47 protein-coding genes are annotated in these 57,099 nt (G+C 71.2%); 13 read left to right on the top strand and 34 right to left on the bottom strand.

Going from position 1 to position 57,099, the window contains the following annotated elements:
- The first annotated feature begins 69 nt into the window (after positions 1-69).
- Positions 70-516 carry a pilus assembly protein TadG-related protein gene (locus AB0I45_RS12320; protein ID WP_295686556.1) on the top strand — a complete coding sequence of 149 codons (447 nt, stop codon included), beginning with the start codon at positions 70-72 and terminating at the stop codon, positions 514-516.
- Between the two features lie 2,648 nt (positions 517-3,164).
- Complete coding sequence (locus AB0I45_RS12315; protein WP_360318532.1) at positions 3,165-5,564, top strand: FtsK/SpoIIIE domain-containing protein; 2,400 nt, start codon at positions 3,165-3,167, stop codon at positions 5,562-5,564.
- A gap of 39 nt (positions 5,565-5,603) precedes the next feature.
- On the opposite strand, the gene AB0I45_RS12310 is transcribed toward AB0I45_RS12315, so the two are convergent.
- Entirely contained in the window at positions 5,604-6,689 is a 1,086-nt protein-coding gene (locus AB0I45_RS12310; RefSeq protein WP_295686563.1) for a GNAT family N-acetyltransferase, read from the bottom strand.
- A 72-nt stretch (positions 6,690-6,761) separates the two neighbouring features.
- On the opposite strand from AB0I45_RS12310, the gene AB0I45_RS12305 reads away from it, so the two are divergent.
- Entirely contained in the window at positions 6,762-7,706 is a 945-nt protein-coding gene (locus tag AB0I45_RS12305; protein ID WP_295686565.1) for a purine-nucleoside phosphorylase, read from the top strand.
- 1 nt (position 7,707) lies between these two features.
- Complete coding sequence (locus AB0I45_RS12300) at positions 7,708-9,705, top strand: phospho-sugar mutase (RefSeq protein ID WP_295686702.1); 1,998 nt, start codon at positions 7,708-7,710, stop codon at positions 9,703-9,705.
- Between the two features lie 1,010 nt (positions 9,706-10,715).
- Here AB0I45_RS12300 and AB0I45_RS12295 read toward each other — a convergent pair.
- Positions 10,716-11,258, bottom strand: coding sequence for a hypothetical protein (locus tag AB0I45_RS12295; protein ID WP_345031980.1), 543 nt, complete (start codon positions 11,256-11,258; stop codon positions 10,716-10,718).
- Between the two features lie 633 nt (positions 11,259-11,891).
- On the opposite strand from AB0I45_RS12295, the gene AB0I45_RS12290 reads away from it, so the two are divergent.
- Entirely contained in the window at positions 11,892-12,578 is a 687-nt protein-coding gene (locus AB0I45_RS12290; protein WP_137319061.1) for an HNH endonuclease signature motif containing protein, read from the top strand.
- Between the two features lie 87 nt (positions 12,579-12,665).
- On the opposite strand, the gene deoC is transcribed toward AB0I45_RS12290, so the two are convergent.
- The 7 genes from deoC to AB0I45_RS12255 form a co-directional block, all read right to left on the bottom strand.
- A complete protein-coding gene (gene deoC / locus AB0I45_RS12285; RefSeq protein ID WP_295686574.1) occupies positions 12,666-13,316 on the bottom strand; it encodes a deoxyribose-phosphate aldolase in 651 nt (216 codons plus the stop codon).
- Positions 13,317-13,738: 422 nt separating this feature from the next.
- Positions 13,739-15,049 (bottom strand): thymidine phosphorylase, encoded by a 1,311-nt coding sequence (locus AB0I45_RS12280; protein ID WP_137319059.1) that lies wholly within the window; start codon positions 15,047-15,049, stop codon positions 13,739-13,741.
- Between the two features lie 378 nt (positions 15,050-15,427).
- Positions 15,428-15,847: a cytidine deaminase gene (locus AB0I45_RS12275; protein ID WP_137319058.1), complete on the bottom strand. Its 420-nt coding sequence runs from the start codon at positions 15,845-15,847 to the stop codon at positions 15,428-15,430.
- Between the two features lie 96 nt (positions 15,848-15,943).
- Complete coding sequence (locus AB0I45_RS12270; protein ID WP_345031974.1) at positions 15,944-17,269, bottom strand: ABC transporter permease; 1,326 nt, start codon at positions 17,267-17,269, stop codon at positions 15,944-15,946.
- Positions 17,266-18,561 carry an ABC transporter permease gene (locus AB0I45_RS12265; protein ID WP_345031971.1) on the bottom strand — a complete coding sequence of 432 codons (1,296 nt, stop codon included), beginning with the start codon at positions 18,559-18,561 and terminating at the stop codon, positions 17,266-17,268. The genes AB0I45_RS12270 and AB0I45_RS12265 overlap by 4 nt, the downstream gene beginning before the upstream one ends.
- Positions 18,558-20,132 (bottom strand): ABC transporter ATP-binding protein, encoded by a 1,575-nt coding sequence (locus tag AB0I45_RS12260; protein WP_345031969.1) that lies wholly within the window; start codon positions 20,130-20,132, stop codon positions 18,558-18,560. Before AB0I45_RS12260 ends, AB0I45_RS12265 begins: the two co-directional genes overlap by 4 nt.
- A 352-nt stretch (positions 20,133-20,484) precedes the next feature.
- Complete coding sequence (locus AB0I45_RS12255; RefSeq protein ID WP_247423029.1) at positions 20,485-21,582, bottom strand: BMP family ABC transporter substrate-binding protein; 1,098 nt, start codon at positions 21,580-21,582, stop codon at positions 20,485-20,487.
- Between the two features lie 288 nt (positions 21,583-21,870).
- Here AB0I45_RS12255 and AB0I45_RS12250 point away from each other — a divergent pair, with 288 nt between their 5' ends.
- Both AB0I45_RS12250 and AB0I45_RS12245 read left to right on the top strand, forming a co-directional pair.
- Positions 21,871-22,419, top strand: a complete 549-nt coding sequence (locus AB0I45_RS12250; protein WP_175406898.1) for a MarR family winged helix-turn-helix transcriptional regulator — start codon at positions 21,871-21,873, stop codon at positions 22,417-22,419.
- A 126-nt stretch (positions 22,420-22,545) separates the two neighbouring features.
- The gene (locus AB0I45_RS12245) at positions 22,546-23,427 is read left to right on the top strand and encodes an SDR family NAD(P)-dependent oxidoreductase (protein WP_345032011.1); all 882 of its coding nucleotides are present in this window, start codon (positions 22,546-22,548) and stop codon (positions 23,425-23,427) included.
- On the opposite strand, the gene AB0I45_RS12240 is transcribed toward AB0I45_RS12245, so the two are convergent.
- Positions 23,417-24,031, bottom strand: coding sequence for a DUF418 domain-containing protein (locus AB0I45_RS12240; RefSeq protein ID WP_345031965.1), 615 nt, complete (start codon positions 24,029-24,031; stop codon positions 23,417-23,419). The two genes, AB0I45_RS12245 and AB0I45_RS12240, sit on opposite strands and share 11 nt — an antisense overlap.
- Before the next feature lie 185 nt (positions 24,032-24,216).
- Between AB0I45_RS12240 and AB0I45_RS12235 the strand changes: the two genes are divergently transcribed.
- Positions 24,217-24,339, top strand: a complete 123-nt coding sequence (locus tag AB0I45_RS12235; RefSeq protein ID WP_345031962.1) for a hypothetical protein — start codon at positions 24,217-24,219, stop codon at positions 24,337-24,339.
- A 233-nt stretch (positions 24,340-24,572) separates the two neighbouring features.
- On the opposite strand, the gene AB0I45_RS12230 is transcribed toward AB0I45_RS12235, so the two are convergent.
- The 5 genes from AB0I45_RS12230 to rsmA all read right to left on the bottom strand — a co-directional run bounded on the left by AB0I45_RS12230 (position 24,573) and on the right by rsmA (position 30,358).
- Positions 24,573-24,818, bottom strand: coding sequence for a hypothetical protein (locus AB0I45_RS12230; protein WP_247423033.1), 246 nt, complete (start codon positions 24,816-24,818; stop codon positions 24,573-24,575).
- 153 nt (positions 24,819-24,971) lie between these two features.
- On the bottom strand, positions 24,972-27,005 hold the full coding sequence (locus tag AB0I45_RS12225; protein WP_247423036.1) for an ABC-F family ATP-binding cassette domain-containing protein: 2,034 nt from the start codon (positions 27,003-27,005) through the stop codon (positions 24,972-24,974).
- A 291-nt stretch (positions 27,006-27,296) separates the two neighbouring features.
- Complete coding sequence (locus AB0I45_RS12220; RefSeq protein ID WP_247423037.1) at positions 27,297-28,226, bottom strand: alpha/beta hydrolase; 930 nt, start codon at positions 28,224-28,226, stop codon at positions 27,297-27,299.
- Positions 28,227-28,310: 84 nt separating this feature from the next.
- Positions 28,311-29,411 carry a 4-(cytidine 5'-diphospho)-2-C-methyl-D-erythritol kinase gene (locus AB0I45_RS12215; protein ID WP_247423039.1) on the bottom strand — a complete coding sequence of 367 codons (1,101 nt, stop codon included), beginning with the start codon at positions 29,409-29,411 and terminating at the stop codon, positions 28,311-28,313.
- Positions 29,408-30,358: a 16S rRNA (adenine(1518)-N(6)/adenine(1519)-N(6))-dimethyltransferase RsmA gene (rsmA, locus tag AB0I45_RS12210; RefSeq protein ID WP_247423624.1), complete on the bottom strand. Its 951-nt coding sequence runs from the start codon at positions 30,356-30,358 to the stop codon at positions 29,408-29,410. The genes AB0I45_RS12215 and rsmA overlap by 4 nt, the downstream gene beginning before the upstream one ends.
- Before the next feature lie 150 nt (positions 30,359-30,508).
- On the opposite strand from rsmA, the gene AB0I45_RS12205 reads away from it, so the two are divergent.
- Together AB0I45_RS12205 and AB0I45_RS12200 are read left to right on the top strand one after the other, a co-directional pair.
- Positions 30,509-31,840 carry a class I SAM-dependent methyltransferase gene (locus AB0I45_RS12205; RefSeq protein ID WP_247423041.1) on the top strand — a complete coding sequence of 444 codons (1,332 nt, stop codon included), beginning with the start codon at positions 30,509-30,511 and terminating at the stop codon, positions 31,838-31,840.
- A gap of 387 nt (positions 31,841-32,227) precedes the next feature.
- The gene (locus tag AB0I45_RS12200) at positions 32,228-33,184 is read left to right on the top strand and encodes a sulfurtransferase (RefSeq protein ID WP_247423045.1); all 957 of its coding nucleotides are present in this window, start codon (positions 32,228-32,230) and stop codon (positions 33,182-33,184) included.
- Positions 33,185-33,193: 9 nt separating this feature from the next.
- Here the strand turns inward: AB0I45_RS12200 and AB0I45_RS12195 are convergent, their stop codons facing one another.
- Positions 33,194-34,786, bottom strand: a complete 1,593-nt coding sequence (locus AB0I45_RS12195; protein WP_247423047.1) for a glycoside hydrolase family 3 N-terminal domain-containing protein — start codon at positions 34,784-34,786, stop codon at positions 33,194-33,196.
- Positions 34,787-34,957: 171 nt separating this feature from the next.
- On the opposite strand from AB0I45_RS12195, the gene AB0I45_RS12190 reads away from it, so the two are divergent.
- Positions 34,958-36,094: a glutamate--cysteine ligase gene (locus tag AB0I45_RS12190; protein WP_137319046.1), complete on the top strand. Its 1,137-nt coding sequence runs from the start codon at positions 34,958-34,960 to the stop codon at positions 36,092-36,094.
- A gap of 113 nt (positions 36,095-36,207) precedes the next feature.
- Here the strand turns inward: AB0I45_RS12190 and AB0I45_RS12185 are convergent, their stop codons facing one another.
- From AB0I45_RS12185 to AB0I45_RS12110, 16 genes are all read right to left on the bottom strand, one after another.
- A complete protein-coding gene (locus AB0I45_RS12185; protein WP_247423050.1) occupies positions 36,208-36,753 on the bottom strand; it encodes a hypothetical protein in 546 nt (181 codons plus the stop codon).
- Positions 36,750-37,913, bottom strand: a complete 1,164-nt coding sequence (locus tag AB0I45_RS12180; protein ID WP_247423052.1) for an XRE family transcriptional regulator — start codon at positions 37,911-37,913, stop codon at positions 36,750-36,752. The genes AB0I45_RS12185 and AB0I45_RS12180 overlap by 4 nt, the downstream gene beginning before the upstream one ends.
- Before the next feature lie 224 nt (positions 37,914-38,137).
- Entirely contained in the window at positions 38,138-38,710 is a 573-nt protein-coding gene (locus tag AB0I45_RS12175; protein ID WP_247423054.1) for an NUDIX hydrolase, read from the bottom strand.
- Positions 38,694-39,917, bottom strand: a complete 1,224-nt coding sequence (gene tsaD, locus AB0I45_RS12170) for a tRNA (adenosine(37)-N6)-threonylcarbamoyltransferase complex transferase subunit TsaD (protein WP_247423056.1) — start codon at positions 39,915-39,917, stop codon at positions 38,694-38,696. Before tsaD ends, AB0I45_RS12175 begins: the two co-directional genes overlap by 17 nt.
- A complete protein-coding gene (locus AB0I45_RS12165) occupies positions 39,907-40,695 on the bottom strand; it encodes a hypothetical protein (protein WP_247423058.1) in 789 nt (262 codons plus the stop codon). Before AB0I45_RS12165 ends, tsaD begins: the two co-directional genes overlap by 11 nt.
- Positions 40,692-41,681, bottom strand: coding sequence for an aldo/keto reductase (locus tag AB0I45_RS12160; RefSeq protein ID WP_360318512.1), 990 nt, complete (start codon positions 41,679-41,681; stop codon positions 40,692-40,694). The genes AB0I45_RS12165 and AB0I45_RS12160 overlap by 4 nt, the downstream gene beginning before the upstream one ends.
- 158 nt (positions 41,682-41,839) lie before the next feature.
- The gene (locus AB0I45_RS12155; protein WP_360318509.1) at positions 41,840-42,376 is read right to left on the bottom strand and encodes a GNAT family N-acetyltransferase; all 537 of its coding nucleotides are present in this window, start codon (positions 42,374-42,376) and stop codon (positions 41,840-41,842) included.
- Positions 42,376-43,080 carry a tRNA (adenosine(37)-N6)-threonylcarbamoyltransferase complex dimerization subunit type 1 TsaB gene (gene tsaB / locus AB0I45_RS12150; protein WP_360318506.1) on the bottom strand — a complete coding sequence of 235 codons (705 nt, stop codon included), beginning with the start codon at positions 43,078-43,080 and terminating at the stop codon, positions 42,376-42,378. Before tsaB ends, AB0I45_RS12155 begins: the two co-directional genes overlap by 1 nt.
- Entirely contained in the window at positions 43,077-43,691 is a 615-nt protein-coding gene (gene tsaE, locus AB0I45_RS12145) for a tRNA (adenosine(37)-N6)-threonylcarbamoyltransferase complex ATPase subunit type 1 TsaE (protein WP_360318503.1), read from the bottom strand. The genes tsaB and tsaE overlap by 4 nt, the downstream gene beginning before the upstream one ends.
- Complete coding sequence (alr, locus tag AB0I45_RS12140) at positions 43,688-45,010, bottom strand: alanine racemase (RefSeq protein WP_360318500.1); 1,323 nt, start codon at positions 45,008-45,010, stop codon at positions 43,688-43,690. Before alr ends, tsaE begins: the two co-directional genes overlap by 4 nt.
- Positions 45,007-46,575 carry an NAD(P)H-hydrate dehydratase gene (locus AB0I45_RS12135; RefSeq protein WP_360318497.1) on the bottom strand — a complete coding sequence of 523 codons (1,569 nt, stop codon included), beginning with the start codon at positions 46,573-46,575 and terminating at the stop codon, positions 45,007-45,009. The genes alr and AB0I45_RS12135 overlap by 4 nt, the downstream gene beginning before the upstream one ends.
- Positions 46,572-47,915, bottom strand: a complete 1,344-nt coding sequence (locus tag AB0I45_RS12130) for a M20 family metallopeptidase (RefSeq protein WP_360318494.1) — start codon at positions 47,913-47,915, stop codon at positions 46,572-46,574. Before AB0I45_RS12130 ends, AB0I45_RS12135 begins: the two co-directional genes overlap by 4 nt.
- Before the next feature lie 57 nt (positions 47,916-47,972).
- Positions 47,973-48,500 carry a holo-ACP synthase gene (locus AB0I45_RS12125; RefSeq protein WP_360318491.1) on the bottom strand — a complete coding sequence of 176 codons (528 nt, stop codon included), beginning with the start codon at positions 48,498-48,500 and terminating at the stop codon, positions 47,973-47,975.
- Positions 48,501-48,555: 55 nt separating this feature from the next.
- Positions 48,556-50,427: a glutamine--fructose-6-phosphate transaminase (isomerizing) gene (glmS, locus tag AB0I45_RS12120; protein ID WP_360318488.1), complete on the bottom strand. Its 1,872-nt coding sequence runs from the start codon at positions 50,425-50,427 to the stop codon at positions 48,556-48,558.
- 187 nt (positions 50,428-50,614) lie between these two features.
- On the bottom strand, positions 50,615-52,084 hold the full coding sequence (locus AB0I45_RS12115) for an FAD-dependent oxidoreductase (RefSeq protein WP_360318485.1): 1,470 nt from the start codon (positions 52,082-52,084) through the stop codon (positions 50,615-50,617).
- A complete protein-coding gene (locus tag AB0I45_RS12110; protein WP_360318482.1) occupies positions 52,081-52,848 on the bottom strand; it encodes a TetR family transcriptional regulator C-terminal domain-containing protein in 768 nt (255 codons plus the stop codon). Before AB0I45_RS12110 ends, AB0I45_RS12115 begins: the two co-directional genes overlap by 4 nt.
- Positions 52,849-53,163: 315 nt before the next feature.
- Here AB0I45_RS12110 and AB0I45_RS12105 point away from each other — a divergent pair, with 315 nt between their 5' ends.
- Positions 53,164-54,567, top strand: coding sequence for an amino acid permease (locus tag AB0I45_RS12105; RefSeq protein ID WP_360318479.1), 1,404 nt, complete (start codon positions 53,164-53,166; stop codon positions 54,565-54,567).
- Between the two features lie 140 nt (positions 54,568-54,707).
- Here the strand turns inward: AB0I45_RS12105 and AB0I45_RS12100 are convergent, their stop codons facing one another.
- Positions 54,708-55,373 carry an inositol monophosphatase family protein gene (locus AB0I45_RS12100; protein WP_360318548.1) on the bottom strand — a complete coding sequence of 222 codons (666 nt, stop codon included), beginning with the start codon at positions 55,371-55,373 and terminating at the stop codon, positions 54,708-54,710.
- Positions 55,374-55,439: 66 nt separating this feature from the next.
- On the opposite strand from AB0I45_RS12100, the gene AB0I45_RS12095 reads away from it, so the two are divergent.
- Positions 55,440-56,261, top strand: coding sequence for a hypothetical protein (locus AB0I45_RS12095; RefSeq protein ID WP_360318476.1), 822 nt, complete (start codon positions 55,440-55,442; stop codon positions 56,259-56,261).
- Here AB0I45_RS12095 and AB0I45_RS12090 read toward each other — a convergent pair.
- Positions 56,163-57,099: IS481 family transposase (locus AB0I45_RS12090; RefSeq protein ID WP_360318473.1), on the bottom strand; the 937-nt coding region annotated here is incomplete at its 5' end. The genes AB0I45_RS12095 and AB0I45_RS12090 overlap by 99 nt on opposite strands.

The following is a 57,099-nucleotide window of genomic DNA, read 5'->3' as shown; positions in this document are numbered from 1 at the left end:
AACTTTTCCGGGTTGCGTTCCCGTGGGCTGCGCACATCCGGGCAGGCTGTTCGCAGGCACGCCGGTGCAGTGCGGAAGCAGCGGCTCGGGACCGCGCTGTGCTCCGATGAGGGTTCGATCATGCCGCTGGCCGTGGGATTCACGACGATCGCGCTCGTCCTCGTCATCCTCGGCGCCGTGATCACCGACATCTACCTCGCGCATCGCAAGCTCTACGCGCTCGCGGACTCGGCGGCGCTCGCGGCCGCCGACTCGTTCGAGCCGGACTACGGTTCGGACCCGGCGATCATCTTCACCGATGTAGCCGTGCAGCGAGAAGCCGAGAGCTACCTCGACCGCGCGCAGGTGTCGTCCCGCTTCCGCGGTCTCGACGTCCAGGGCGAATCGCCGGACGACCGCAGTGTGGAGATCGTGCTCTCCGCGCGCTATCGCCCCACGCTCGTCTCCCCGTTCGTGCCCCGCGGTATCGAGCTGACCGCCACCGCTCGCGCCCGAGGCGCCCTCCGGGAGGGATGACGACCGACCTCGTCGGCTCGAGCCCACCTCGGCGTACGAAAGTGTGGACGGCCCGAGCCGCATCGGGGTCATTCCGCTGTGGACAGCGTGCCGCTGTCCACAGGCTCATCTTCGGCCTGGCCGTTGCAGGACCCCGACCATAGCCTCGGCGCATGCCCTCCTTGCTCGTCCACCTGCTCACCGGTTTCGATGCCCGGATCCTTCGAGTGGCTGCCCCCGGAGAGCATTCGGCACGGGCCGTGCTCTCGGCCCTGCTCGCCGCGGTCGACGAAGCGACGGAGCCGGGCGCACACGCACCCGGCACATCGGGAGCCGGCACCCACCCGCCCGCAGAGGAACACTTCGTGCCCGCGCATCCGAACCCCGAGGCAACGCCCTTCGCCCGCCCATCCACCACCATCGACGTCTCCGACTGCCGTCCGCGCGGGTGCCCGGGCGACCCGCCGACCCTCGACGACACCTGGCAGACTTGGTGTGCACGCGCCACCGCAGCCCTCATCGATCCCGAACCCGGAAGCCGAGGCGACCGGCTGGCGGGCACCGGCGGGAACAGCGGCACTCTCGTGGAATACTCGGCAGGTCCCGATTCAGGGTTCGCCCACGCGCTCCCGCCCGGCACCTGGAGCCTCGGGCGGACGTGCGACGCCGACCGCCCTCTTGCCGACCCCTTCCTCAGCCGCACCCCGCTGCTCATGGGAAACGGCCCCGGCGGGATCACGCTGGGCACGTGCGGCGGGGTCGAACGAACCGTCGCCGTCGACCCCGCAGGCCCGCAGTCGTTCCGACTCGGCAGCACCCGGGTGTCGATCCATCCCCCCGGCCCACCGTCTCCGCCGGGACCGGTGACCCTGCACGGACCCGAGCCGCCGGAGGTCCGACTTCCTGAGACGCCCTCGTGGACCTTCTACATCCTGCCGCTCGTCCTGGGAATCGTCCTCGTCCTCGTCACCGGAATGTGGTGGTTCCTGCTGTTCACCCTGTCCGGCCCGCTCACCGCCGGCGTGCGCTGGCGCATGGAGACCCGCCGGTGGAAGCGGGAATCGGCAGAATCCGTCGTGGAGTTCCGCCGAGCGCTCACCGAGCATGCGGCCGAGGTGACTGCGAGGATCGACATTGCGACCAGCACCGCTGCAGCGACGCCCCTGGAATCCGGGCTCGTCGTCCTCGGTTACGGTCGGGCTCTGAGCCCTGACACCCTGGCCGGTCTCCCCGGCGTCGACAGGGCCGACCGCAGAACTGATCGCCGGTCCACGCCGCCGGGGATCGCGCGTCTCCTCGACCGGTTCTCGGTGCCGGTCGCCGTGATCGACGGGCCCACGGGAGCCGTCACCGAGGCTGTCGGTTCACAGGTCGATCGACGGTCCCGCGACCGCCAAGCGGACACGACATTCGACCGTGATGCGGCCGGCAAGGGCGCGGAGAACACAGTGCCGGGCCGAAACCGTGCGGGTCGCCGCCGCGCGGACCATGGAGCGACAGGCAGAGATGCGGCGGGCGATGATTCGGCGGCCGTTGGCTCAGTCGGCAGTCCCCCGGTGGGCCGGGGATCGGTGCACCCCGTCCTCGAGGACTGTGCGCTGCTGTTCGACCCGAGCGCAGTCGACCTCGACGTCAGCGGAGTGCCGGAGGTCGTCGGCGATGTCGTACGCGCCGTCGTCGCGAGTGCCCGCGCCCTCAGACTGCCGGTGGCGTTCGCCGACAGCTCGGTCGCCGAGGTGTTCCCCGAGCTCACCGGGTACGGCGTCGACGTGGCCGCAGCCGATGGCTCGGCAGATCGGGTCGCCGGTTCCGGCATCACCATCGAGTTGGCGCCACGGATTCCTGCAGCGGTGCCGTCGGGATCCTCGACGGACCCCCTTGCGCCTGATGACCGAGCGAGGCGACCTCGCGTAACGGGCACCCGAGCCGGCTCCCCCACAGCGATGCTCGACGAAGCCCGCATGACATCGCTAGACAGCACAGAATCGCCTGTGCTTCCTGCGGTTCCCGCTCCGGTTCCGGCCCCGGCTCCGGTTCCGCACCGCCGAGATGATGACGACGGCCAGATCACCGTGTCCATCCGCTGCCCCGCTTCCACGGCGAGCCTCGGTGAGTCCGGGCGGTTCACCTCTCGTGCGACACCGCCTGGTGAGGTGGTGCCGCGATGGCGGATCGACTGCACGACTCCCCTGTCGACCGCCGAACTCTCCCTGGTCGATGCGCCGCGTCCGCGCCGCCACCCGGTCCCGCTCGGCGGAGCCATCGAGCTGCGACGCCTGCGCCCCGAGCGATTCCTCCAGCTCGTTCCCCCGCCCGCGGCTCCGGCCGGAGCTGTTCCCGCGTCCCGCACCCTCGACGAACTCCTTGCCGAGCTCTCTGCAGACCATGGCCACGAGCAATCGGATCCGGAGGCCGGCGCCTCAGGAGCCGGCGGGAGGCCGGCCATCGCCGACACATTCCTCATTCGCGGTCCGCGTGGGTCGACGGATTCCCGCGCCGGCCTCAGATCGTCACCCAGCGACTGGAGAAGCGCTTGGGGCTCGGTCCACGACTCCACGGCACGCAGAGATACGGCACGCAGCGGTACCGTGCCCAGGGGTTCCGTACCCGGAGGTTCCGTGCCCAGTGGGCCATCATCCACCGGATCGGCACCCACCGGGGCGACGCGGGTGCCGCTGGGATCCACGTCGACCGGAGCCCTGCTCGTCGACCTCGTCGAGGACGGCCCGCATGCACTCGTGGCCGGGACGACCGGCAGCGGCAAGTCGGTGCTGCTCCAGACCTGGGTCGCCGCGCTGTCCGCCGTGCTCTCCCCGGACGAACTGCGTTTCGTCCTCATCGACTTCAAGGGCGGAGCGGCGTTCGCACCGTTCGCCGAGCTCGCCCACGTCGATGCCGTCGTCGACAATCTCGAACCGACCCAGGCGATGCGTGCGCTCCGAAGTCTGCGGGCGGAGATCCTGCGACGAGAGGCCCTGCTCGCCGAGCAGCGGTGCCCCGACATCGATGCCCTCAACGCTGCGATCCAGCACTCCGACGACCGCACCGCGCTGCCCCGCATCGTCGTCGTCATCGATGAGTTCCAGGCTCTCATCCAGGACAATCCCGCCGGAGTGGAGATGATCGAATCGCTCACCGCGCTCGGCCGTTCCCTGGGCATCCACCTCATCCTCGCCACTCAACGGCCCTCCGGCATCGTCACCTCACGCATGAAGGCCAACATCTCCCTGCGCCTCGCCCTGCGCGTGCGCGACTCCGCCGACTCGATCGAGGTGATCGGAACCGACGCCGCCGCGCACCTGCGGCTCGACGACCCCGGTGCTGCACTCCTCAGCCGCACGGGGCCGCCCGAGCTGTTCAGGGCCGCGCAGGTCACCGTGTCCCCGGCTCAGCACCCGCCGGCCCCGCCGAGGGTGGATTGGACTGCTCTGCTCGGCCGGCGGGCGACGACCCGCAGCCCGGCGCCGCGCGACACGATGTCCGGTTCCGCCGCGCTGCCCGCCCCCGGACCGACGGCGGGAGCCGCGCTCACCGTCCCTGCGCTCGTCTCGGTCTCGCAGCACTTCATCGCCGGATCCACCGGCCGCACTCGGCGGCGGATCGTCCTGCCGCCGATGCCCGTATCGCATGCCGCGCTGTCATCCACCGACCTCGGACTCCTCGACTTCCCGGACGAGAACCGGACGGCGCGCTGGATATGGGATCCCGTTCGGGACGGATCCGTGATCATCACCGGCGGGCGCGGTCGCGGCACGAGCACGGCGGTGCAGTCGTTCGCTGCGGCAGCGGTGAGCACCGGCAGCCGCGTCGTGCTCCTCACCCGGGGCCGTTGCGACCGGACCGTCGAGGAGATCCTCGACACCAGGAACCACGAAGACGGCGCGGAGCCCGGTGAGCTCATCGTGGCCGATCACGCCGAGCTGTGGGCCGTCGAGTACCTCCTGGGGCTCCTCGAGACCGATGACGACCCGCGGCCCAGGATGATCTGCATCGACGATTTCGATGCGCTGCTCCGGACGCTCGAGGGCACCCGCAGGCTCTCGCGCCTGGAAGCGCTGCTGACGTCGGGTGCCGGGCGGTCCCCGACGGCGTTCGTCATCGCGGCCGGCCGGCGGATCCTCCATTCACCCATCGCCGCGCGGGCCCGAACGCGTGTGATCTTCCCGCCGGCCGATCCGCAGGAGACCGCGCACCTCGGACTCCAGACTCGGAGGTTCTCCGGAGCCTGGCCTCCCGGGCGCGCAGTCGTCCTCGGTCCCGTTTCGTCCTCAACCGGCCCGCAGGGGGCCGATGTCCAGCTCTCGCACACATGCTCTGACCGCGTTCCGCCTGTACCGGGCACCTCGATCGGGGCGGAGGGACACCACCGCGACGACACGGAGTGCCGCGGGGCCGGGTGCGATGCCGATCGAGCAGTGCCGATCCGCAGTGGCTCGCCTCGTGTTCGGGTGTCGGTGATCGATGCAGGTGGCTTCGGTCGCAACAGCGACGTGGACCACTGGGTGCACCGCTCGGCACGACGCCGTACGAGCGGTGCCGATCCGCATCGATCTGAGAGTTCGGCGACCGGGGCTGCTGGGATCATCGGCGCAGAGCCGGGCCGCGCCGCGAGCAGCGGTGTCGGGATCGGCGTCGGACCGTGCGGAGAGACCGTGACGTGGATCCCGGACATCGACGGTCCGGTCCTCAGTGTGCGCACCACCGCGGCCCTGACGCCGTTGCTCGTCACCGGTGTGGAGCAGGCGTGGCACGCAGCCGAGGTGAGGCAGACGCTCCTCGCCGTGCTCGAGGCGCACCTCACGGATCCATCGGACCTCACCACAGCCCTGAGGGCTCCGGCATGCGTCATCGGCTGGCCGCTCCAGCACACGCCGGGCTACTCGTCACCGCTCGCACGGGTCCCGGGGCTCGGCCCGATGCTCGTCATCGGTGCCCGCACCGCCGGGGAGCTCGCCGAGGTCGGATTGCGCGACCTCCCAGCGGGCCCCGGCGGTCAGACGCGCGGCTGGTACGTCACGGCAGAGCGCGCGATCCCCGTCGATGTCACCCGTCTGCTCGACCGCACCTGAACCGGGGTGTTCCGTACCCGGACCGGCCGGTCCTCGAGCTCACTCCGACCCGAGGGTCACGTACGTCTGCAGCACCCGCGCCTGGCCCGCCTCGAGCAGGCCGTCGACGAGGGCGCTGAGGACGGGCATCTCGCTCGTCACCTCGAGTGCGACCGGGGTGTCGACGCTGAGCCGGGCGAGCAGCACCGCCGCATCCCCGAGTGCCGACTGGAAAGCAGGGGCATCGGAGGCATCCGCGGCGCCATCGCCCACTGCGTCGGCCTGCGCGTCGTACATCGACCCGAGCGTGAGCTCGGTGGGCGGCAGCTCGGCAGTCGGCGACTCGGAGACCGGAGTCCTCGCTTCCACGGCAGTGTCGTTCTCCGGCTGGGCGTAGGACACCGCGAAGGTCGTCACCTCGCGATCCCTCCCCGAATCTGCCTTCCCCGATTCTGCCTTCCCGGAACCCGCAGCGCGCAGCAGCGCGGCACCGTGGGCGCCGGCGGCCTCGGAGAGGAACCGGGTGTTGACCTGGCCGATCGTCATCTCGGCCGCGGGATCCGCACGGTTGACGCCCGCATACCATTCGGCGAACGCCCGGGTCAGCGCCACCGAACCGGTCGCCGTGACCTCGAAGTCCTCGAGCCGGTCCGCCCCCAGGCTGCCGAGCGCACCCGGCGCCACCTCGACCACGCGCGTGGTGAACAGCGGCGCGAACCCGATTGCCCGCGCCGCCGCCTCACCTGCGGAGCCGGGTTCCACCCGGGCGCGCAGCGGCAGGTCCGCGAGCGCGGTGCCGGCGGCCCGCTCCCGCACGGCGGCGAGCAGATCCCGGCCGACACCTCGGCGGCGCTCGGATTCCGCGACCTCGACATGCACCCAGGCGCGCTCCGGGTGGGCTGGTGATTCGGTGATCGCGGCGGCCCCGACGAGGATGTCGCCCGCCCCCTCCGCGGAGCTCGTCCCCGAAGCGGAGTCTTCTCCCGTGCGGGAGGCGTCGAGCTCAGCGACGACGCAGCGCGAGACCGGGGATTCGGAGTCGGCGCGGAAGAGATTGCGCACCACGTGACCGGCCGGGGTCGAGGCGTCGTGGAACACCTCGTTGAGGGCGAGGTCGTCGCCGGGCGCGAACGGACGGATCGTCATCGAGTCACCTTCATCGTGGCGGGTGTGGAGCGGATCAGCAGTGGGCCGCCGACCTTTCGGTAGTGTCGTCCCATGACCGAATCTCAGCTTAGCGATTCCGCGCCCACCGAGCGCACAGACATCGGGTCCACCGGCATCGGGCCCGACGATGCCGGATCAGATGCCACCGGGTCCGACGCCACCGAGCCGAGCGCCCTCGCGGCCCGCGCCGCCGCCGTCATCAATGAGGCCGCCGGGGTCGACGCCCACGACATCGCGCTCGTGCTCGGCTCCGGGTGGGGCCAGGCCGCCGACCTCATCGGCGAGACGATCTCCGAGCTCCCCGCCGCCGAGGTCCCCGGCTTCCTCTCCCCCGTCGTCGCCGGCCACGGCGGCACGCTGCGCAGCGTGCGGGTGGGCGACACCGGGAAGACCGCGCTCGTGCTCGGCGCCCGCACCCACTTCTACGAGGACCGCGGCGTCCGCGCCGTCGCCCATGGAGTGCGCACCGCCGCCGCAGCCAGCTGCTCCACTCTCGTCCTCACCAACGGGTGCGGCGGGCTCAACCCCGACTGGGCACCCGGCACCCCGGTCCTCATCTCCGACCACCTCAACCTCACCGCGGCGAGCCCACTCGAGGGCGCGACCTTCGTCGACCTCACCGACCTCTACTCCTCCCGCCTGCGCGGAGTCGCCCGTGAGATCGACCCGAGCCTCGACGAGGGCGTGTACGCCCAGTTCCGCGGCCCCCACTACGAGACCCCGGCCGAGGTGCGCATGGCGCGCATCATGGGCGCCGACCTGGTGGGCATGTCGACCGCGCTCGAGGCGATCGCCGCCCGTGAGGCCGGACTCGAGATCCTCGGCATCTCGCTCGTGACGAACCTCGCGGCCGGTGTGTCCGATGAACCGCTGTCCCACGCCGAGGTCATCGAGGCCGGGCACGCCGCCGGTCCGCGCATCTCCGATCTGCTCGCTCGGATCGTCGAGCGGATCGCCCGTGAGCAGGCCGCACACATGACCGACGGTGATGCCTGAGATGGCGCGGGTGGCCGACCGCTTCAGCAGCGGCTTCGACGCACAGGTGGTGCGCGACTGGATCGCCGACGACCCGGACCCCGTCACGCGCGCCGAGCTGCAGGACCTCCTCGAGGCGGCCGTCGGGACCGCGGGGACGACGACGGCCGAGGCCGGAGACGGGCCTGCTCCTTCGGAACCCGTCTCCTCGGATTCTGCTGACCCGGCCGCCGAGGTTCCGGGCCCAGGTGCTCCGGGCCCAGGTGCTCCCGACGCCGCCACCCAGGCCCGCGCCGAGCTCGAGGACCGGTTCCTCGCTCCGCTGAGCTTCGGCACCGCCGGCCTGCGCGGCGCGATCGCCGCCGGACCCAACCGAATGAACCGCGCCGTGGTGATCCGGGCTGCCGCCGGCGTGTCCCACTTCCTCCGCGACACACTGGGCGAGGGCTTCACCGTCGTCATCGGTTGCGACGCCCGCCACGGCTCCGCAGATTTCGCGCGCGACACCGCCGCCGTGGTGACTGCGGCCGGCGGGCGCGCGATCCTGCTCCCCGCCCAGCTGCCCACTCCCGTGCTCGCACTCGCCGTCAACCGCCTCGGCGCCGATGCCGGCGTCATGGTCACTGCGAGCCACAACCCGCCGGCCGACAACGGCTACAAGGTGTACCTCGGCGAAGCGCCGCTGGCCGCGGTGCTCAGCGGCACAGAGGACCCGGAGGTCATCCGGGCGGGCGCCGGAGCGCAGATCGTGCCGCCCTTCGACGCCCTCATCGCCGAGGCGATCGCAGCGGTCCCGTCGGTCGCCGGCACGCCGCGCGCGGAGTCCGGGTGGGAGATGGCCGGGGAAGAGATCGTCGAGGAGTACCTGGCGCACATCGACGCGCTCGGTGAGCGCCGGCAGACGCCGGTGCGGATCGTCATGACATCGCTCCACGGTGTCGGCGGGCAGACCGCGCTGAGGGCCCTCGAACGCTGCGGCTTCAGCGATGTCCACGTCGTCGGATCCCAGGCGGACCCCGATCCCGAGTTCCCGACAGTCGCGTTCCCCAACCCCGAGGAGCACGGTGCGCTCGACGCGGCGCTCGACCTCGCAGCGCAGGTCGACGCCGACCTCATCATCGCCCACGACCCGGATGCCGACCGGTTCAGCGCCGCGATCCCGGTCGCAGCGCACGCACAGCACACAGGCTCGTCGCCGGGCCCAGCGCACGGAGACCCGACGGCTCCGGTGCCGCTGCCGGCAGATTCCTCACCTGCGGCCCCGAACGCTCCGGGGACCGCTGTGCGGACGTACCGGCAGCTCACCGGGGACGAGGTGGGACTCCTGCTCGGCGAACGGATCGCCTCGCGGGTCGACGTGGGTGGAGCCGCGGCGGTGCTGGCGAACTCGATCGTGAGTTCACAGGCGCTCAGCGCCGTCGCCGCTGCCCACGGACTCACGCATGCCAACACCCTGACCGGTTTCAAGTGGATCTCGCGGGTGCCCGGACTGGTGTTCGGCTACGAGGAGGCACTCGGGTACTGCGTCGCCCCACAGGCCGTGCGCGACAAGGACGGCATCTCGGCCTCGATCGTGTTCGCCGGACTGGTCTCCGAACTCGCCGGCGCGGGTTCCACGGTGGAGGCGGAGCTCGCTCGGATCCGACAGCGCGATGGCGTCTTCCTCACCGCCCCGGTCACCTTCCGCATGCAGGACACGGCGCTCATCGCCGAGGCAATGGAGCGGGTCCGCACGTTCCCGCCCGAGGTGCTCGCAGGCTCACCCGTGACGCGCGTGGTCGACATGGCCGAAGGACTCGACGCGCTGCCGCCGACCGACGGGGTCGCGATCTTCACCGCCTCCGGAGGCCGCGTGATCATCCGCCCCTCCGGGACCGAGCCCAAGCTCAAGTGCTATCTCGAGGTCACCGGCAACGGTGGGACCCGGGACAGCGCCGAAGGCGATGCAGGCCCCGTGGCGCACGCCCGTTCCGGGCTCGATGAGCTCGTCACCGCCGTGCAGGAGTACCTCGGGCTCTGACGCGCCGGGGACTCCTGCATACCTGCGGCCCGGTCATCTCTGCGCCGCTGTTGCACGTGGGGCTCTGTCGCACCTGGGACTCTCCCACATCCGGGGTGCCGTCGAGCCGCTCCGGCAGGGAGACGAGTCCGCAGGAAGCCGCGTGCCCGGATTCGTTCGGAGATCCCCCGCCGTGCCTGTGCGCGTCCGGCCACTCGCTCGCCGCTGTGCTCATCACCGCATTCACCGCACCCTGGAAGTATTCGAGCATCATTGCGTATACCTCTTCCATTCCTCTCTGTGATCTATTATGATTAGAACACAGCGAAAGGAACGGAGCAATGGCGATCGGATCAGCCCACGGGTTCGACTACCGTCTCTTCGCCGCGTGCGCGGCCGCCGGCACCATGGATCCACCCTCCGAGTATTCGGTTTCTACCGACCCTGCTCGCTTCGCCGCCCCCGGGGACCTCCGCGAGCTCGAAGCCCTGCTCGCCGGAGACGCGATGTTCGAGGGTCCTGCCCCGGCCGGGAATCCTGTCCAGTTCGCGAATCCAGCCCCGTTCACGAGTGCCCGCGATGTTGATGGGACTCGAACCGACTCCGGCTCTCCGTACGCTCCCCAGCACGACGACGGCTCCTGCCCATGGAACCCAGCAGACCGTCGAGGCGGTGCACCCTTGTTCGCGGAATCGGCCGTCCGCTTCGACCGGCTCCACGAGCGCGTGGCGCAGGTATCGCGCATTCGGGATGTCGCCGCCCTCGAAGAACTCGTCGCCGTCGCTCAGGCCTCGCTCGGATACCTCGCGATTACGCACAACCCGGACGAGATCCGTGCCCTGTTCGGACTGCCCGACGATCGGCGCAGCCGCCACGCCACTGCAGCGACCGGATCTGGTCCGGGATCGCCGCAGCAACCTGGATCGGAAGTGCACCCGGAATCAGCGTGGACTCCCGGCTCGGCGCAGCATTCGGAATCAGCATGGTCTCCGGAGCCGTCGCAGGGTGCGGAATCACCGCAACAGGCGTCATCACCGTTCCGGGCAGAAGTGCGTGCGGCGCTCAAGGACGGGTTCGATATCGCGCTCGCACAGCGCCTGAGCATGACGACCGCGCAAGCGACCAGCGCCGCCGCGGACAGCCTCCTCGCCTATTTCGGACTGCCGCTCATGCGGCATGCCGTTCACCTCGGCGAATCGACGTGGGCCAAGCTGCGCACGACGATGAAGAAGGCCCGCGATCTGCCGCTGGCGCTCGTCCGTCGTCTCGATGAGTACGCAGTCGGCCGGCCCCACGACCTCACACCGCATCGGCTGGGGATCCTCCTCGACCGGCAGGCCGCGCTGCTCGCCGGGCGCGACCACCTCGAGAAGGAACGTGCGCGCCACCGCACGGTGCGGATCGACCGGTGGCGCGACGGGACCGCCAGACTCACGCTCACCGGGCCCGTCACCGCTCTCGATGCCCTGTACCAGCGCACACGCGCAATGGCGAAGGCGATCTCGCTCAACCATGCCGATGCGTTCGGCCTCGACCGCAGTCGCCAGGCGATCGTCGACGCTCGCGCGCTCCACGAACTCATGTTCGACATCATCACGCGGGCCACCCCGACCGTCGATGTCACCGTCGTCGAACTCGATGGCCCGGCGCCGAACATCACCCCGCCCGCAACCACTTCTTCCTCTGCAGACACGACGTCTCAGGAGTCGTCGTGTACACGTGAGTCGTTCGGAGCTAGGTCGGGTTCAGGTCCCTCAGGTTCGGGTCCCTCGGGTTCAGGCGCCACGGATTCCAGCACCACGTCGGCAGAGACGACGTTCGCCGGCACCGCAGGTTCCGGCTCCTCTGGTTCCGGCTCCCCGGGTTCCAGCTCCTCTGGTTCCGGCTCCTCTGGTTCCAGCTCCCCGGGTTCCAGCTCCCCGGGTTCCAGCTCCTCTGGTTCCGGCTCCTCTGGTTCCAGCTCCCCGGGTTCCAGCTCCTCTGGTTCCGGCTCCTCTGGTTCCGGCACCGCGTCTGCGGACCGCTCCCGAACCGGTCCGGCGCTTTCCGGAGATGCACCCGCTGATTGCGCGCCCGACATCCCTCAGCCCAGCCATGCGCCATCGCATGGTTCCCCGTCGTCGAGCGATCCGAACGACTCCGATCACTCGCCGCCGACGGCAGAGGGATCGCCCACGCACCGCCATACGGCCTCGAGAACTCGACGGATGAAGCGATTGCGCGGGCTCAGTGAGATCCCCGACCTCGGTGAGACCGAGAACGCCTACATCCACTCCGTCACCCTCACGTGCCCCACACATGAGGAATGGCTGCGCCGGCAGGCTGCGGTCACCGTCACCGTGCCCGTGATGTCCCTGCTCGACGAATGGAGCTCGGTCGACGAGTCGAACCTGCCCGCGGAGCTCGACGGTACGTGCCCGATCCCGGCGGAGACCGCCCGGGACATCGTTGCTCGCGCTCCCCACCTCGAGCGGCTGCTCACCGACCCCATCGACGGCACCGTGCTGCCGATCGCCGCTACGAAGTACCGCATCCCGGATGCTCTCCGCCGCACCACCAGGTCACGCTGGCGGACGTGCGCGGCACCCGGTTGCGATGTGTCCGCCCAGCACTGCGAGATCGACCATGTGGTTCCGTTCGATCACGACGCTCCCGGATCCGGCGGACTCACGGTGGTCGAGAACCTCCAGCCGCTGTGCAAGCACCATCACGACATGAAGACCCGCGGCCGGCTCCTCGCCGATGCCCATGTGGACCGAACGGTGTGGCGAGCGTCCGGCGCGGACACGACGGTCACCCGTCCTCTGCCCGACCCGGTCGGATCCGAGCACGCAGCCCACTTCGAGGCGCACGATCCATGGACCTGGATCGACGACTATGAGTGGCCCGGATGAGCCCCTCCCGCCTGCGACCTCACGACCACTGCGCAGCTCGGGTGAGTTCAGGTGAACTCGAGCGGGTGCACTCCGACTTCCGGCGGGTCACTTCAGCCCGTCGAGCACCGCCCTCGAACCGGACAGACCCAGCCGGGAGGCTCCCGCCGCGATCATCGCCTCGGCGGCTTCCGCATCGCGGATGCCTCCGGAGGCCTTGACCCCCAGGCGGTCCCCAACGGTCTTCCGCATGAGTTCGACGGCGTGCGCGCTCGCGCCCCCGGCGGGATGGAACCCGGTCGAGGTCTTGACGAAGTCGGCTCCCGCAGCCTCGGACCGACGGCACGCCTCGACGATCTCCTCGTCAGTGAGCGCCGCCGACTCGATGATGACCTTGACGAGCGCTCCACCGGAGGCCTCGACGACGGCCCGGATGTCCGCCTCGACCCCGTCGAAGCCCCCGGCCTTCGCCAGGCCCAGGTTGATCACCATGTCGACCTCGTCGGCACCGTCGGCCACGGCCCGCTTCGCTTCTGCCGCTTTGACCTCGGACGCGTGCGCACCGGATGGGAAACCGCACACCGTCGCGACCACGAGGTCACCGGTGTCTGCGAGCGGCAGCCGGCTCGGCGACACGCACACTGCCAGAACGCCGAGGTCACGGGCCTCGGCGACGAGCGCGGCGACGTCCTCAGCCGTGCTCTCCGGCTTGAGCAGCGTGTGGTCGATGAGGGCGGCGGCATCAGCGCGAGAGGTCATGGTGTTCTCCATTCGGTTCGGTTCTCAGTGGTGAAGTTCATGGGGTGAAGCTCGGGCCGTCCAGCTCGAGCAGGTGTTCGGAAGGAGCCGTTCAGCAGGCGGGACTCGTCAGGAACCGTCCAGCTCGAGCAGGTGTTCGGCAGGAGCCGTTCGGCAGGCGGGACTCGGCAGAAGAGTTTCGACAGGCTGTACTCGGTAGCCGGCATTCGGCAGGAGACGTTCGGCAATACGCGTTCGACAGCCGGCGTTCACCGGAGCGACGCTCGACGAGCGGCGTCCGCCAGGTGCATCCGCCTGTCGCCCACAACGGAGCTTGCAGCTCATCAACCCTGCCCGTCCGTCCTGTTCATGCGTCCTGCTCATGCGCCCTGCTGCCCGTCCGCTCAGCTCATGCGCTCGACTCATCCGCCCTGCCCGTTCGCTCAGCCGATGCGCTCGAGGACGATCGATGCGGCTGCGGCGTCGGCACCCTCCGCAGCCGGTTCGACGACGATCGCCCCGGCGAGCGATTCCTCGGCGCGGGCGAAGCGGGCCGGTTCGTCGGTATGGAGGGTGAGGATCGGCTGCCCCTTGCGCACGGCCTCGCCCGGCTTGACGTGGATCTCGATGCCGGCTCCGGCCTGCACCGGGTCCTCCTTCTTCGCGCGTCCGGCTCCCAGGCGCCACGACGCCATCCCGACGGCCAGCGCATCGAGCTCCATGAGGACCCCGTCGGACTCGGCAACCACCTCCGAGGTCTCCTGCGCCCGCGGCAGATCGGCATCCGGATCGCCGCCCTGGCGCTCGATCATCGTCTTCCACACATCCATCGCGCGGCCGTCCGTGAGCGCGGCGCGCACATCGACATCGTTCGTCCCCGCCAGGCGGAGCATCTCCTCGGCGAGCGCCACGGTGAGGTCGACGACATCGGCGGGCCCGCCGCCGGCGAGCACCTCGACGGCTTCTCGCACCTCGAGTGCGTTGCCCACCGTCATACCGAGCGGCGTGGACATGTCGGTGAGCAACGCGCTCGTCCGCACCCCGGCGTTGCGGCCGAGCGTCACCATGGTCTCGGCCAGGCGCTTCGCCGAGGCGTGATCCTTCATGAATGCCCCGGAACCGACTTTGACGTCGAGGACGAGGGAACCGGTGCCCTCGGCGATCTTCTTCGACATGATCGACGAGGCGATGAGCGGGATCGCCTCCACCGTCGAGGTGATGTCGCGCAGGGCGTAGAGCTTCTTGTCGGCCGGAGCCAGACCCGCGCCGGCCGCGCAGATCACTGCTCCCGGATCGCGCAGCATCGCGAGCATCTCGTCATTGCTCAGGTCGGCGCGCCAGCCGGGGATCGCCTCGAGCTTGTCGAGCGTGCCGCCGGTGTGGCCGAGACCGCGGCCGGAGAGCTGCGGCACCGCCACCCCGAACACGGCGACGAGGGGTGCGAGCGGCAGGGTGATCTTGTCGCCGACCCCGCCGGTGGAATGCTTGTCGGCGGTGGGGCGGTCGAGCCCGGAGAAGTCCATGGTCTCCCCCGAGGCGATCATCGCGTGGGTCCAGGCGCTGATCTCCTCGTCGGTCATGCCGTTGAGGTAGACCGCCATCGCGAGCGCGGACATCTGCTCATCGGCGACGACGCCGCGGGTGTAGGCGTCGATCACCCAGTCGATCTGAGCGGGGCTCAGCACCTGGTCGTCGCGCTTGGCCCGAATAACATCGACGGCGTCGAAGGCCTCGAGCGGGGTGGAGTTCGGCATGCTTCCTTCCGTGGTGCGTGGTCATGGCGGGTGTCGGTCCGGCGGATCCGCAGCCGCGGCGGCCGGTGAGCGGCGTGTCCGGTAGATCGTGATGGTCGGCGGGCTGTGATGGTCCGGTCTCCGGGTCGGCCCCGGGTCGGAGACCGGCTGGCCTCGGGTGGGTCCGCGTCACAGACCCTCGTGCCCCGAACGGGGCCGCGGCACCGAGGCCGAGGTGGCACTGGCACCAGTCTGCCCCATCGCCTGGCCGCGAGTCGTGCAGGATGTCTGCGAGTGCGGTCATCACCGGTTCGGATCGCACCTCACCCGCCGGTTTCTATGCGTCGCGCTATACCTCCGCGAGCACAGCACCGCACATCCTGCACGTCACTCTGCACGTCACTTCCGGCGCTGCTCGTAGTCCGTGAGGTGGTCGGGACCGAAAGCCTCGGGCAGCACTGCGGACATCGGCAGGTGCCCGCTCGGCATCGCGAGCACGAGGTCCGGGCCGCCGAACTCGTAGAGGAGCTGGCGGCAGCGACCGCACGGCACGAGCTTCTCCCCCGCGCCGTCGACGCACGCGAACGCGACGAGCCGTCCGCCCCCCGAGCGCGCGAGGTCGGACACGAGCCCGCACTCGGCGCACAGCCCTACGCCGTAGGACGCGTTCTCGACATTGCAGCCGGTCACCACGCGCCCATCGTCGACGAGTGCCGCCGCACCCACCGGGTAGCCGGAGTACGGCACGTACGCCCGGGTGACGGCGTCGCGCGCCGCGTCCTGCAGACGGGCCCACACCTCGGCGGGGAACTCACGCATCAGATGCCTCCTTCGATGTCATTGGCTGAAGCCACCAGCTGAAGTCATTGGCTGTAGTCACCAGCTGAAGTCACTGGCTGTAGTCACCAGCTCAAGTCACTGGCTGATGTACGGCTTGCCCTCGGCGGCGGGTGCGCGGACGCGGCCGACGAAGCCGGCGACGGCGAGCACCGTGACGACGTAGGGCAGCATGAGCAGCAGCTGCGAGGGCACCGGGGTGCCGATCGCTGACAGCACGTTCGCGAGGTTCTTCGAGAAGCCGAACAGGAGCGCTGCGAACAGCGCGCCCATCGGGTTCCACTTGCCCAGGATCATCGCGGCGAGCGCGATGTACCCCTGCCCGGCTGACATTTCCTTGCCGAACGCCAGCCCGGAGCCGATGGTGAAGAACGCACCGCCCAGACCGGCGATCGCGCCGGCGAGCAGAGTGTTGAGCACGCGGTTGCGGTTGACGTTGATGCCCACGGTGTCCGCGGCCTTGGGGTGCTCGCCGATCGCCCGCATCCGCAGCCCCCACTTCGAGCGGAAGATGAAGATCTGCAGCGCGACGACGACGACGTACATGAGGTAGACGAGGATGTTCTGGTTGAACAGCACCGGCCCGATCACCGGGATGTCCGACAGCAGCGGGATCGGCAGGTTGGGCAGCTGCTGGCGCGCGTTCCACGTCGCCGGATCCTGCGTGAGCACGGTGGAGAACAGGAAGCTCGTCACACCGACGACGAGCACGTTGAGCACGACGCCGATGATGATCTGGTCCACCCAGTAGCGCACCGCGAAGAACGTCAGCACCACGGCCACCAGAGCGCCCGCGATCGGTGCGGCGAACAGCCCCGCGTACGGGTTCTGCAGCGCCGAGGCGACGACCGCTGCGAGGAACGCGCCGGCGAGCAGCTGGCCCTCGATCGCGATGTTGATGATGCCCGAGCGTTCGCCTACGAGACCGCACATCGCGCCGAAGATCAGCGGCACCGACAGCGCGAGCGCCCCGGCGAGGAGCGCCGTCACCGGCATCCGCCCCGCCCCGGCGGCGGACCAGGTGAGGAACGCGAACACGAACACGATGCCGAACAGGAGCGGGAACCACACGCCGAGGCGCCGGCGGTTGAACGTCGCCCAGATCGACACCGCCGCCAAGACGACGAGCACGAGGCCGAGCGCCACGCAGGTCGCCTTCGACGGCACCGGGAGCGGCGGGATGGTGAAGAAGTCGTTGCGCGAGGCGAAGGTGAACGTCGTCTGCTTGCCGCCGCCGGCGAGCAGGCCGAACACCAGGAGCGAGGCGAGGGCGAGCACCGAGTAGACGACGGGGTACTTCCACGCCCGCTGCTTCACGGGTGCTGCTGCCGGTGCCGCCGCGCCGCCCGGGCCGGAGCTCGGGTCGCGGGGCTGCGGGGTCCTGTCGGGTGCGACGGTGCTCATGCTGCCACCTTCTTCGCCGGGGTCGGGAGTCGGAAGATCGTACGGACGAGGGGCGGGGCCGCGATGAGCAGCACGATGATCGACTGCACGACGAGCACGATGTCGATCGGGGTGCCGGTCTGCGACTGCATGAGGTAGCCGCCGGCCTTGAACGCGCCGAACAGCAGGCCGGCGAGGAACGTGCCGAGCGGCCGGGACCGGCCGAGCAGCGCCACCGTGATCGCGTCGAAGCCGATGGTGCCGGCCACACCCCCGGTGAGCTTGCCCTCGGTGCCGAGCACCTGGGCGGCCCCGCCGAGGCCGGCGAGCGCGCCGGCGATGATCATCACGAGGATCGTCACCCGGCTCACGGAGATGCCCGCGGTCCGGGCGGCGTCCGGGTTCTCGCCGACGGCCCGGAACTCGAACCCGAGCGTCGAGCGCTCGAGCAGCCACCACACGAACAGCGTGGCGAGGATCGCGACGACGAATCCCAGGTGGAGGCGGAACGGATCGGGCAGCAGCGGCGGCAGCGCTGCGGTGTCGAATATCGTACGCGAGGCCGGGTTCGCCGAGCTCGTCGCCTTGAACCAGCTCTGCGTGAGCAGGTACGACAGCAGGTAGCCCGCGATCGAGTTGAGCATGATCGTGACGATGACCTCGTTCGCGCCGGTGCGCGCCTTGAGGACACCGGCGATGCCGGCCCAGATCGCCCCGCCGACCGCGGCCATGACGAGCGCGAACAGGAAGTGGATGACCGGTGGCAGGCCGAGCGCGTAGCCGAAGTAGCCGGCGAACATCGCGCCGAGCACCACCTGGCCCTGGCCACCGATGTTGAACAGGCCCGAGCGGAAGCCGAGTGCGATGCCGAGGCCGGCGAGGATGAGCGGGGTCGCGGCGACGAGCGACTCGGTGAACGGGCGCACCGCCCGCACCAGGCTGCGCGCCTCCCAGTCGAAGATCGAGCCGCGCAGCAGCGCCATGTACGCCTCGGACACCGTCTGCCAGGCCACGATGAAGAAGTCTCCGGGCCGGGCGAAGAAGTAGCCGAGCGTGGCCTGCACGTCGGGATCCGCTGCGGCGATGAGCACGCCGCCGAGCGCAAGCGCCACGACCACCGACAGCACGGAGACGAGCCAGGACCCGGACATGATGTCGCGCAGCACCGAGTTCGCCGCAGGGGTTCCCCCCGCAGCCGGGGTCCCGCCCGCGGCGAGGGTGCCGCCCGCAGCCGAGGTGTCGGCCGGCTGCTCCTGCCCCGTCACCGAGGTCTCCGTTCCGGGAGCCTCGCTCGGGTTCGTGCCGTTCGTCATGGAAGATCTCCCTCGGCTGCCTGGGATACGGTCGTCACGGCCGAGCCGTCGGCCACGCGGGCGAGCGCCTCGTCCTCGGGCACACCGGCCATCATGAGGCCGAGCGCGTCGCGCGGGGTGTCGGCCGGCACGATGCCGACGATCCTCCCGCGGTACATCACGGCGATCCGGTCGGCGAGGTTGAGCACCTCGTCGAGCTCGGTCGACACGATGATGCACGGGGTGCCGGCGTCGCGCTCGGCGATGATGCGCTTGTGGACGAACTCGATCGATCCGACGTCGAGTCCGCGGGTGGGCTGGCTGGCGACGAGCAGGCTGAGCTCACGGCCGAGCTCCCGGCTGAGCACGACCTTCTGCTGGTTGCCGCCGGACAGGGTGGAGATCGGGTCGTCGATGCTCGTGAGCCGGATGTCGAACTCCTCGACCTTCTCGAGCGCCTTCTCACGGATCACCGCGGGCTTGAGCGCCAGGCCGCTGGCATAGGGAGGGCGGTCGTACTGGTCGAGGATCATGTTCTCCCGGATCGAGAACCCGGCGATCACGCCGTCGCTCGACCGGTCTTCGGGCACGAATCCGATCCCGGAGGCCAGGCGCGCCTTGACGGAATCGCCGCCGAGCGTGCGGCCGTCGAGCGAGATCGTGCCGGAGTGCGGTTCACGCAGGCCGATGATCGCCTCGGCGAGCTCCGTCTGGCCGTTGCCCTGGACGCCGGCGACAGCGAGGATCTCCCCCTGCCGGACCCCGAAGCTCAGATCGTCGACGACGACGAACCCGGCTTTGTCGAGCACGGTGAGGCCCTCGACGCTGAAGGTCTCGTCCTGGGTCCGGGCGGGCTCCTTGTCGGTGGTGAGGTGGACGTCGCGGCCGACCATGAGCCCGGCGAGCTCGGACTCGCTCGACTCCGGGGACGCCTCGCCCACCACGGTTCCGCGGCGGATCACGGTGATCTTGTCGGCCACCGCGCGGACCTCGCGGAGCTTGTGGGTGATGAAGACGATCGAGGTGCCCTGTTCGCGCAGCTGCTTCATGATCTCGATGAGCTCGTCGGTCTCCTGCGGGGTGAGCACGGCGGTGGGCTCGTCGAGGATGAGGATCTCCGCGTCGCGGGAGAGCGCCTTGATGATCTCCACCCGCTGCTGGGCGCCGACGGGCAGGTCCTCGATGATCGCGTCGGGGTCGATGTCGAACCCGAAGCGCTCGGAGATCGTGCGCACCGTCTCCCGGGCCGAGGCGAGATCGAGCAGACCCATGCCCTTCGTGGGCTCATAGCCGAGCGCCAGGGATTCGGCGACGGTGAACACCGGGACGAGCATGAAGTGCTGGTGGACCATGCCGATGCCGGCGGCCACGGCGTCGCCGGGGCCGGAGAAGGTCACGGGCCGGTCGTCGATGAGGATCTGTCCGCCGTCGGGCCGGTAGAGGCCGTAGATGACGTTCATCAGCGTCGACTTGCCCGCGCCGTTCTCGCCCAGGAGGGCGTGGATCTCACCGGGTTCGACGACGAGGTCGATGTCGCGGTTGGCCACCAGCGGCCCGAACCGCTTGGTGATCCCGGAAAGCTCGAGCTTCACGTCAGCGTCTCCTCATGCAGGCCCCCGAGGACCGTCTCTCTCGTCCGGCTGCGCTCGTGCGCTGCGTCTCTCTCATGTGCGGCAGTTCTCGGAACCAGCAGTCCGCACGTCCCGCCTGTCCATCCACCTGTCCATCCGCCAGTCCATGCTCGCCGCATCGGACTCACGGCCACGAACTCACGGCCACGAACTCATGGCAGCGAACTCACTGCGGTGCCCTCAACTTCAAAGGCGTGTACCCGGAACTGCAGCACCCGATTTCTGCCACGAACACGGCGGGCACCGTGGCATTCATCACCACGGTACCCGCCCTGGTCGTCAGGTCGAACCCGCCGCTGCGAGCTCCGCCGGCTCAGGCCTGCGGGGCGTTCGGCGACTCGACGGTGATCTCGCCGTCGATGATCTGCTGCTTGAGCTCCTCGACCTTCTGCTTGACCTCCTCGGGCACCTCGCCCTCGAAGTCGTGGTACGGAGCCAGGCCGACTCCCTCGTTCGACAGGTCTCCGACGTACGGCGCGGCCTCGAACTCGTCGTTCATGGCCTGTTCGACGGTGTCGTGGACGGCCTGCGAGATCTGCTTCATCACCGAGGTGAGGATGATGTCGCCGTACTCCGTGGACTCGTATCCGTCGGAGTCGACCCAGATGATCTTCGTGCCCTCGGACTCCTTGGCCGCGGCGGCGGCGCCGAGTCCCACGGGACCGGCCACCGGCATGATGATGTCGGCGTCCTGGGAGATGAACTGCTCGGTCAGGGTCTGGCCCTGGCCCTGGTTCTCGAAGTCGCCGGAGAACGAGCCCTCCTGGCCCTCCTTGTCCCAGCCGAGCAGGGTGACCTGCTCGTCCTCGCCGGCCTCCTCGTTGTACTTGTCGACGCCGTCGGCGAAGCCGTCCATGAACACGGTGACGGACGGGATCTGGATGCCGCCGAAGGTCGCGACGGTCTTGGACTCGGAGGTCGCCGCTGCGAGGTAGCCGGCCAGGTAGGCCGCCTCGGCGGTGTTGAAGACGAGCGGCTTGGCGTTCTCGAGCTCGACCGGGTTGCCGTCGGCGTCGGCGAAGGTCGAGTCGATGAGGCCGAAGTGCAGGTCCGGGTTGGCCTCCGCGGCCTCCTGGATCGCATCCTCGAGGAGGAAGCCGACACCGAAGGTCAGGCTGCAGTTCTGCTGGACCATGTTGTCGACGTTCGGTCCGAAGTCGGAGTCGGACTGCGATTCGGCGAGCGCCTCCTCGATCCCGAACTCCTCCACGGCGCTGTCGAGGCCCTCGCGGCCCGACTGGTTGAAGGACTTGTCGTCCCAGCCGCCGGCGTCGGAGACGAGGCATGCTTTGAAATCGGTGTCGCCGCCCTCCCCTCCGGCGGACTCCTCGGGTGCCTGTCCGCAGGCGGACAGCACGAGTGCGGTTGCGGCGGCCATCGCGGCGGCCGGTGCCAGGTAGGTGCGCTTCACGAGAATCTCCCAACGATGAGGCGGAGCCGGAGGGAGCTGGATGCTCCCATGATGCTGCACAGTGCCGCGCGGTGCGCCACGGTGCCGGTTGCTCCGTTACGGTGCTCGAACAGTGCCGCAGGTGCCCCGGACGCCCTCGCAGCAATCCCGATGGGGCGTGCCGGCGGAGCCAGCGGTGATGCCGCCGCTCAGACTACCCGCGTTCATCTGCCGCACCCGAGGGATTCACAGCGGATTCGAATTCCGATATGAAACCGCAATCTGCGGTCCGTGGCTACCATGATCCACATGCTCCCCGATCCCCTTCTCGAACTCTTCGAAGCCGATACCGCAGAGCTTCCCCCGGCACAGCGCGCCCGCCACGCCCGGATCGCCTCGCTCGTCCACGCCGACCAGGTGCAGGCGATGACGGTGCGCACGGCGTCCGCCCGGTTCGCCCACGCCCATCAGCTCAACCTCATCGACTTCCAGGTGCTCCAGACGGTGGTCGCCTCGCGCGGTGCCGACCGCACCGCGACACCCGGCTCGATCTCCGAGCAGCTGTCGCTGTCGGCCTCGACGCTCACCTCGATCCTCGAGCGGCTCGTGGCCCGCGGTCTGCTCGTGCGCGAGCGCGACTCGGCGGATCGCCGTCGCATCTCCGTGTACTACACCGAGGACTCCGCGCGACTCGTCATGGACTACTACCGGCACCTCACCGCGGCCTACGACCAGGCCTACGGCGATCTCGACGATGCGGAGACCCGCTCCAGGGTTGAGTTCCTCTCCGTCCTCACCGAATGCCACGAGCGGGTCGCCGAACAGATCGACACCGAGACACCGGCCCGCAGCGCATGAGCCGCCGAGTGGCCGTGGTGCTCGGTGATTGAGCCGCAGTCGCGCGCCCGGCGCAGGATCGGCCGTTTCGGCCGCTCACTCGCCCGCGGCACCCGCACCGACGCCGCCTCACCTCCCGGGGCCGAGGTGGTCGCCGGCGCCTGCGTGCTCATCACCGGTGCCGCCCGCGGGATGGGTGAGATCTACGCCCGGAAGGCCGTCGCCCAGGGTGCGCGCGCTGTGGCGCTGTGGGACATCGACGGGCCCCGGGCCGAGGCGCTCGCCCGGGAGCTCTCGACCGCGCCCGGCACCGAGGTCCGTGCGTTCGTCGTCGACATCTCCGACCTCGATGCGATCCGCGCCGGCGTCGCCGCCGTCGAGAGCACCCTCGGCGCGCCGGACATCCTCGTCAACAATGCCGGGATCGTGCGCGGCGCGCCGTTCTGGGAGCACGATCCCGAGCGCGACATCGAGGGCACCATGCGGGTCAACTCGCTCGCCCCGATGTGGCTGACCCGGGAGGTGCTGCCGGCGATGATGGCCGATCGGGGACGCGCGAAGCGGATCCTGACCATCGCCTCGGCCGCGGGCACCCTGCCGAATCCGAACATGAGTGTGTACGCCGCCTCGAAGTGGGCGGCGATCGGGTGGAGCGAGTCGATGCGCCTCGAGCTCGCGCGGGCCGGCCACCGGCACATCGCGGTGACGACCTTCTGCCCGAGCTACGTGTCCACCGGAATGTTCGCGGGCGCCCGCGGGCCGCTCCTGACCCCGATCATGACCCCGGAAGAGGCGGCGGCCGCCGCCTGGAACGGGATGCTCGCAGGCACCCCGGTGGTGAACCGGCCGTGGACGGTCAAGCTCGCGATGGCCTACCGCGGGGTGCTGCCGACCCGCGCCTGGGACTTCGTCGCCGACCGCGTCTTCCATGTCTACTCATCGATGGACCGCTTCACCGGCCGCCAGGAGGCGGGTCCGGCGAAGAGTGGCCCGGCACACGGTCCGGAATCACCGAGGATCAGCCGATAGCTCGCGGCTCGTGCTGCTCGCCCGCCCGGGAGCGCTCTGCGCGCCGCTGCTGCCGCCGGTCGAGCAGAGATCCGATGCCGCGGAACCCGAGGTCCCACAGCCATTCGACCGGCCCGCGCGCGAAGTGCTTCAGCCACAGCATGCTCAGCCCGATGAGGAAGGCCGAGAGCAGCACGTAGACCACCATCGTCCACAGCGTCATGGAGCCCTCGTCGAGCCGCGCGGCCAGTCCGAAGCTCCAGTCGTAGAAGATGATCGAGGCGAGCAGGTTCTGCAGGATGTAGCAGGTGAGCGCCATCCGCCCCACCGCGGCGAGCGGCGTGCCGATCCACCCGGCCCGCGTGCGGTTGGCGTAGAAGGCGGCGACCGCGGCGAGCAGCCCGAAGGCGACCGCGGTCGAGGTGATGTAGCGGGTGATGCCCGAGGCGTGGTCGGCGGCGAAGATCCGCAGCGCCCAGTCGATCGGCAGACCAATGCCGAAGGCGAGCAGCATCGTCCGCTTCCGCAGCCGGTGCCCTCGCTCCTCGAAGATCCCCGCACGGAAGAGGTGGGCACCGACGAGGAACAGTCCGATCCCATGAGGAACATCCGGGAATCTCGCCACGGCCGCCGATGAAGCCCACCACCCGCTCGTGGACCATCGCCCAGTAGCTGTCCGTGCTCCCAAGCGCCGATGCGTCGGCACCGCCGCCGGCCTGCTCGAGACCGGCGCGTCCCGCCGGCCCGGCGGCCTCCCGGAGGGACTCGGGGTCGTCGGGATCGACCCCCATGAGGAACGGCAGGCCGGACATGAGCAGCTGGACGGCGAGGATCGCCATCACGTGCGCGGCGAGTCCGGCGTACACCCAGATCTTCTGCGCCCGAGGGCCGGTGATCATGATCGCCGACACCGCGAGCGCGGTGAGCCCGTAGCCCATGAGGACGTCGAACTCGAAGATGAAGATGTAGTTGAGCAGGCCGTCGAGCACGAGGATGGCGGCGCGCCACGGGTATCGACCGGGCCAGCCGGTGCCGCGGCGGATCGCCGACTGCCGCTGGATCTCGAGTCCGATGCCGAACATGATCGTCAGCAGCCCGATGGACTTCCCGTCGGTGACGAAGTTGATCGTGGTGTCGAAGAACCCGGGCGGGCCGACGGGATCCGCTCAGGCCGGGCCGGCCGCAGAGGGGACCGGATCGTCGAGGCGCGCCCCCGAGCCGGAGAAGATCCAGATGTTGGTGAGCAGCGTGCCGAGGATCGCGATGCCGCGGAGCACGTCGAGCGCCGGGAGCCGCCGCCGCGCTGTGGCGGGGTGGGGAGCTGTGGATTCGGAAGCTGTGGGTTCGGGAGAGGTGTCCGTGGGCGCGGCAGTCGCGGCGGCACGCGCGGAATCACCAGGGCGTCGTGTCATGCCCATATGTTACTCAGCAGTATCTTCGGGAATCCTGTGCACGGGAACCCCGCTGCCGAGCTCCGACGACCGCAGTGCAGGCATCCGCGGACACTCCACCTGAGGAACCCGCGCCCCGGGAACCCGTGCCGGCGGCATCGGGGTCCGAGGCGCTCAGGCCTCGAGCTCCTCGGACAGCTCGAGCCATTCGAGCTCGAGCTCGTCCTTCTCCTCGGCCGCAGCACCGCGCTTCGCCGTGAGTTCGGCGAGCCCGGTGAAGTCGCTCTGGTCGTGCGCGGCGAGCTCGGCGTCGAGCGCCTCGATGCTCGCATCGAGCTTGTCGATGCGCCGGCCGAGCGCCTGCACCTCCTTGCCGAGCCGCCGCCGCTCGGCCGCGCTGAGCCCGGACCCACCGCCTCCGGACCCGTTGCCTCCGGACCCGTTGCCCGAGGTCGCTCCCGCGGAACCGCCCGAGGCGCCCGCCACCGCACTCATCACCGAACCCGCGCCCCCGTTCGGGGAACCGCCGTTCGTGGCACCGCTGCCCGTGCCGCCGTCCGGGCGACCGGACAGCGCCGGATCGGCGTCGAGCCGGAGGTACTCGTCGATGCCGCCGGGCAGGTGGCGCACCGTGCGGTTGCGCACCGCGAACTGGTGGTCGGTGACGCGCTCCATGAAGTACCGGTCGTGGGAGATCACCAGGAGGGTGCCCGGCCAGGTGTCGAGGAGGTCCTCGACCGCGGCGAGCATGTCGGTGTCCATGTCGTTGGTCGGCTCGTCGAGGATGAGGACGTTGGGCTCGTCGAGGAGGATGAGGAGGAGCTGGAGGCGGCGCTGCTGGCCGCCGGACAGATCCTTGACCCGTGACTGCAGCACGGTGCCGAGGCCGAGCTTCTCGAGCAGCTGGCTGGGCGTGAGCTCGCCCCCGGCGGCCTGGTAGGTCGAGCGCTTCCGCGCGAGGATCTCCCGCACCCGGTCATCGGCGAGAGCGTCGAGGTCGCGGAGCTGCTGGTCGAGGACCGCGACCTTCACGGTCTTGCCGCGCTTGACCCGCCCCTCGGTCGGCTCGATCTCCCCGGTGAGCACCTTGACGAGGGTCGACTTGCCCGCGCCGTTGGCCCCGAGCAGGCCGTAGCGGTCACCGGGTCCGATGATCCAGTCGAGGCCGGAGAGCACGGGTTCCCCGGCGGACGGATGTTCCCCGGCGGGCCCGGGTTCGCCGGTGGACGCACGTTCCCCGGCGGGCGCATCGTTCCCGGCGGATGCTTCGTCCCCGGTAGATGGCTCGCCCCCACCGGAGACCGGACCGCCGCCCGCGTCCGGGTATGCGACGCCGAGGTCGTGCATCTCGAACACGTCCTTGCCGAGCCGCGAGGTCGCCATCGACACGAGCTCGACGGTGTCGCGCACCGGGGGCTCGGCGGCGATGAGCGCATTGGCCGCATCGATCCGGAACTTCGGCTTCGAGGTGCGCGCCGGCGCCCCGCGTCGCAGCCAGGCGAGCTCCTTGCGCATGAGGTTCTGCCGCTTGGCCTCGACCGCGGCGGCCTGCCGGTCCCGCTCGACGCGCTGGAGGACGTAGGCGGCGTACCCGCCCTCGAAGGCGTCGACCGTCGCGTCGTGGACCTCCCAGGTCATCGTCGAGACCTCGTCGAGGAACCACCGGTCGTGGGTGACGACGAGGAGCGCGCCCTGGCCGGCCGGCCAGCGGCGGCGGATGTGCTCGGCGAGCCAGCGGACACCGGTGATGTCGAGGTGGTTCGTCGGCTCGTCGAGCATGATGATGTCCCACTCCCCGGCGAGCAGGCGGGCGAGCGCCACGCGGCGACGCTGTCCGCCGGACAGCTCGCCCACCGTGGCACCGAGGTCGATGTCGCGCAGCAGCCCGGTCATGACGTCGCGGACCGCCGGCTGCGAGGCCCATTCGTGCTCCTCCGCGTCGCCGACGACGGAGGTCCGCACATCGAGCGTCGGGTCGAGGACGTCGGCCTGCTCGAGGTAGCCCACCCGGGTGCCGCCGCGCGCCGTCACGCGTCCGGAGTCCGGGTCGAGCACGCCGGCGAGGATCCGCATGAGCGTCGACTTGCCGTCGCCGTTGCGGCCGACGATCCCGATCCGGTCGCCGGCGCTGATCCCCAGCGTCACCTCATCGAGGATCGTGCGATTGGGGTACGACAGGCTCACGGACTCGCAGCCGAGCAGGTGCATGGGACTCCTTCTGTGGGGGCGCCTCAAGCTTAGAGGAGGCCCGCGGGCCGGCACTCATTCCCCCGGCCCGGTCCCCAGGGCGGGCGCTCACTCCCGCATGGGCCCTCACTCCAGTGCCGGCCTTCACTCCAGCGCGGCGAGAGCAACGGACCAGGCGTCCTCGAGATGGGCGGTCCCCTGCTCCGCGACGCCGAACCTCTCCCAGGCCTCCCGGTCGACCCGGTAGCGCGCAGGCCCGGTGAACTCGACTCGGCCGTCCTCACCCAGCAGCCCCAGCCCCGAAATCCCGACTCAGAAGTCCCGGCTGAGCCAGTCGATGAGGTCCGGCCAGATCGCCTCGCCGGTGCCGCGTCGCAGCAGCCCGTGGTGGCCCAGGCGCGGCACGCCGAGCTCGGCGGGGGCATAGGTGCGCCGTTCGACGCTCGCTCGGTGCAGCGGTGCGAGGAGCGCGTCCATCTGGTCGGGACTGGCCCACAGGTCGTCGTCGGCACCGATCGCGAGCACCTCGGCCTCGACCGCCCCGGCACGTTCCCGGGCATGCATCGTGGGGTCGTCGTAGAAGTATCCGGGCAGCCGGGTCCAGCGGCCCCATTCGAGCATCGCCCCGGCGGGGATGTCCTCCCCGAGGCCGAGGCGCCTGCCGGGCATGTAGCCGAGCGTCCGGCACAGCACCGGGCCGACGACGGTGAGCAGCGCACCCACGCGGAGCCGCTCGCGCCGCTTCGCGATCCGCTGTGTCGCCGCCACGTGCGCGGACACGACGGCGAAGCGGGACACCGATTCGAGCCCGTGGCCGAGCACCATCGCGTGGCCGCCGATGCTGTGGCCGACGGCTGCGTGCGGCAGGTCCGGGAAGCGCTCCCGGCACCAGGCAGCGGCGGCGGGGACGTCCTCGCTCATCCAGTCGCGCATCCGCATTCCGGGGTGGTCGCGCGGATCCCCGGACTCCCCCGTACCCCGGTAGTCGTAGGCCATGGCGATGATGCCGGAGGCGGCGATGCAGGAGGCGAACGCGCGGTAGTACCGGCGCGGGGTCGCGGTCGCGGGATGGATCATGATGACCCCGCGCGGCGCGCCCACCGGGTGCCAGACGGTGCCGGAGATCCGATCGGGCCCGACGGGGAAGCCGATGTCCTCCGTCGTCTCGGGCCCGCGGATCTCGATATCGCCGCCCTCGGCGGTGCGGTCGCCGGCGGTGCGGTCGTCAGGCGTGCGGTCCATGGCCCCGAACCTATCCCAACCTACCGATGAGTACACATCGTCGCGCGTATCCTCGTGCGCCCGGATATCGCGCGCCCCAGGCTGTCACGCCGCGGCGGGCGGCGGGACGAGGTGGGCGCCGCCGGCCGGGCCGGTGGTGCGCACGACCTGGCGGACGCCGCGGCTCGCCTCGAGGAGAACGGCGATCTCGAGCGCGTGCGTGTGATCACGGGCGAGGAATCCGACCGTCGGGCCGGAGCCGGACACGAGGGCGCGCAGCGCTCCTGCCCGCACTCCGGTCTCCATGATGTCGGCGATGCCGGGCAGGAGGTCGATCGCGGCCTCGGTCATGTCGTTGTGGAGGACTCCGGCGAGCGCCTCGGGATCCGCGGTGCCGAGTGCGCGGAGCACCTCGGCGGGGTCGACGGCGCTGTGGGCGCCCACGCCGGTGACGTCGCCGGTCCTGTCGCCGTCGCCTGCCCCCGCGTGCTCGCCGCACGTCACCGGCCCCGCATCGCCGCGGGCGGCGCGGATCTCATCGAGGCGACGGTACACCTCGGGCGTGGACAGCCGACCGGTGGAGGTGGCGAGCACCCAGTGGAACTCGCCGCGCCCGAGCACCGGGGTCAGCTCGTCGCCGCGGCCGGTGCCGAGCGCGGTGCCGCCGCGCAGCGCGAAGGGCACGTCCGCGCCGAGCTCGCGGGCGACGCTGTGGATGAGCTCCTTGTCGGTGCATCCGACGAGGTGGGCGTAGGCGACGAGGGCGGCCGCTGCATCAGCAGAGCCGCCGCCCATCCCTCCGGCCACCGGCACGTTCTTCTCGATCGCGACCTCGACGGGCACCTCGACCCCGGTCGCCTCGGCGAGGGCGAGGACAGCCGCCAGCCCGAGGTTCGAGGCGTCGAGCGGCACGGTGGTGTCGGCGTACCGCCCGGTCAGGGTCACCGAGTGCTCCGCGGCGGGGATGAGGGTGACGGTCTCCGCGAGGTCGAGGGACTGGAACACCGTGACGAGGGAGTGGTAGCCGTCGTCCTCAAGCGGACCGACGGAGAGGAAGGCGTTGATCTTGCCGTAGGCGCGCGCCCTCACGGGGGCCGGACCGTCGACCGAGCCATCGAACGGGCCATCGAACGGGCCGCCGGCCGACCCGAACGGCGGGCCGGGTCCCGTATCCGGATTCGGGTTCGGGCTCACATCGGGGCTCACACAGTCTCCTTCGCCGCGGCGAGTGCCACGTAGTCGTCGATGTCGAGGACCTCGCCGCGCGCCCGCGGGTCGATCCCGGCCGCGCGCAGGATCTCCTCGGCCCGGGCGGGGCTGCCGGCCCACCCGGAGAGCGCGGCGCGCAGGGTCTTGCGGCGCTGCGCGAAGGCGGCGTCGATCGCGGCGAACACCGACTCGCGGGACGGTGCCCCGCGGTGGGCTCCGTCGGACCCGCGCTGATCCCCGGCTCCGTCTCCACCGGCAGGATCTGCACCTGCAGGATCTGCACCTGCAGGATTCCCGCTAACAGGATCTGCACCTGCTGGATCTCCACCGGTGCGGCGGCCATCGGCGTGGCGCTCGATCCGGACGAGGCCGGAGTCGACGTTGGGGGCCGGCCAGAACACGTTCGTGCCGATCGAGCCGGCGCGGCTCACCGTCCCGTACCAGCGCGCCTTGACGCTCGGCACGCCGTAGGTGCGGGAGCCGGGCTCGGCCGCGAGCCGGTCGGCGACCTCGGCCTGGACCATGACGAGCACGGTGCGGATCGTCGGGAAGGTCTCGAGGAAGTGGAGCAGCACGGGGACGGCGACGTTGTAGGGCAGGTTCGCGACGAGCGCGGCGGGCGGACCGAGCTCCGGGGACTCCGGCAGCTCGGTGACGCGCAGCGCATCGGCGACGACGAGGTCGAAGGGGGCGTCGTCCCCGCAGCGCTCGGCGACGGTCCGCGGCAGCCGCGAGGCGAGGAGCTCGTCGATCTCGACGGCGATGACATGGTGGCCGGCATCGAGCAGGCCGAGCGTGAGCGAACCCAGGCCGGGGCCCACCTCGGCGACGGTGCACGGTTCGCTCAGGCCGGCGGCGGACACGATCATGCGCACGGTGTTGGGGTCGATGACGAAGTTCTGGCCGCGCTGCTTCGTGGGTCGCAGCTGCAGCTCCGCGGCCATGGCCCGGATGTCGCGTGCGCTGAGCAAGGTGGTCACGTCTCCCACCCTAGACGAACGGTCCCGAGGCGCAGCCGAGCGCAGGAGACCGGCGACCGAGGGCACTCGGGCAGAGGCCCTCGGCCGACAGGCGCGGTCCTCTAGGCTGAGGGGATGGATGCACGCACGCTGGCCCGCCTGCTCGAGCCCGAGGTGTTCGCCCGCCTCGCCGAGATCGACTACCGGCCCTCCGACGAGCTCGCGCTCGCCGCGCGCCTGCGCAAGGAGGGCCTGGAACCCGAGGCCGCCACCGCGCTCCTCGCACAGGCGGCCCTGCGGGTCGAGGCGGAGGGGAAGTTCGGGCCGTTCGCCTCGGACATGCTCTTCACCCGCGATGGTCTCGCCCAGGCGACCCGGCTGCCGGTCGCCGCCCACCATGCCCGCCGGATGCTCGCCGTCGAGCCGACCCGGCTCGCCGACCTCGGCTGCGGACTCGGCGCGGACACCATGGCGTTCGCCGGGATGGACAGCACCATCGAAGCCGTCGAGGCGGTCGAGGCCGACGAGGTCACCGCTGCGATCGCGACCTTCAACCTCCGCCACCTCGACACCGTCACGGTGACGCACGGCCTGGCGGAGGACCACGACCTCGAGCACGTCGACGCGCTGTGGCTCGACCCGGCGCGCCGCGTCCTGCCCGGCGGGAAGCCCGGTGGGAAGGCCGGTGGGACGTCCAGTGGGAAGTCCGGTGGGAAGTCGGTCAGCGGCACGGCAGGTGCCGGTGCCGGTGCCGGGAAGGGCACCACGGACGCGCACGGCTCCACCCGCCGGATCTCCGATCCCGAGGCGTTCTCCCCCTCGCTCACCTGGGCGTTCGACGCCGCGTCCCGGGTCAGGGCGGCCGGCATCAAGCTCGGGCCGGCGCTCGACCACGCGCTCGTCCCCGACGGCTGGGAGGCCCAGTGGGTGTCCCACGACGGCGACGTCGTCGAGGTCGCGCTCTACGCCGGGGACGCCGTGCTCCGCCCCGGGCGCAACGCCCTCGTGCTGCACCCGCAGGGCCCGGTCCAGGTGCACGAGTCCGAGGTGCCGGTCGACGACGAGGACGGGATCGGGGACCTCGGCTCCTACCTCTTCGAGCCCGATGGGGCACTCGTGCGCGCCGGGCTCGTCACCGCCCTGTGCGAGCCGCTGGACGCGCGCCGGATCTCGAGGCCGATCGCCTACCTCACCGGGGACCGGGTGCCGACCGGAGCCGCGGCCAAGCTCGTGCGGACCTACCGGATCCGCGAGGTGCTGCCGGCCGGGCTCAAGCCGCTGCGCGCCGCGCTCGTGGCCCGCGGCATCGGCCGCGTGGTCATCAAGAAGCGCGGCGCCGACATCGTCCCCGAACAGGTGCGCCGCCGCCTCAAGCTGCCCACCGGCGAACCCGCCACGCTCGTGTTCACGCGGATCGGCGAGCACCACGTCGTGCTGCTCACCGATCCGGTCGCGCCGAAGCTCTGAAGCATCCGCAGTCCTCAGGCGCCCACGGCAGCCGGCAGATCTGGAGGCCGGCAGATGAGGCCGGCAGATCCGGAGGCCGGCGGCCGATGCGCACGGCTCCACAGGCCCGTGGGGACGGCCGGTGCGGGCATCGGATCCGGAGGCCGCTGCGCACGGCCGGCACAGGCGGCGATCACGATCTGCTGGCCGATCGGCGCGTCGATCCCTCCGCGCAGGGTCCACCGGCCCCATTGCGCTCGGTGCGCGCGTGCGGAATCCTGGCAGTCGTGCGGTCCGAACGACGCTTCTGCCTGTACGACGCCGTTGTCAGTCCTTCATCGTCGTCAGCACTGCACCGTCATCAGAACTGCACCGCACTTCCCATGAGACCGACCGAGGAGACCTGCCGTGGCACGCGAAGACCATCTCATCACCGTCGAGCGACTCGCCGAGGAGCTCATGAGCGCAGCTCCCCCGGTCCTGCTCGACGTCCGGTGGACGCTGCAGCAGCCCGATGGCAGCGCCGACTACGCAGCCGGACATGTGCCCGGCGCGCACTACGTGTCCCTCGACGAGGAGCTCGCCGACCATCGCACCGCTCACCCGGCCGAAGGGAACGCAGCCGGCCCCACGGCCGGACGCCACCCGCTGCCCTCTGCGGCGACCTTCGAGCAGACGGTGCGACACTGGGGCATCGACGCAGGCACGCCGGTGGTGGTCTATGACGACAATGCCGGACTCGGCGCGGCCCGCGCCTGGTGGCTCCTGCGCTGGGCCGGTGTCGGCAACGTCCGGCTCCTCGACGGCGGGTTCGGCGCCTGGCGCGCCGCCGGCCGCCCCGTGAGCACGGACATCCCCGAGCTGCCGGATCCGAGCGCTTTCGACATCGCGCCCGGTTCCCTCCCGGTGCTCGACGCCGATGAGGTGGCCGACCGCGCGCGGACGGGCATCGTCCTCGATGCGCGGGCACCGGAGCGCTATCGCGGCGAGACCGAACCGCTCGACCCGCAGGCCGGGCACATCCCCGGGGCCCGGAACGCACCGGCTGCAGACAACACGGAGGGCGGGTTCTTCCGCCCCGAGGACGAGCTGCGCGCGATCTACCGCGAACTCGGCGTGCTCCCGGGCACGGACCGGGAGGACAGGAGCGGCACCGGCGCGGACAGGACAGATCCGGCCGGCGCGGATGCAGGCGGGTCCGATCCGAGCAGCCCTGTCGGCGTGTACTGCGGCTCCGGCGTCACCGCCTGCCACGACGCCTTCGTCCTCTCGATGCTCGGCGTCGAGGCGGCGCTGTTCCCGCCGAGCTGGTCCGGCTGGTCGAACGACCCGGACCGCCCCGTCGCCACGGGCGCCGAGCGCTGAGCTCGTCCGCTATCGGCAGTCCGGCGCCTCGACCCCGTCGACCTCCACCGGCAGGGCGCCGCCCGCGTCCGTCTCCCCGGTGAGGTACCGCGCGAGCGCGCCGAACCCCGCGTCGTAGTCGTCGTAGCCGGCGAGCACGGTGTCCGCCCGGCTGCCCGCCAGCCGCCACGGCCCGCGGGTGCCGTAGACGACGTCGGCGGAGGCCCCCTCGTCGAGGGCGACCGTCGTGTCCGCGTTCGCCTCGATGCTCAGCCCGTTCTCCTCGGCCTGCGCGGTGAAGGCCGAGATCGCGGCCTGCTCGCCGCTCACCACGGCGACCTCCTCGACCGGTTCGGCGAACGTGCATTCGCCGGCGACCACGGTGAGCGCCGACTCGGCGAGCGCATCGATGCGCGCGGTGTGGTCGTCGACCGTGACGGCGAGCTCCGCGGCGTGCTCCTGCCACAGCTGCATCGCGACGACCCGCTCGGCCGCCTCGACGAGCCGCTCCCGGTCGAGGTCGCCGGAGTCGAGGGCCTCGCGCAGCGCACCCACCGACGCCTGCGCGTCCGGCGGGAGGAGGACGAGGTCGGCGCCGGCGCGGATCGCCTCGACCGATTCGGCCCCGCGCGGACCGGCGGGCACCGCACCCATATTCATCGCGTCGGTGACGACCACACCGTCGTAGTCGAGCACCTCGCGGAGCTCCGCATAGGCGTCGGGGTCGACCGAGGCCGGGGTGTCCTCGGAGCCGGGCAGGCCGATGTGGCCCATCATCACCATCGGGACGCCGGCGGCGACCGCGGCGCGGAACGGCGCGATATCGCGCTCGTCCATGTCCGCGATGCTCTTCTCCGACACCGGCAGGGTGTCGTGCGAGTCGTCGGTGAGCGCTCCGTGGCCCGGGAAGTGCTTGGCCGAGGACAGGATGCCGGCATCGGAGTAGCCCCGGATCGCCGCCTCGACTGTGCCGGACACGAGCGCGGGGTCGTCGCCGGCCGAGCGGACGTTGATCGCGGCGTCCCGGGCGCCGATCGTGACGTCGGCGGTGGGGGCGAAGTCGGCGGTGAGCCCGAGGCCGCGGAGGTCCTCGCCCTGCGCCTGGATCGCCGCGGTGGTCAGGGCCGGGTCGTCGGCTGCGCCGAAGGCCATGAGCGGGGGCATGTCGAGGGCCGCGGTGCCGAGCCGGGACACCGGCCCGCCCTCCTGGTCGACGCCGAGGAACACCGGCGCCTCGCGGTCGGCGCTCGCCTCGGTGATCGCGCCGGTGACCGCTCGGACATCGTCCGGAGTCGGGTTCTCCGGCAGGTTGTAGGCCATGACGATCGCGCCGGCGAGCGCGTTGTCCGCCACGAGCGCGGCCCCGGCGGACGGATCCGTGCCGTCGAAGGAGCCGATGACCACGGCCCCGGCGAGCGCCTCGTCGTCCATCCCGGCGACCACCTCGGCGGCCGGCTCCCGGAAATCCGCGACCTCGACGATCTCCTCGGGCGCATCGGCTCCCGGGGTCGGTTCGACGGTGCTCGGGTCGGAGTGGCCTCCGGGTGCGCCGGCGGGAGCGCTGCCCATGGTGCATCCGGTGAGGGTGAGCAGCGCACAGGCGACGAGGGCGATGATGCGCATCCGGCCATGGTAGCGACTGCGCCTGGGCATCGCGGGCACGGCGGGTGGGAGGACGCCCGGAAGCACCTCGGGCACCGTGCGCGGTGGTCGTCGACGGCTGTCCGGCTCCTGTGCGACCGTCGATGACGACGGCGCGCGGACACGGCGAAGTGCTGGCATAGGATGACGCCCATGGTTGAATTCGCTCGCTCCGACCGCTCCACGCTGGGGGTGGAATGGGAGCTCGCCCTCGTCGATCCCGCGACCCTCGACCTCGTACCCCGGGCGAGCGAGGTGCTCGACGCCGTGGCCGAGGTGCCGGGTCTGGACACGCGGGTGGTCGGCGAGATGCTCACCAACACCGTCGAGATCGTCTCCGGCGTCCACCGCGGAGTCGACGGGATCCGCGAGGACCTCGGCAGCGCGGTGGGCCGGCTGCGGACCATCACCGACGCCCTCGGCATCGGGCTCATGAGCGCCGGCACGCACCCGTTCTCCCGTTGGGCCGATCAGCAGGTCACCGACAAGGAGCGCTACGCAGAGCTCATCAACCGCACCCAGTGGTGGGGGCGGCACATGCTGATCTTCGGCGTCCACACCCACGTGGGGATCGACGACCGCGACAAGGTGCTGCCGATCCTCAGCGCGCTGCTCGCCTACGTGCCGCACCTCCAGGCGGTGAGCGCCTCCTCCCCGTTCTGGGACGGGCAGAACACCGAGTACGCCTCGAACCGGGCGATGCTGTTCCAGCAGCTGCCCACCGCCGGCCTGCCGTATCAGTTCGATACCTGGGCGGGTTACGAGCGCTATGTGGACGACATGCTCACCACCGGTGTCATCGACCATGTCAACGAGATCCGCTGGGACATCCGCCCCTCCCCCGGCTGGGGCACGATCGAGGTCCGCGTGTGCGACGGCATGCCGACCCTGGCCGAGGTGTGCGCAGTGACGGCGTTCGTCCAGTGCCTCGTCGACGACATGTCGGAGCGGCTCGACCGCGGGGAGACCCTGCCGACGATGCCGGACTGGTTCCACTTCGAGAACAAGTGGCGGGCCGCCCGCTACGGCATGGACGCGATCATCATCGAGAACGCCGAGGCGCGCGAGCGGGTCGTCACCACCGTCCTCGCCGAGGAGGTCGAGCGGCTGGCGCCGGTCGCCGAGCGGCTGGGCTGCACGAGCGACCTCCAGGCGATGCTCCGCTTCGCCGAGGCGGGTGCGAGCTACCAGCGGCAGATCGCCGAGTACGAGCGGACGGGCGACCTGCGCTCGGTGGCGCGGCAGCTGTGCGAGGAGTTCACCGGCGAGCGGTCCGTCCTGCAGCGGTGAGCCGAGGTCCGTCTGGAACTGCCGGCTGAGGTCCGGCGGTGCTCAGATGGTCGGAGATCCTCGAATTCCGGCTCGGGATCCTGGTTGTTCGGCCACCTGACCAGGTTGTGCTCTCATGCCCGATCGACGAGCAGCGCCCACTCCTGATAGGTGCTCTGCGGCAGGCCCACGGGCTCGAATCCGTGCCGGAGCAGCAGGTTCTCGCAGGAGACGTTCCGCACGTGCACCTTGCCGTGCACGATCCCGCTCGGCGCTCCGCTCGGATCGATGACTGCACGACAGCGCCGGATCACCCGGTCGACGAGCTCGTCTGCCAGGTGTCCGCCGCAGCCGCGGTGCGCGACGTGCACCCCGCTCGAGGTGATGTAGACGGCCGGCATCCCGACCTCGTGGACTTCGAGTTCGTGGAACTCGAGCCAGGCCCCTGCTGCGATGACGTCCTCGCCCGGGACGCGACCGACGACGAGCTCGTCCCCCGCGCGCATCCGATGGCTCGCGTTCCTCAAGAGCGCCTGCGCCTCCCACTCCCAGGGCACGGGATGCGGCAGCCGCCGACCGGCCGGGGTGCGCGGTCGCTCGACCGTGCAGGTGAATGACTGGAGCACAGCGGCGGAGCGCCGATCGGTGATCGTCGACCACTCGAGGCGCTCGGATGTCATGCCTGCTGCCGCGACTCGAGCCAGGCACCGAGTGCCGGCGTGCTGCGCCTGTGCGCCGGGTCGTCGAGCAGTCGGTCCACCGCCTCGGCCTCGGTCTCCGGTTCCTCTACCTCGAAGGTCGTGAGCACGTCCTCGATGTCGACGCCCAGCACGAAGGCGAGATCCCCGGGGTCGGCCTCCCCGGATTCGACCCGCGCGGTGAGTGCTTCGACGAGCGCGAGAGGGAAGCGCTGGGAAGATGCCTGCTGCTGTCGGTCGGCCACTGCACGGCGGTTCGGGCGCGCACCGTCGAGCGGGTCCGGGGCCCCGCGGAGGAGCGCCGGGGTGCTGCTCTCCAGGGCCGCGCCGGCCTCGGCCGATACCGCGACCTCGAGGAAGCGCAGCCGGGTCAGAAGCGCCCTGGTCGACACCCCGAGCGTCCACAGCACCTGCGTGAGCTCGCTCTCCGACATCGCGGACCAGTCGTGCGCGCGGATCTGTTCAGCGGGAAGCAGCAGCTCGGCGGCGAAGGCGTCCGCGTCGTTCTCCCGGGCCTTCACCGGATGGCGGGAGCCGTCGTGGTGGCCGAGTGCCAGATGAGCCAGTTCGTGGGCCAACGACCAATTGCTGCGGAACCAGCTGGGGTTCGAATTGAGCACGATGATCCCGCGCTCACCGATCCGCAGCGAGTAGTCCGTCGACAGTCCTGCCATGCGGATCACGTCGATCTCGAACGTCGCTTCGATGCTCTCTGCGAACGTGCGGACGAAATCAGGGCCGAGACTCGCGCGCACCCCCTGCGGATCCGCCGGAATCGCTCCGGAGGCCGGCACGGAGCCTGGAAATGCACGCCGGTAGAGATCGGCGATCCGGTCGAGGATCTGCGCATCGTCGCGCGCGCCCGGGTTCGACCGCTCCTTGCGCTGCGGATCCCATGCGTGCCGCGCCGCGAACTCCAGATGGTGAGGGTTCGGAGCACCGGTGAGCAGCCAGGTGAGGTCCGCGTCGAGCGCGCGCGCGATGCGGGTGATCTCGGACAGGGTGAATCCCCGCTGCGCGCTCAGCGCGCGCGACAGCGCATCGGGCTTCATGCCGACAGCCTCAGCGAGACCGCGCTGCGTCATCTCGGCAGGGAGATGGGACCGGATCCGTTGTCCGACCTCGATGAGCTGGGTGTCCATCGCTCCATCCTACCGTGCCGTTGGGAAATTCCCAACGGCACGTCCGGTGGGCCCTGCAGAGGTGAACGGTGCCGCCGGCCGGCAGTGAACTGAGGTCCGGCGGTGCTCAGGTGGCCAGAGATCCTCGATCTCCGGCTCGGGATCGTGGATCTTCGACCACTCGACGCATGTGCGGCGCGCAGGGCCATCGGACGGAGGTGCGGGTCGCCTGACGGAGCGCGGACTCACTCCCCTGCGGGCGGGTTCTCCTCGAGCACGCTGCGCAGGTGGGGCCAGGCGTTCTTGAATCCGGGGTGGAGGAGGTAGCCCTCGACCTCGTCGAGCGGGACCCACGCGAGCTCGACGCTCTCGATGTCGTTGACGAACTCCTCGAGCCGGGTCGTCGCCTGCGCGATCACCGTGGTGTAGCTCCAGCCCTGCTTCTCGAGCACATGGGTGTCGAGCACCTCGACCCCGGTGCCGTCGAGCGCGGGGACCCCGGCCTCCTCGTGGCATTCGCGGATCGCGCCGGCGAGCGCGGTCTCCCCCGCATCGATCGCACCCCCGGGGATGCCCCACGTCCCGCCCTCGGCCGACCACGCGACCCGGTGCTGCAGGAGCACGCCGCGCTCGGGGTCGTGGATGAGCAGACCGGCGGCGCCGAACTTCCCCCAGAACCTCCCCTCGGGCGTCTCCACCCAGCCGTCGCCCGATCGGCGGTGGCGGCGCGGCGGCACGGGGCCGCCTGCGGGGACACCGTGGTGCGGGGTGTCGGAATCCGGGGCGGCGGGCTGCGGCGCATCAGGCGATGAGGACATCGTGGGCCTCCAGGGATGAGGTGACGCCGAAGTCGAACGGCGAAGGGGCGAGGCTGCGGGACACGATCTCAGCGCCGAGCGCTGCGACCATGGCGCCGTTGTCGGTGCACAGCCGCAGCGGCGGAACGCGCAGGGTGACGCCGGCAGCGGCGCAGCGCTCGGTCAGCCGCTCCCGGAGCCGGGTGTTCGCCGCGACTCCCCCGCCGAGCAGCACGTGGTCGATCCCGGTGTCCTCGCAGGCGAACAGGGTCTTGGTGACGAGCACGTCGACGACGGCCTCCTCGAAGCTCGCGGCGACATCGGCGAGCCGGATCCCGCGGTCACCCGCCCCGGCCTCGTGCGCGGTGACGAAGCGCAGCACGGCGGTCTTGAGCCCGGAGAAGGAGAAGGAGTGCCGGCGCGCGGGATTGCGGAGGTCCGGCGCAGTGGACAGCCCGCGCGGGAACCGCACTGCCTGCGGGTCGCCGGGGACGCCGGTGCCGTCGAGCGCTCCGGCCGCGGCGCGGGAGATGTTCGGTCCGCCCGGGTAGTCGAGTCCGAGCAGCCGGGCGGTCTTGTCGAAGGCCTCGCCCGCGGCGTCGTCGATTGTCGCGCCGAGCAGCTCGATGTCGTCGACGATGTCTCCGATCCGCAGGATCTCGGTGTGCCCGCCGGACACGAGGAGTGCGATCGTGGGCGTGTGGAGGCCGGGCGAGTCCTCGGCGACGAGGTCGACGGCGACGTGCGCGGCGAGGTGGTTGATGCCGTAGAGGGGAAGGCCGGTGGCGGCGGCGAGCCCCTTCGCGGCGGACACCCCGACGAGCAGGGCACCGGACAGCCCGGGGCCGGCCGTGACGGCGATCGCGTCGAGGTCCTCGATGCGCACCTGCGCCTCGGCGAGCGCCTGTGCCACGGCAGGGCCGATCGCCTGCACGTGGGCGCGGCTCGCGACCTCCGGGACGACCCCGCCGTAGCGGACGTGCTCGTCCATCGACGAGGCGATGGTGTTCGTCAGCAGCGTGCGGCCGCGCACGATCCCCACCCCGGTCTCGTCGCACGAGGATTCGATGCCGAGGACGAGCGGCCCGGCGGCGGCGTGGGCGGCGCTGTCGTCGCCGGTCGCGGCACCGCCTGCGGCCCGGCCGCCGTGCGCACGGTCGTTGCGCGCACTGTCGTTGCGCGCACTGTCGCCGCGGGCACGGTCGCCGGTCAGGCCGTCAGCGATCATGGGGTCCGTCGCCGCCGGGTCGGCGCTCCGGGGCTCCGGGGACGCCCGGGTCATGGGAGCCGAAATCGTGGCTCCCGTAGTCGATGCCGGTCGATTCCTCGCCCGGCCGGTCGGTGTCGTCCGGATCATTGCTGTCGGAATCGTCCTGTGCCTGGGCGGCGAGCTGCTCGTAGCGGGCGGTGAGCTCGCTCTCGGGGACGTCCGAGGCACCGGCGCCCACAGCCTCGCGGAGCAGTCTCAGGTGGGTCTCCCACACCGGTCCCACCTCGGGCAGGATCTCGGCGGCCTCCTCCGCTGTGGCGAAGGTGCAGGTCAGGGAGATGCGGGTGCCGTCGTTCGTGGGCCGCAGCGAGATCCCGAGCCGGCCGAGCGCGGCGAACTCGAGGAGGACGTGGGAGTCCTCCTCGCAGCTGAGCACCTCGGCCTCGAGGGAGCCGCCGGCCTCCGGGTCCGCGGGCCCAGCCTCATCCGCTCCGTACGTTCCGGCGCTGTCCGATCCAGGGGTGCCCGATCCAGTGCTGCCCACCCCGGAGCGGTCCGTTCCGGGGGTGCCCGATCCGGGGCTGGATCCAGGGCTGTCCGGCCCGGCCACGTCCTCGCCGTCGTCGAGGCGGAAGCGCACCCGGTCGTCATCGACCCGGGTGAAGGGCGCGAACCACTCGGCGCACTCGTCCGAGTCCGCGATCCGGCGCCAGACCTCGGCCGGCGAGGCGTCGACCTCGGTGTCGATGACGAGGTCGGTGCCGGATTCCCAGACGATGAGCGAGGCGTCGATCATCGTGCGCCGTCCTTCTGCTCACGAGGTGCGGCCGCGCGTCCGGCATCCGGCCAGGCGGCGTCGAGCCGTTCGATCTCCTCGGGACTCAGGGTGAGGTCGGCGCCGGCGAGCAGGTCGCCGAGCTGCTCGGGGACCCGGGCCGAGGCGATCACCGAGGGGATCGTGTTATGGGCGAGCAGCCAGGCGAGGGCGACCGCGGTCGTCTTGGTCACGTGGTCGCAGGCGATGCTCTGGAGCACGCCGAGCGCGTTGACGGCCTGCTGGTCGTCGACGTACTTCGCCACGGCGCCGCCGCGCACGGAGTCGACCTTCGCACCGGGGATGTGCTTGCCGGTGAGGAATCCGCCGGCGAGCGAGGCGAAGGGCAGCAGCGCCATGCGATCGGCCCGGAGGTGCTCCTCGTACTCGCGGGGGTAGTCGTCGCGGGACACGAGGTTGAAGCGGTTCTGGATCACGCGGTACTCGGCCAGGCCGTTCGCCCGCGCGATCTCCTGAGCGCTCCTGAGACGGTCGAGGGAGAAGTTCGAGGCGCCGAGGTGGCGCACCTTGCCCTCGCGCACGAGCGCGTCGAAGGTCTCCGCGACCGCGGTCTGGTCGGCATCCGGATCGTCCTGGTGGGCGTAGTAGAGGTCGATCCGGTCGGTGCGCAGGCGTCGGAGGGAGTCCTCGACGCAGGCGCGGATGTTGGCGGGATCGAGGGTGGCGCGGCCCTCGAGCATGCCGACCTTCGTGGCGATGACCATGTCGTCGCGGTTGCCGCGCTCGGCCATCCACTCACCGATGATCGACTCGCTCTCTCCACCGGAGTTGCCCTCGACCCAGCACGAATACATGTCTGCGGTGTCGATGAAGTTCCCGCCGGTGGCGGCGTAGGCGTCGAGGACGGCGAAGCTCTGCTCCCGGTCCGCGCCCCAGCCGAACGGATTGCCGCCGAGGTTGAGCGGATGGACGCGGAGGTCGGTGTCTGCGAGGGGAATGAGGTCCATGTCGCCAGGCTATCAAGCGACCCTGCGAGATCTCGCGGTCTGACGGACACTCCCAGAATCCCGGCACCCCGCGGGACGCTCATGTCGGCCCACGGGTCTCCGGGGTCGTTCCGGACCATGGACGTCAGAGCTCTCGAGATCGCTCCGGGTGCCCCGGGTCAGAGGAAGGCGCGCATGACGACGGCGTCGGCACCGGTGTAATAGCCCGGGCGGCGGTCGAGCTCGGTGAAGCCGTGCGCGGCATAGAGCCCGTGGGCGGCGGTGTTGTCGCTGCGGACGTCGAGGTGGATGACCTCGCATCCGGCATCCCGGGCGGCGGCCAGGAGGTGGATGAGCAGGGCGCGTCCGATCCCCCGGCCACGGGCTGCCGGGTGGGCGGCGAGGGTGAGGACATCGGCCTGCGGCCCGGAGACGCCGAGCCCGGCGAAGCCGAGGATCGCACCCGGGTCCCAGGACGCCGGCACGGGGCCTGCCTGACGCCGCGTGTCGTCGGAGCCCGGCGCACCTCCGCCGGGTGCCTCGATGACCACGAACGACTGGCCGGGCGTCGCCACCGCCGCCCAGTAGTACTCGGTCGACCAGGCATCGGGGCCGAAGATCTCCGCGTCGAGGGCGGCGACGGCGGGGATGTCGAACCAGCGCAGCCGCCGGATCCGGTGAGCGCCGCTTCCCTCCGCGGCGCCGGACTCCGGCATCACCGGAGGCTCGTCGTGCGCCGCGCGGAGGGCTGGGCGTCGGGCTCGCGGAGGTACAGCGGGACCGGCGGGAGCAGCGGACGCCCGGCGGCGATCATCCGGGCGGCGACGATCCCGAGGTCCCCGGCGGTCGGTTCGAGGTCGGCCGGTGCGGTGCCGGTGGGATCGCCGAGCTCCTCCGGGAAGAGGAGGAACCCACGGCCGTACCGGAGCGCAGCGCCCTGATCCGGAACGACGTGCAGGTCCGCGGGGAGGCTGACGGCGGGACCGGCGAGCACCTCGGGCACGCCTGCGGCGTCGAGTCCTGCGTACTCGGTCCAGTAGACCTCCTTGCGGCGCGCGTCGGTGGCGACGCGCAGCTGCGGCGCCGGGCCGACCGGGGAGACCGGCGCATGGGTGCGGAGGGCGCGCAGTGCGAGAGCGTCGTGGCTCGGCAGGCCGTCGACGGGGATGCCCGCGCCGAGTGCGAACCCGATCCCGGTGGCGATCCCGGCGCGCAGACCGGTGAAGGGACCGGGCCCCACGCCGACGACCACCCGGCCCGGGGCCGGCCGGCGTTCGAGGAGGGTGCGGATCGCAGGCCCGAGGAGCTCGGCGTGCTTCCGGGCGGAGAACTCGGTCCACTCGGCGAGCACCTCCTCGGTGTCCGCGTCGACGAGCGCGGCGCTCGCCGCGGCCGAGGTATCGAGCGCGAGGATGATCATCGGGTCTCCGTTCCGGGGCCGGGTTCCCCGTGCTGCTCGGCGACGAGGGTCAGGCGGGCGTCCCAGCCGGGGCCGGTGGATTCGAGGACGAGCAGCCGGCTCTCGTCCTCCTCGGCGAGGTCGAGTTCGAGCGGCTCGGGTGCGATAGGCGCAGCGGGAGCGGGATCAACGAGACCGGTATCAGTCGAGCCGGGGCCGGCAGTGCCGGATCCGTCCTCCTCGAAGGCGCGCACGAGGGTGATCTCGAGGCGTTCGGCGGAGAGCTCCTCGGCGATCCCGTGGCCCCATTCGATGACGGTGACCGATTCCGCGAGGTCGGCGCCGAGGTCGAGGTCGGCGAACTCGGCGGAGTCGTCGAGGCGGTAGGCGTCGACGTGGACGAGGCCCGGCCCCGCGCCGGCCGGGGCGTGCTCGCGGGCGATGACGAAGGTCGGCGAGGACACCCGGCCACGGACGCCGAGGTGCCCGGCGAGGAACTGGGTGAAGGTCGTCTTCCCGGCGCCGAGGTCACCGGTGAGGATGATGACGTCGCCCGGACGCAGGACGGCGGCGAGGCGCGCGGCGAACGCGTCGATCTCCTCCAGGCCGGCGATGCGCAGCTCAGCCCTCATCCGCCGTGCCCTCGTCCCCGGAACCGGTCGCCGACGCCCGCGGCCGCGGATGCCGGGGTCCCGCCCTGCCGCACGGCCGGCGTGGAGTCCCGTCCGGTGCCGATGACAACCCGCTCGACGCGCGGACCGATCCGCGTGACGATCTCGTAGTTCACGGTGTCGGCCCAGGCGGCCCACTCCTCGGCGCCGGGACCCGTGGTGCCGTCGCCGATGATGACGACCTCGTCGCCGATCTCGACGGACCCCGGTCCGATGTCGAGGATCATCTGGTCCATCGCGACCCGCCCGACCACGGGGTACCGGCGGCCGCGGATCGACACCTGCGCGCGGTTCGAGGCCGCGCGCGGGATCCCGTCGGCGTAGCCGCCGGCGACGAGGGCGAACCGGGTGGGTTCGGCACACGTGTAGGTGAGGCCGTAGCTCGCGCCGTGCCCGGCAGGCACGTCCTTGACGGCGAGCACGCGGGAGACGAGGGTCAACGCCGGCCGGAGGCCGAGCTCGGCGGCGGTCCGTCCCTCGAAGGGGCTGAGGCCGTAGGTGCTCAGGCCGACGCGGGCGAGCCCGCCCGGCACGGGGTCGAGCGAGAGCGCCGCCGGGGAGTTCGCGGCGTGGACGAGCAGGGCGGCAGGGTCGCCGAGCGCTCCGCCGGCGGACTCGAGCACGCAGACGAGCTGCTCACGTGCCTGGTCGAGGACCGCGAGCTGGTTCCCGGTCTCCGGGTCACCCACGACGTCGGCGTTCGCGAGGTGGGTCATGATGCCGACGACCTCGATCGGGTCCGCGGCGTGCGCGGCGGCCTCCGCGAGCTCGGGCAGGAACGCGGTGAATGCCTCGGGGGTGAAGCCGTTGCGGCCCAGTCCGGTGTCGATCTTGAGATGCACCCGCACAGTGCGTCCGGAGGCCTCGGCGGCGCGGATCACCTTGCGCAGCGCGCCGGCGGTCGACACTCCGAGCTCGATGCCCGCCCGCGCGCAGGCGGTGAGGTCCGTGCGGTCGTCGTAGAGCCAGCACAGGATCCGCTCGCGCCGCACCTCGGGATCCTCACCGAGCAGGGCGGCGAGCTGGAGCGCCTCGGGCACCGTGGCCACGCCGAAGTCGGCGACGCCGGCGGCGCGGCAGGCGTCGACGACTGCGGCGAGGCCGTGGCCGTAGGCGTCGGCCTTGACGACGCTGAGCAGGGTCGCCGGGGCGACCCGGGCCGCGATCGTCGCCGCGTTGTGGGTGATGGCTCCGGTGTCGATCCGCGCCTGCACCACGGTCCCCGGGAAGGAGACCACCGGCGGTCCGGCCGGCGGCCGTGCTGCATCGGGTGCGGTCATTCGCCCCTCCGCCCGTCGATCTGCTCGGCTCCCGCGCCGGCGCTTCCGGTCATGAGACCGAGCACGATGTCCTCCACGGCCGCCGGGAGCCCTGATGCGTGCGTGGTCCGGTGGACAGCGAGCCCGTGCACGGTGACCGCGAGCCCGGCGAGGATCGCGATGTCGGTGGCCGGGCCGCTCCTGTCCGCCGTCTGGTCGCACGGACCGCGGTACTCGGCAGTGCGGTGTTCCGCGGTGGTGGCGAGCAGCGCACCGAGGATCCCGGTGAGCACGTCGCCGGATCCGGCCGTGGCGAGCGCCGCCGGTCCCGGCGGCGGGGCGACGACGCTGCCGTCGGGCCGGGCGACGATCGTGCGCCGCCCCTTGAGGGCGATGACGCCTTCGAACGCCTGCGCGGCCCTCACGGCGTGGGTCACCGGATCCGCTTCGACCTCCGCGCGGGTGGGCACGCCGGTGGTGAGGCGGCCGAGGAGGTCGACGAGCTCGCCGGCGTGCGGCGTCACGATGCACGTGGTCTCGAGCGGGCGGGTGAGGAGTCCGAGGCCGCCGGCGTCGATGACGAGGGGCAGGGACCGGTTCTCCGCCTCGATGATGGCGCGGCGCATGAGGAGGGTGTCGGGGGCGCCGGGGCCGACGGCCCACGCCTGGACCCGCCCCGGTTCGGTGACGACCTCGGGGCAGCGGTCGAGCACGGCCGCGGTGACCTCGTCGGGGGCGAGCAGGCGGAGCATGCCGAGCCCGGTGGACACGGCCGCAGCGGTGGTGAGCAGCCCTGCGCCGGGGTAGCGGTGGGATCCGGCGACGAGGCCGAGGACGCCGCGGGTGTACTTGTGCATGTCCGGCTGCGGGAACGGCCAGCCGACGGCGAGGTCGGCGGGCTCGGGCGCCTCGACGGTGGGACGGAACGGGGCGAGGTCGAGTCCGATGTCGACGAGGGCGAGCTCTCCCGCGGCGTCGGCGCCGCCGGGCAGCAGCAGTCCGGCCTTGTGCCCGCCGAAGGTCACCGTGCGATCGGCGCGCACGTGGACGGCGCCGACCGCTCCGGTGGTGGCGTCGACCCCGGTGGGGACGTCGACGGCGATGACACGCTGCCGCCGGGCGCTCCCGGTGCCGGAGGCCGCAGCCTGCCAGTCGGCGATGAACGTGTCGAGCGGTGCGCGCAGCGATCCCGAGGCACCGGTGCCGAGGATCCCGTCGATGACGAGCTCGGCCCGCGCGGTCAGGGGCGCGGATTCGGCGCCGAGCGGTTCGATGTCGCCTCCTGCCGCACGCAGTGCGGCCGCTCCCTCGGGGTGGAGGCGCCCGAGGACGTCGACGACGGTGACGCGGGCGCCGCGGCGGCTGAGGTCCGCGCCGGCGAACAGCGCGTCTCCCCCGTTGTTGCCGGCTCCGGCGAGGACGACGACGCGGGCGCCGGTGACGCACCCGCGCGCCTCGATCAGATCGCGGCGGCAGACCGCGGCGAGGCCGGCGGCGGCGGTGCGCATGAGCACCGGTCCGCGGCCGGCGTCGAGCAGCGGGGCCTCGGCGGCGCGGATCGCCGCTGCGGGATAGCCGAGTCTCATCCCCGCACCTCGGCAGCTCCGTCCCGGGCAGCACCCTCCAGTGAAGCTCCGTCCCGCGCGGTGTCGTCTCCGGCGGCTCTCTCCAGCCGGGCGGCGGCGAGGCGGGCGAGGAACAGTGCGTGGTCGGCGAGCGCGTCCTCGCTGTGGCGGGCGCGCGGGGAGTGGTTGGAGTCCTGCTCCTCGGGCACGGTGCCGGGCATCGCCGCACCCAGGTGTCCGTACGATCCGGGGACGGCCATGAGGACGCGGGAGAAGTCCTCGGAGCCGGCCTTGGGGTGCTCGACGAGGGTGACGCGGTCGGCGCCGAAGAGCTCGGCGAAGGTCTCGCGGTAGAACGCGTTCTCCGCCTCGTCGTTGATCGTCGGCGGCAGCACGGTGTCGTACTCGACCTCGGCGCTCAGCCCGTGAGAGGCGGCGAGCTCACGGACGAGGGCGGGCAGCTCGGCGGCGGCGCGGGTGGTGGTCGTCTCCGAGAAGGTCCGCACGCCGACGGCGAGCGAGGCGGTGTCGGGGACGACGTTCGCCGCGGTCCCGCCGGTGAACTTGCCGACGGTGACGACGATCGGGTCGAACACGTCGAAGCGGCGGGAGACGTACTCCTGGAGCTGTCCGATGATCGCGGCCCCGGTCTGGATCGGGTCGTAGGTGGTGTGCGGGCGCGAGGCGTGCCCGCCCTTGCCGCGGAGGACGACGTCCATCAGGCTGAACGCGGCCATGTAGGAACCCGGCTTCGAGTACAGCCGACCAATCTCCTGATCCGCGGACACGTGGACACCGTAGGCGGCGACGACCGGGACCCCGGCGGCGTCGAGCACACCCTCGTCGAGCATCATCCCGGCACCGTCCCAGCCCTCCTCGCCGGGCTGGAACATGAACACGACGTCACCGGCGAGGGAGTCGCGGATGTCGTGGAGGAGCCGGACCGCGCCGACGAGACCGGTGGTGTGGAGGTCGTGGCCGCATGCGTGCATGGCGCCGTTCGTCGCGGCGAAGTCGAAGCCGGTCGCCTCCTCGACGGGCAGGGCGTCCATGTCGCCGCGCAGGAGCACGGCCACGGGCGAGGCGCCGCCCGCGTCACGGCGACCGCCGCGCAGCACCACGGTGAGCGAGCTCAGGCCCTCGCCGCGGGTGATCTCGACGTCGAGGCCCGCGAGCGCCTCCTCGACCCGGCGCTGCGTCTGCGGCAGCTCGAGCCCGATCTCCGGGGACCGGTGCAGATCCCGGCGCAGATCCCGCAGCTCGGGGAGCAGCGCTTGCGCGGACTCGTGCGTGGGCCGGGAGGTTCCGGCGATCGATCCGGAGGAGGTCGTCTCGGAGGTGGGAGCGGCGGTATCGGTCATGGCTCCAGGGTAGTCGGTGGGGCGGACGCGCCCTGCGGCCGGTGCTCCGGGCCGCGGCTACGCGTGCTTCCGGCGGGCGGCCTCGCGCTGGGCACGGCGGGCATCCCGGCTCGCCCGCGCCTTCTCCCGCGCCGCGGCGAGCTCGGCGAGCGCCTCGGGCGATCCCGGCAGCAGCGGTGCGGGCTGATCCGGGGGCGGGGCGAGCGCGGGGCCGAAGCCCTCGACGACGACGAAGGTCATGGTCCGCTCCCCGTCATGGGTGATGGAGAGGTGGACGCGCTCCCCGCCGAGGGACCGGAAGTGCTCGAGCACCCAGCCGGAGAGCCGGAAGCTCGGCGCACCGGAGAAGGCGGAGACGACCTCGGCCTCGTGCCAGGGGATGATCTGCGGCAGCTGGAGGGCCTTGACGAGCGCCTCCTTCGCGGAGAAGCGTGCGGCGAGCGACTCCGGGGTGCGCCGCTTGCCGTTCTTCTTCAGCTGTTCTGCAGGCGTGAGGAGGCGGTCGAGGAGCTCGGGCACCCGCTCGATGTGCTCAGCGAAGCGCGGCACGTCGGCCAGGTCGAGGCCGATCCCGATGATCCCCATGCTCACTCCCCTGCTGCTCACTCCCCCAGGCGGGCCGCTGCGGGCCCGGTTCGGGTCACTCGACGGTGACGGACTTCGCGAGGTTGCGCGGCTGGTCGACGTCGAGGCCCTTGGCGGTGGCGAGCTCCATCGCGAAGATCTGCAGCGGCACCGTGGTGAGCAGCGGCGCGAGGAGCGTGGTGGTCTGCGGCACGTAGATCACCTCGGAGGCGTAGTCGGCGGCTACCTCGTCGCCCTCTTCTGCGATGACGACGGTGTTCGCCCCGCGCGCCCGGACCTCCTGGATGTTGGAGATGACCTTGGCGTGGAGCGAGTCGCGACCCTTCTGGCTCGGGAGCACGACGAACACGAGCTGACCGGAGTCGATGAGCGCGATCGGTCCGTGCTTGAGCTCGCCGGCGGCGAACCCCTCGGCGTGGATGTAGGCGAGCTCCTTGAGCTTGAGCGCGCCCTCCATCGCCACCGGATAGCCGACGTGACGGCCGAGGAACAGCACCGACTGCGTGTCCTGCTGACTTCGGGCGAGGTCGAGGACCTGCTGCTTCCGCTCGAGGAGAGCGCTGATCTTCGCCGGGATCTGCTGGAGCTCCTCGAGGATGACCTCGACCTCGTCGGCGAACTTGTTGCCGCGCAGCTGGGCGAGGTAGAGACCGAGCAGGTAGCAGGCGACGACCTGTGACAGGAACGCCTTGGTCGAGGCCACCGCGATCTCAGGGCCGGCGTGGGTGTAGAGAGCGGCGTCGGACTCGCGCGGGATCGTCGAGCCGAAGGTGTTGCAGATCGCGATGACCTTCGCACCCTGCTCGCGGGCGTGGCGCACGGCCATGATCGTGTCCATGGTCTCCCCGGACTGGGAGACGGCGACGACGAGGGTCTTCTCGGTGACGACGGGGTCCCGGTACCGGAACTCGTGGGCGAGCTCGACCTCGGTGGGGATCCGGCACCAGTGCTCGATCGCGTACTTCGCGACCTGGCCGGCGTAGGCGGCGGTGCCGCAGGCGATGACGACGATCTTGTCGATCGACTTGAGGACGGTCTCGTCGACGTGCATCTCGTCGAGGACGAGCTTGCCGGAGGCGTCCATCCGGCCGAGCAGGGTGTCGTGGACGGCCTGCGGCTGGTCGTGGATCTCCTTGTCCATGAAGGAGTCGAAGCCGCCCTTCTCCGCCGCCGCGGTGTCCCAGTCGACCTCGAAGGGCTCGCCGGCGACCTCGCTGCCCTCGAGGTCGGTGATGAGGACGGAGTCCGGGGTGATGGTGACGACCTCGTCCTGGCCGATCTCGAGCGCCTTGCGGGTGTAGTCGATGAACGCGGCGACGTCGGAGCCGAGGAAGTTCTCCCCCTCGCCCAGGCCGATGACGAGCGGGGAGTTGCGGCGCGCGGCGACGACGGTGCCGGGCAGGTCGGCGTGCACGGCGAGCAGCGTGAAGGCGCCCTCGAGCTGCTTCGCGGTCTCGCGCATCGCCTGGGCGAGGTCGCCGCTGGCGCGGTAGTTCTTGGCGAGCTGGTGGGCTGCGACCTCGGTGTCGGTCTCCGACTCGAACTCCACGCCTTCGTCCTTGAGTGCGGCCTTGAGGCTCGCGAAGTTCTCGATGATGCCGTTGTGGATGAGCGCAAGCTTCCCGCCGTCGGCGAGGTGCGGGTGGGCGTTGGCGTCGGTGGGCCCGCCGTGGGTGGCCCAGCGGGTGTGACCGATGCCGGTCATCGCCTCGGGCAGCGGGTGCGCCTCGAGCTCATCGCGCAGGGCACTGAGCTTGCCGGCCTTCTTGGCGCTCGCGAGCGCGTGGTCGGCAGTCACCAGGGCGACGCCTGCGGAGTCGTATCCGCGGTATTCGAGCCGGGTGAGTCCGGCCATGACGACGTCGAGGGCGCCGTGCCCTGCGGTCTCAGGGGTGGACGACGAGACAAAACCTACGATTCCGCACATGGGGAGTACTCTACCGAGTCATCGCCGAATCGAGCATGAGCGCGCTCACCGCGCGTCGGTGACGTGCGCCGCACCCCGGGTCCGGTGGGTCCGGTGGGCTCGCCGCGGGCCGTTAGGGGCGATGGGTTCGGAGCGGGGCCCGAGACCGCGGCGACCGCGCGGAACGCAGCGGCGGCACGACCCGGGGTCAGTTGCCGCGGATCGCGGTGAGGACTTCATCGGCGGCGCGCTGTCCGGAGCGGATAGCTCCGTCCATGTAGCCGTTCCACACCTCGGCGGTCTCCGCTCCCGCCCAGTGGAGGCTGCCGCAGGGACGGCGCAGCTCGCGCCCGAGGTGCGTCCACAGGCCGGTGCCGAGGCGGCCGCCGTAGCAGCCGCGCGTGAATGGCTCCGCCGACCAGTTGCGCTGGAGGAGGTCGGTCGGGGTGCGGGCTGCCTCGCCGAAGTACGCCGCGAGGTCGTCGAGCACGCGGGCGGCCCGCTCGTCCTCGCTGAGGTCGTTGTAGGCCTTGGCGTGGTGGCCCTCGACGAAGGCCACGAGGATCCCGGCATCGGAGTCCGGGACGCAGTTGTCGTAGACGAGCGAGACGTCGTGGTCGAGGCTGAGGACGGTGCCGCTCAGACCCTCAGCCCGCCAGAACGGGGTCGGGTAGAGCACCTGGAACTTGTGGACGTTGCCCGCCGGCATCTGCGCGGTCAGGGCGTCGCGGTTGGCCGGCAGCGCAGGCGCATAGCGCAGTCGTCCGGCGAGCACGGGCGGGAGGGCGACGACGACGCGGCGGGCGCGGAACGCTCCGCGCACGGTGTGCACGGTGACCCCGCCTGCGAGGTTCTCACCGACGTGGTCATCAGCGCCGTTGTGGTCGATGCCGGTGACCTCGTGGTCGAGCAGCACGCGGTCGCCGAGGCGGGCGGCGAGCTGTTCGGAGATCTGGTGGGTGCCGCCGAGGACGCGCGCTTCCTGCGCTCCGCCGATGGTGATCATCATCCGGTGGAGTCCGCCGCCGGAGGCGAGGTAGAAGAGGCAGTGGAGGGCTGAGTACTCCTCGGCTTCGGCGGCGAAGATCGAGGCGAGCATGACCTCCATGAAGTGCCGCACGTGCCGGTCAGCGGTGGCCTCGACGAGCCACTCGGCCGTGGTCATGCGGTCGAGGCGGGCGGCATCATGAGACTCCCATGGTGCGGCGAGGTCGATGCCGGCGCAGGTCTGGTCGATGAGCGCGACGAGGCGGCCGAACTCCGCGGCGGATTCCGGGGCCAGGCCGAAGGTATCGCCCTCGCCCCGCCGGATCTCCCCTGCCGCGGCGAGGAGCGAGGCGCCCTCGTCGTGGACGGTGAAGGTCTGCAGGCCGAGTTCGTCGATGAGTGCGAGCACCGCGTCCTGGGTGGGGCCCACCCACTGCCCGCCGAGCTCGATCGGCTGCCCGGTGGAGAAGACGCCGTTCTCGTTCCGGCCGGCGACGCGGCCCCGCGCCTCGAGCACGAGGACGTCGAGGCCTGCATCGCCGAGTGTACGGGCGGCAGTGAGCCCCGACAGGCCGGCCCCGACGACGATGACGTCGTGAAGGTGGGCGGACGGGCCGCTCGTGGCGCGGCACGCTGCGGTGGAGGAGGTGCCGGGCGCGGCGGACTGGGACGTGCGGGGCGCGGTGGTCATGGGGAGCTCCTCGAGTGGTCGGCAGGGTCAGGATCAGCGGATTTCGGGGCAGCAGTGCTCGACTTCGCAGGTTTCGGGTCAGTGGGATCCGGCTCGGCAGGGCCCTGGTCGGCAACCCCCTGGTCGGCGCTGCCGGGTTCGCCTCCGTCGGTGCCTGCCTGCGGAGCGCCGGCGGACAGGGTGCCGGCCGGCAGGCCGAGGCTGCGTTCGAGAACTTCGGCGAGGAGCGCCTCGCGCGCGGTGGGGTCGCGGTAGCTCACGAGCGAGTGGGCGTTGAGCCCGTCGGCGAGCGCGATGAGCTGCCAGGCGACCGCGTCGGGGTCCGCGGTGTCGAACTCCCCGGCCGCGCACCCGCGGGCGAGCAGTCCGGTGACGAACTCCTGCCAGTCGTCCATCTGGGTGCGGACGGCCTCGGCGACGACCGGTACACGCAGTCCCTGGGTCCAGGCGTCGAGCCAGACCGCAGCCGAGGCGGCGCGCGGAGTGCGGAACAAGGCGCCGAGCAGTGCGCGCAGCCCGTCGAGCACCGTCGGTGCGGCGTCCGCGGCGGCGCGCATGGCGGTGAGCTCCGCCTCCATGAGGCGGGTGACGGTGTCGGCGCGCAGCTCATCCATGCTCGCCACGTAGTGGGCGATGAGTGCCGGGGTGACCGCGAGGCGCTGGGCGACGGAGCGCAGCGTGACCGCATCGAGGCCGTCGACAAGTGCCAGCTCCGCGGCGGCGTTCGCGATCTCCGCCCGCCGCTGCTCCGGCCGCTTGCGCACCCGCGCGCCTGTGGCCGCGCCAGTCACCGAAGTGCGCGGCCGCGCCAGCGATTCCGCTGGAGGTGCTTTCCGTGACACTGTCCTTGACACCGCCTCTGCTCTGCCTTAGATTGCGTGGAACGTGATATTGACCACATGGTCAATACTGCTTCCGGGCGACAGCGTCGTCAAGCCCCGGTCACCCGGCAGTCCACCCTCCGGTCCGACTGATAGCCCGCTCGGCAGTCCTTTCGACAGTCCGTCCGCCAACCCTTCAACCAAACCGTCCGCCGGCCTTTCCGGCCCAGCCATACCCTCCGATGGAACGAGGAACCCGTGAGCGCCGACCCCACCCCCGCGTCCCCCGCCGGCTTCCCTGCCGGCTCCCCCGCCGATTCCGCTGCCACGACCGCCTCCCGGTCCCAGGGCGGCACCACCCTGCGCCGCTCCCTCGGCGTCCCGACGCTCGTGCTGTTCGGGCTCGCGTACATGGTGCCGATGACCGTGTTCACCACCTACGGCATCGTCAACGCGATCACCGAGGGGAAGCTCGCGCTCGCCTATGCGGTGACGCTCGTCGCGATGCTCTTCACCGCGGTGAGCTACGCGTTCCTCGCCCGCGAGATCCCTTCGGCCGGTGCGGCGTACACGTACACCAAGGCCGGGTTCGGCCGTCACGCCGGGTTCCTCACCGGCTGGACGATCATGATCGACTACATCCTGCTGCCGATGCTCAACTACCTGCTCATCGGCCTCTATCTCAACGAGCAGTTCTCCGGGGTGCCGGCGTGGGTGTTCTCGATGTCCGCGCTCGTCCTCGTCACGGTGCTCAACATCGTCGGGATCACCGTGGTCAAGGGAGCGAACGCGGTGCTCGTGGCGCTCCAGGTCGTGTTCTTCGTGATCTTCTTCGTCCTCGCGGTGCGTGCGTTCCGTTCGGACGTCAGCCTGCTCGACCCGTTCATCGGCGGCGGAGTCGACCTCTCCCTCGTGTTCGCCGGCTCGGCGATCCTGTGCCTGTCGTTCCTCGGTTTCGACGCCGTGTCGACCATGGCCGAGGAGTCGAAGTCGCCGAAGCGCACCGTGCCCGTCGCGATCATCCTCACCACGGTGGCAGGCGGCCTGATCTTCGTCCTCATCTCCTGGGCCGCCCACCTGGCGTTCCCCGAGGTCATCACCGGGGACGCTGCCGACACCGCCGCGCTCGTCATGCTCGCCGAGGTCGGCGGCGACGTGCTCATCGCCCTGTTCCTCGCCGCCTACGTCACCGGGGCGCTCGGTTCGGCGCTCGCCTCGCAGGCAAGTGTGTCGCGCATCCTCTACAGCATGGGCCGCGACGGAGTGCTCCCCCGCCGGGTGTTCGGGGTGCTCGACCGGCGCTTCAGGACCCCGGTCGGCGCGATCCTCGTCGTCGCCGCGGTGTCGGTCACCGCCGTATGGGCGAGCGTCGACTTCGTCGCCTCGATCGTGAGCTTCGGCGCGCTCGCCGCGTTCAGCCTCGTCAACCTCTCCGTGGTCTCCGTCTGCCTGCTGCGGCCGCGCCGCTTCACCGCCGGCCGGGTGCTCCTCTACGGCGTCGTCCCCGTCATCGGGTTCGGCCTCACCGTGTGGCTGTGGACGAGTCTCACCGGGCTGACCCTGCTGCTCGGCATCGGTTGGATCGTCATCGGCGTGATCTACCTCGCGATCCTCACCCGCGGCTTCCGCCAGGCCCCGCCGTCCCTCGACATCGACGGCTGAGGGCGGCGGAACGACCGCTGGGCCGGAGACATCTCTCCGGGCCCAGCGACTCCGTTCGGGTCCTGCGATCGCCGACTGGTCCTGACGCCGAGACGCCCGCCCGGGGTTAGCCCGCGCAGGGTCGAGCGCAGCGCGCGGGTTCAGTGGTTGAGAACCCGCGTGTCCTCACCGGCGAGCGCAGCCTCGGCGAGGGATTCGGCGAGCCGCGGGGTGGCGGCGACGATCCCGGACCAGCGGCGGGTGAGGTCGGAGTCGAACTCGAGCGGCCGGCCGTGGAGGTCGATGACCGCCCCGCCCGCCGCCGGCACGAACAGCATCGCGGCGGCGAGGTCGACGATCCGGTGGGTGTCCGAGCCGGGGTCGAGGAAGCCGTCGATCGACCCCTCGGCGACGAGCATCGCCTCGAGGCACGTCGTCGACAGCACGCGCACCCGGCTCACCCGCACCCACGCCTCGGTCGAGTCCCCGGCGGCGTGGACCTTGGGCCGGAGCATGTCGACCGCGGCCGCACCGAGGTCCGTGCACCCGCTCGTACGGTACGGCACCGGCTCGCCGGCCCGCGCCCACACCGCGTGACCCGTCTCGAGCCATACGCTCAGTGCCTCCTGAGCGACCCCGTCGACGACGAGGGCGGCGGAGAAGCACGACAGCGGCACCCCGGCGGCGGCGTTCGCCGAGCCGTCGAGCGGGTCGAGGACGACGGTCGCCGCGTGCCCGCCGTCGAGGAACCCGAGCTCCTCGCTCAGCAGGTTGACCGCATGGGGGCACGCGGCCGCGACGATCGCCTCCTCGACGAGCGCGTCGATCCGCTAGGTGTACTGACCGGGGACGTTGATCGACAGGTTCGTGTTGGACCTCGTTAGGGTCGCCAGATGAGTGAGGCGCAGCGGGTGGACTTCCAGGGCTCGGATGAGGCCTGGCCGGTGATCGGCGCGCTGTTCGCGCGCATGCAGGCACTGCCTGAGTCTGGGACGCCGCGGACGAACCTTGCGCCTCGCCAGATTGATCTCGCGCAGACCGCTGGACACCGCATATACATCCAGTCGCACGCGCTGCTGGGCTTCGCCTATGAGCACCATCAGGCTTTCCTCGCGCACATCATCACGGTGGGCTTCGGGCCGCGGGCTCCGTTCAACCTGTTGCGCCCCGTGCTGGAGTCGTCGTTGTGGGCGCTGTGGCTGCTCGACCCCCATGACAGCGCTACTCGACGGAAACGCGCCCTGCAGTACGAGATCCATGACTTCAAGGCCGAGATAGCCTACCTCGACGAGCTCGGCAAGAGGTCCGGCGGCCTGCCCATGCGCGAGGCCGCCGCCGAACGCCAAGCTCACGCCGGCAAGTCCTATCGCGAAGAAGTAGCGCAGTTGGGGCTGGACTACGCCGCGCTGAGCAAGGCCAACATGAACCTCACTGACGAGATCCCAAAGATGCAGCGCCTCCTTGACCGCCACGACAAGGACACCGCCCGCCTCATCGTCGCCGAGTGGCGACGGCTGTCCGGGTACCAGCACGGCAAGACCTGGTCGGTGGCCCTGGGATCCGACCAGACCTTCCTAGCGAAGATCCCCGGCGGGCAGACTGTTCACCTCGTCGCGTCAGACAGCTCCATCAGCATCGCGACCGGCCTGGCCGCGCTCGTCTTCATGGAGGCCCTCATCCTGCACATCGACCGCTGCGAGAACCCCGGCAGATGAGTAAGGCGCCAGTCTCGAGTCCGGCGGCCGGTTGCCGCACGCGGTGTGTGGTCGTACCTCGTTGTAGTGGCGAAGCCAGGCGGGCAGGGCATCGCGGCGCTCCTGCTCGCTGGTGTAGCAGCGGGCGTAGGCCCACCCGTCAGCCATAGTCCGGTGGAAGCGTTCGACCTTGCCGTTGGTCTGCGGCCGGTACGGGCGCGTCCGCTTCGGCGCGATCGACAATGCCTGGCAGGTATCACGCCACAGGTGTGACCGGTAGGCGCCGCCGTTGTCCGACAAGACGCGCTCGATGGTCACGCCGCGCTCACCGAACCAGCCGACCGCCCGGTGCAGGACCGCGGCGGCGGTGGTGGCGGTTTCGTCGCCGTGGACTTCGGTGTACGCGACGCGGGAGTGGTCGTCGATGACGGTGTGCACGAACGCGTAGCCCAGCTTCGGGCCGCCGTACTGATTGCGTGGCTTGCCTGGGGTGGCGACGCGGTTCTTCTCGCCCTGGCGGCGGCCGACGTAGCGCCAGCCGCCACCATCGGGGATATTGCCGACCTTCTTCACGTCGACGTGCACCAGCGACCCGGGGTGTGGGTGCTCGTACCGGCGGATCGGCTCACCGCTGGCCCGGTCGACGTACGACAGCCGGTTGAGGCGTGCGGTCGTGAGGATGCGGTGGACTGTCGACGGGGCGATGTCGAGGCGGGCGGCGAGCTGAACCGGCCCCTCCCGCAACCGTATTCGCAGGCTGACGCTGTCAAATCCCGGGTTTAGTTGAGGCTGAACGGTTGTTCTGTATTCAGGCTGCGTTGCCGATGGTCTGGTTCTCGGCGAAATGTGTGGCCTCGAT

Source organism: Brevibacterium sp. NPDC049920 (assembly GCF_040656435.1).
GTDB classification, from domain to species: domain Bacteria; phylum Actinomycetota; class Actinomycetes; order Actinomycetales; family Brevibacteriaceae; genus Brevibacterium; species Brevibacterium pityocampae.
Note: the sequence above shows the minus strand (reverse complement) of the source record. Positions and strands in the feature narration are given on the sequence as shown.

Excerpts from the sequence above, each read along its gene's own strand:
- AB0I45_RS12305 (WP_295686565.1), top strand. The coding sequence starts at position 6,762 with ATGACCGAATCTCAGCTTAGCGATTCCGCGCCCACCGAGCGCACAGAC.
- AB0I45_RS12160 (WP_360318512.1), bottom strand. The coding sequence starts at position 41,681 with ATGGACCTCATTCCCCTCGCAGACACCGACCTCCGCGTCCATCCGCTC.
- deoC (WP_295686574.1), bottom strand. The coding sequence starts at position 13,316 with ATGACCTCTCGCGCTGATGCCGCCGCCCTCATCGACCACACGCTGCTC.
- AB0I45_RS12220 (WP_247423037.1), bottom strand. The coding sequence starts at position 28,226 with ATGGACCGCACGCCTGACGACCGCACCGCCGGCGACCGCACCGCCGAG.
- AB0I45_RS12180 (WP_247423052.1), bottom strand. The coding sequence starts at position 37,913 with ATGGACACCCAGCTCATCGAGGTCGGACAACGGATCCGGTCCCATCTC.
- glmS (WP_360318488.1), bottom strand. The coding sequence starts at position 50,427 with ATGTGCGGAATCGTAGGTTTTGTCTCGTCGTCCACCCCTGAGACCGCA.
- AB0I45_RS12300 (WP_295686702.1), top strand. The coding sequence starts at position 7,708 with ATGGCGCGGGTGGCCGACCGCTTCAGCAGCGGCTTCGACGCACAGGTG.
- AB0I45_RS12235 (WP_345031962.1), top strand. The coding sequence starts at position 24,217 with ATGAGCAGCTGGACGGCGAGGATCGCCATCACGTGCGCGGCGAGTCCG.
- alr (WP_360318500.1), bottom strand. The coding sequence starts at position 45,010 with ATGACCGCACCCGATGCAGCACGGCCGCCGGCCGGACCGCCGGTGGTC.
- AB0I45_RS12310 (WP_295686563.1), bottom strand. The coding sequence starts at position 6,689 with ATGACGATCCGTCCGTTCGCGCCCGGCGACGACCTCGCCCTCAACGAG.
- AB0I45_RS12280 (WP_137319059.1), bottom strand. The coding sequence starts at position 15,049 with ATGCCGAACTCCACCCCGCTCGAGGCCTTCGACGCCGTCGATGTTATT.
- AB0I45_RS12155 (WP_360318509.1), bottom strand. The coding sequence starts at position 42,376 with ATGCCGGAGTCCGGCGCCGCGGAGGGAAGCGGCGCTCACCGGATCCGG.
- AB0I45_RS12135 (WP_360318497.1), bottom strand. The coding sequence starts at position 46,575 with ATGAGACTCGGCTATCCCGCAGCGGCGATCCGCGCCGCCGAGGCCCCG.
- AB0I45_RS12225 (WP_247423036.1), bottom strand. The coding sequence starts at position 27,005 with ATGCACCTGCTCGGCTGCGAGTCCGTGAGCCTGTCGTACCCCAATCGC.
- AB0I45_RS12205 (WP_247423041.1), top strand. The coding sequence starts at position 30,509 with ATGGATGCACGCACGCTGGCCCGCCTGCTCGAGCCCGAGGTGTTCGCC.
- AB0I45_RS12115 (WP_360318485.1), bottom strand. The coding sequence starts at position 52,084 with ATGACCACCGCGCCCCGCACGTCCCAGTCCGCCGCGCCCGGCACCTCC.
- AB0I45_RS12095 (WP_360318476.1), top strand. The coding sequence starts at position 55,440 with ATGAGTGAGGCGCAGCGGGTGGACTTCCAGGGCTCGGATGAGGCCTGG.
- tsaD (WP_247423056.1), bottom strand. The coding sequence starts at position 39,917 with ATGATCGCTGACGGCCTGACCGGCGACCGTGCCCGCGGCGACAGTGCG.
- AB0I45_RS12270 (WP_345031974.1), bottom strand. The coding sequence starts at position 17,269 with ATGAGCACCGTCGCACCCGACAGGACCCCGCAGCCCCGCGACCCGAGC.
- AB0I45_RS12230 (WP_247423033.1), bottom strand. The coding sequence starts at position 24,818 with ATGACACGACGCCCTGGTGATTCCGCGCGTGCCGCCGCGACTGCCGCG.
- tsaB (WP_360318506.1), bottom strand. The coding sequence starts at position 43,080 with ATGATCATCCTCGCGCTCGATACCTCGGCCGCGGCGAGCGCCGCGCTC.
- rsmA (WP_247423624.1), bottom strand. The coding sequence starts at position 30,358 with ATGGCCGCGGAGCTGCAGCTGCGACCCACGAAGCAGCGCGGCCAGAAC.
- AB0I45_RS12290 (WP_137319061.1), top strand. The coding sequence starts at position 11,892 with ATGAAGCGATTGCGCGGGCTCAGTGAGATCCCCGACCTCGGTGAGACC.
- AB0I45_RS12125 (WP_360318491.1), bottom strand. The coding sequence starts at position 48,500 with ATGGGGATCATCGGGATCGGCCTCGACCTGGCCGACGTGCCGCGCTTC.
- AB0I45_RS12165 (WP_247423058.1), bottom strand. The coding sequence starts at position 40,695 with ATGATCGACGCCTCGCTCATCGTCTGGGAATCCGGCACCGACCTCGTC.
- AB0I45_RS12185 (WP_247423050.1), bottom strand. The coding sequence starts at position 36,753 with ATGACATCCGAGCGCCTCGAGTGGTCGACGATCACCGATCGGCGCTCC.
- AB0I45_RS12195 (WP_247423047.1), bottom strand. The coding sequence starts at position 34,786 with ATGCGCATCATCGCCCTCGTCGCCTGTGCGCTGCTCACCCTCACCGGA.
- AB0I45_RS12190 (WP_137319046.1), top strand. The coding sequence starts at position 34,958 with ATGGTTGAATTCGCTCGCTCCGACCGCTCCACGCTGGGGGTGGAATGG.
- AB0I45_RS12130 (WP_360318494.1), bottom strand. The coding sequence starts at position 47,915 with ATGACCGATACCGCCGCTCCCACCTCCGAGACGACCTCCTCCGGATCG.
- AB0I45_RS12275 (WP_137319058.1), bottom strand. The coding sequence starts at position 15,847 with ATGCGTGAGTTCCCCGCCGAGGTGTGGGCCCGTCTGCAGGACGCGGCG.
- AB0I45_RS12250 (WP_175406898.1), top strand. The coding sequence starts at position 21,871 with ATGCTCCCCGATCCCCTTCTCGAACTCTTCGAAGCCGATACCGCAGAG.
- AB0I45_RS12265 (WP_345031971.1), bottom strand. The coding sequence starts at position 18,561 with ATGACGAACGGCACGAACCCGAGCGAGGCTCCCGGAACGGAGACCTCG.
- tsaE (WP_360318503.1), bottom strand. The coding sequence starts at position 43,691 with ATGAGGGCTGAGCTGCGCATCGCCGGCCTGGAGGAGATCGACGCGTTC.
- AB0I45_RS12175 (WP_247423054.1), bottom strand. The coding sequence starts at position 38,710 with ATGTCCTCATCGCCTGATGCGCCGCAGCCCGCCGCCCCGGATTCCGAC.